Raw genomic sequence first — 56,766 nt, 5'->3', positions numbered from 1 at the left:
AAATCATTGTAAACAACAAACAGGAATTAAAACTATCATTGTAAACACAAATCAGTAATTCACTTTTTACTGTAAACTTATCTCAGTATAGGACAGATAAGTTATTGTCTATGCTGTATTCGGTGTTGGAATAGGGTTGATATAGCCCAGAGCTATGCCAACCCTATTCCAACACCGAATACAAAATCAGTTTAAGATCAACCAGAAACCTCTTTTTAGCCTAATAGGAGAGGTTATTTAAACTCGTTTAATAGGTGCTCCTTTGTTTTGCCTTTAAGCGCTAGTGCAGCCATTTGTTTTGGGTTTTTTGTCAGGATTTTAGTGAGTATTTTTTCGGCTTCAGCACTACGGTTTAGAAAAATTAAATCCCCGGCGTAATTTATCAGGGTATCTTCGTAATGTTTATCATTCACATTCATTTTATTTAACCTGAGTTTATTCAAAGCTTCTGCTTTTATAAACTTCTCCCGGGATTTTTTAAGCTCACCAGTTTTTTCGAGCATTATTCCAAGATAAAATAAGAGTTCAGGATTTGTAGGCTCGACCACTTCAAATTTACGCATTGTACGAATTGCCATAGGATAATTCTTCCGCTCTACGTAGATGGAGGTCATATTGGAATAAGCAATGGCATAATGATTATCAATTTTTAAAGCACTGTCTAATAATATTAATGCAGTATCTACCTGTTTACTTCCAGGTAAATGCATCGCATTTAAACGAGATGCCCTGTTGTTTAGTGCTATAGCTTCGGGTTTAGGTTTGTTTTTTAACTCTTGGGCATAAGAGCCTGAAGTCACTACAAGTAATATCAGAATGGAGGAAAGATAATTCTTAACAGCTGAGGCCATGTTTTTTGATTAAAATTATTTTTATGGAAGTGCTAATGTAGTTACAAAACATAATGAGTTATGAAATCAGGTAAGCTTATTTTTTGGTTGTAAATATATTTATGGAATAATTATTGACTATTTTTAATCAAAAAAACCTCTTCAATGGAAAATACAACTACAGGATCTGGTGTTCCACCAAAAAAATCAAAAGGTAAATTCTGGACTATTCTCATTATTCTGGTGATTTTAGGTTTGGCAGGATTTTCTTATTACAAGTATTTTTTCGTTTTCGGTGAAGGTGTAAAAGCCGGACAGCTGAACTATTTTGTGAAAAAAGGATATTTATTTAAAACAAATGAAGGACGTTTGATACAGACAGGTATCCGTTCACAGGCTCCGGGAAATATAGCTTCAAATGAATTTATGTTTTCGGTAACAGATGAAAAGGTTGCTGATCAGCTCAATAAAAATGCAGGTTCCAATATTGAAGTGCATTACAAAGAATATATCAGCCCTCTTCCATGGAGAGGGGTTACTGTATTTGTAGTGGACAGTCTGATTTCTACTGCACCAGGAAATGGGGTAAATACACAGAACTAGTCTTTTCTAGCCATAGCAAATTAAACAATTGTCTAGGCAATTGTTTAATTTAGCAGGCAACGATGAGAATTCTTCATACCGCCGACTGGCACCTAGGAAAGAGACTGGAACAAAGTGAAAGGACAGAAGAGCATCAGGCTTTTCTGAACTGGCTGATACTGACCTTACAGACAGAAAAGATTGATGTTTTAATTGTTGCGGGAGATATTTTTGATACCGGCAGCCCATCCAATACAGCCTTTGAACAGTACTATGGTTTTCTGAGACAGGTTAAGGATACCTGTTGCCGCGAAGTGATTATCATTGGCGGGAATCATGATTCCATTAGTACTTTAAATGCCCCTCAGTCTTTACTTAAGTACTTTAATGTACATATCGTTGGTGGTGTCCCTGAAGAATTCACCGATCAGCTCATCGAAATACGCAATCCCGAAGGTAAACTCGAACTGGTAGTTTGTGCCGTTCCTTTTTTGCGTGACCGCGACATCCGGCTTTCAGTTGCCGGTGAGACTGCCGAAGAGCGCGAAACCCGGATCAAAAAGGGAATCAGCGATCATTATCATAAATTTAAAGCCTATATCGGCGAATATAAATCCAATCATATCCCTGTCATTGCTACAGGACACCTTTTTGCTGCCGGATCAAGTACTTCGGACAGTGAAAAAGAGATTCATGTAGGAAATCTTGGACAGATAGGCGGGGACCAGTTCCCGGAAGAGTTTAACTACGTAGCGCTGGGACATATTCATCGTCCGCAGATCATTAACAATATGAACCATATCCGGTATTCCGGATCACCCATTCCATTGAGTTTTTCTGAAACAGAAGATCGGAAACAAGTCATTGTCCTTGAATTTGAAGGAGATAAAATGATTAGCCTGATAGAAATTCAAGTTCCCTGTAACCGTAGACTGATCAGAATTAAAGGGGATTTTGAAAAGGTGAAAACCAAACTCGTTTTACTGGATGAACCCGAAACACTTTTCCCGGCCTGGGTGGAAGTACAGGTAGAAACGGAAACTTTTATTTTCGATCTGGAAGAGCAGCTGAATACACTGATTGTCAATAAACCTTTTATCGAAAGACTCTTTCCAAGACAACTTCGGATCAGGGCTTCACAAAACCTCGATGAACAAACCACAGAAGCGATGGCATTGACGGATCTCGATCCGGAAACCGTGTTTTTAAAACGCTGTTCCTCTGAATTTCCTGAGCAGGATCATGCCGATCTGCTGCTTACTTTCAATGAGGTAATCGAATATATGGCACAAAAAGAAGATAGGGTATGAAGATTATAAGTGTTAAATTTTTAAATCTGAATTCCCTGAAAGGGCAGCACGAGATCCGTTTTGATCAGCCACCTTTTACTGAAAGTGGTATTTTTGCTATTACCGGCCCTACAGGAGCCGGAAAAACAACCATACTCGATGCCATTACTGTGGCCTTATACGGGAAAGTTCATCGCCATACCAAAGATGTATTTGAGGTCATGACCCGTCACACAGCAGAATCTTATGCTGAAGTAGAATTTGAGGTTAAAGACAAACTATACCGGGCCAAATGGTCTATCCGGCGTAGCCGTGGAAAAGCAGACGGCCAGTTGCAAACCCCGAAAATGGAGCTTGCCGAGGCAGTTAGCGGAACCATTCTGATTGAACATCCTTTGCAGGAAGTGAGAGATGAAATCGTAAAATTATGCGGATTGGATTATAACCAGTTTTTACGATCAGTAATTTTATCGCAGGGCGATTTTACCCGCTTTCTGAAGGCCGATGAGAATGAAAGAAGTGAATTGCTGGAAAGGATAACAGATACCGGGATTTATTCGGAGATCTCTGTTTCTGCCTATGAAAGAGCAAGAGAAGAAAAGATAAAACTAGAACAGCTGCGTAATCAGCTGGACAATGTGGTTTTGCTGACTGCTGAAGAAAGGGAAGTTTACCAGGGTCAGTTTGAGGGGCTTTCTGTTCAGGAAAACCAACTGAAAGAAGAAGAAACTCTATGGAGAACCAAAATAGAGTGGCTGAATACTATAGGAAAACTGGAAAACAGAAAAACAGAACTGACACAGCGTTTAGTTGACGACCGGCTTTTTTATGCTACCCATGAGTCGCGGTTTATCAAACTTCAGCGACATCTGGCTGCGGCAGTTCATCGTCCGGCTCTGGCCGAGTTAAGTACTATTGAAAAGCAGCAGCAGAAAATTAAGACTGATTTGCAGGAGGCAGAATTACAGCACCCGGATCTGTTGAGAGAGGAAGCTGCAACAAAAAATGCACTTAATACATCGAAAGAGAAAACTGCACAGACGGAGAAAACCTTAGTGGAGATGGAGCCTGTATTTGAAATCGTCAGTAAGAAAGATATACTGATTGAACAGGCCGAAAATCAACTGCAAAAAACCAGTAAATCTTTTGAAGTTGCAAAGGCAGGCCTTGAAGTCATCACCGAAGCCCGTGCAGCAATGACTGTACAACTCAATACTTTGCAGCAAAGGATTGAGCACCTTTCTTTATGGCTGGAAGATAAAGTTCTGGACAACGGACTGGATAAGGAGGTTATAGTCCTGAATCAACAGGTTCAGCAATTGCATACTTTTACACAAAAGATTCTTGCTGTCGAAAAGGAAATAAAGGATTATACCGGGCAGACAGACCTTGCAAAACTGACTCTGGTTGAAATGAACCGGAATATCAATCTGGCGGATCAAAAGATACTGGAATATACAAATGCTTCCGCTGCGTTGAATCAAAAATTGCTGACTGTTCTAGGGGGGAAAGCTGTCGAGGAGCTGGAAACAGAATTAAGAGAGTTCCCGGTGCTGATTCAAACTTCGGAACAACAATTACGTCTGGCTGATCAGCACCACAAGTCTAAACTGGAACAGGATAAGCTGGTTGAAACACTGGCAGGATACCGCCTCAAAAACATAGCTGCTGAGCAATTAATGGCTGGGCTGAAAGTTGAAATTGAAGAGGGAACTACCCAGCTAACTTATTTGCAGCAGATCTATGAGCTGGAAGTGAAAGTGCAAAAATATGATGCAGACCGTTTGCAGTTGGAACCGGAACAACCTTGTCCGCTTTGCGGGTCGGTACACCATCCATTTGCTGAAGGAAAATATACCGGTAAACTAACCGAATCGGCCGAGCGCAGAAATCAGCAAAATGTAAAGCTGGATCAGCAGAAAGCAAAACTTGCAGAGGCCCTGCTTGAGTTAAATACACTGACCCATCAGATACAGACAGGTGAACGGTCACTTGTTGTTTTACAGGAATCAATCGCTTCAATTCTACAAGAGTTTGAAACCAATAACGAGAAACTACCTAAGCCACTGGACCTGAATAAACCAGCTATTATTGCTGCGGTTATTACCAGAAAAAAGGTACAGCAGCAGGATTTGCAGGTTCAGCTTAAATTGGTCAGGGATACGCAACAGGAGATTACCGTGCTTGAAAATAAGCTTCTTCAGGAGAAAGAAGCGTTGGCACAGGAAAAAAACAAGGTGGAACAGGCTGGGCTGACCATTAGTTTTGCCGAAAAGCAATTACAGGTGGTACTGAAGGAAAAGACAAAAACTGAGGAGGAACTTCAATTGGTACTGCAAAAGGCTACACTGTTGACAGCGCCTTTCGGAATTGTTTTTGACAAGGAGCGGGCTAATGAAATCATTCTTGAAATGAATGAAAGATATCAGCGTTATCAGACCTCTGTCAAAGAATTAAATCAATTGCAGCCTGATCTACGGCAAAAGGAAACTGAACTTAAAAATAGTCTGGCCGCATTGAATGAAAAGAAGGATAGCATTGAACAGTGGAGTGGACAGTTAAAAGCAGAACAGAGGATCTTGCAGCAGCTACAGGAGGACCGTATTGAGCTTTTCGGATCGAAAGATCCAGTTCAGGAAAAAGTACGGCTGACTGAGGCTTTAAAGAAATGTAGAATTGAAACAGAAAGGTTGCAGCACCAGGTACAGGAAAAACAAGAAAAGGTGCGTATTGCCGAAGACCGCCGGGCAGTCTTGCAATTAGCAGAACTGAATACTAAAGAATTGTTTACTGTTCATCTGGAACAATTAAGCGCAAAGCTGATTGGAGAGGGGCTGGCAGATCTAACTGAACTGAAGTCGTTATATCTGCCGGAAGAAGAAGTTAAAGCCACTGGGGAGCTGCAAAAAGAGGCAAATGAGAGAATAACTTCGGGAGAAAGTCTGTTAGCTGCTACAGTCAAAGAACTAGACACGGAACAAAAGAAAGCACTTACAGAAGAAACTATAGAGATTCTACAGCCCCGTTTAGCAGTATATGACCAGGAACTGAGACAACTACTCGAAGATAAAGTGAAAGTAAGACATATGCTCGCTGTGGACGACGAACTGAAATTAAAACACAGGGAAGTAGCCGGACAAATAGAAAATCAGCAAAAGGAGTCTGATCGTTTTCAGAAACTGTCGGCTCTGATTGGCTCTGCTGATGGAAAGAAATTCAGCCGTTTTGCGCAGGGACTTACCCTGGCCAGACTGACTGAGCTGGCTAACCGTCATTTACTGAGGTTAAGTGACCGGTATACTATTTTAAAGAGTCCGGAGAAAGATCTGGATCTGCAAATTACAGATGGCTATCAGGCAGATGTAGTCAGACCGATGTCAACCTTATCAGGAGGGGAGAGCTTCCTGGTCAGTCTATCTTTAGCACTCGGCTTATCTGATCTGGCGAGCCGGAAGGTACAGATCAATTCGTTGTTCATTGATGAAGGATTTGGTACGCTTGATGCAGAAACGCTTGATGTTGCCATTACTGCGCTCGAAAACCTCCAGGCAAATGGAAAAAGTATAGGAATCATTTCACATGTGGAAGCGCTGAAAGAAAGGATAGGTACACAGATCCAGCTGAGCAGACTGCCAGGAGGATCAAGTAAAATATCTTTATTCAATTATGGGGTCAGGGTAGAGACCGGGAAATAAGAAAAATGAGATCTGGATTTACCCAGATCTCATCATACAATTAATGCTTATTCATCTTTTACACCTTTTATCCAATCTTTGAACCTATTGATTTGTTCTGTTATAAAGGATTCATGTTCTTCTTCTCCTTCATCACCTACCGGTAAAATATGCTCAAAATAGGTTCCTTTCAATACTCTGCGTAATATACCTTCACCCAAAAATGGCTTATTGTCATTTAGCGTTTTCGCCGCTTTGAGTAAATGACGGATATCGTACTGCAAAGGATTAATATCAGGTACCTGCTTATTCAGGTTTAACAGTTCATAAACTGCAATTCTTGCTGTTCTTACAGAACTTTCCATGGTAAATACCACATCATTGTTTGTCTCTACAAACTGGCCGATCAATCCCAGGTTTTTACATCCTTCAGGAACAACTCCCGGACGGTCACCTTTAGCCCTTGGCATGAACATCGATGTGATATAGGGCATGAACGCTGTACGGACGATCGTGTTTTTTACTACATTATCCAACTGATCAATGATGCCCGTATGATAGCATAATTCGGCAAGGATTTCATCTCCAGTACATTCAGGCATTGTTTTCTTGATATAATTTCCTTCTTTATCCATGAAAAGTGCATACACCCAAAGTACCAGAATATCGTCTGGTTGTTCCGGGAAATGAGGTTGTCTGTTACACGTAAAACTCATTAACCAATTAGAATCCGTAATGGTAATAATTCCTCCGGTGGCTGTTTTTCCAGAATAAGGATCATTAACACAATATTCCTTTAGTTTTTCAACCAGTGCAGAAGGCCGGCAGGTTAAAGTCACGGATTCCCAGGCCGATTTTTCAATATTGCTGCAGAATTTTTCTGGTTTACCAAAGACTGCTGATTTAGCAGCAAGGTTTTTCCATAACTTCCATCCACCGCTTTTTCCACTTGTACTATTGTCGATAGCTATGATAGGTGCTTTTTTGTTATCACCATAGAAAGTATCTTCGGTCATTGAACCCGTAGTTACAATCACATAGTCTTCTTTTCCTACAGGTATTTTAACCTCTTTTCCGTTTTGGTCAGTAATAATCCCTTCAACTACCTTTCCTTCTGTATTGATATGAATATCAAGGTCGTTTATCAGCGTATTAAACTGGATGTTAACGCCTTTATCCCTTAGAAAATTACGCAAAGGAGTTATAAAGGTGTCATATTGATTGTATTTAGGAAATACTAAAGAAGAGAAATCGTTCAATCCATCAATAGCATGCAGGAAGCGGTGCATATAAAGCTTTAACTCCAGCAGGCTATGCCAATTTTCAAAGGCAAACATGGTACGCCAATAAGTCCAGAAATCGCTGCTTAGGAAGGTCTCACTGAAGTAATCTTCAATGGTCAGATCGTCCAGATCTTCCTTTTTCTTTAGCAAAAGTTTAACGATGGCCAGCTGGTCTTTTTTGTTCAGACCGAATTTACTGAAATCTTTTATTTCTCCTTTGTTATGGATAAGGCGGGCTTTGGAATAATTGGAGTCATTATCATTGATTAAACGATATTCATCTAAAACGGTGTAGGGAGCCGGCATTTCTAGTGCTGGAATGTCCTGAAATATATCCCAAAGGTTCTCGTAGGTCATGTCCATTTCCCGACCACCACGGATGATGTAGCCGTCTTTTGCATTACCTGCACCATCCAATGATCCTCCATCGATGTGCAATTGTTCTAAAAATGTGATGTTTTTGGCAGGCACCTGGCCGTCACGAATGAAATAATAGGCAGTTGCCATACCAGCTATACCACTACCTATAATGTAGATTTTACTATCCTGATATGATTTAACAGGAATCCCTCTGTTACGTTGATAATTTCCAATCTGGTCCGAAAACGGCATAGATTTTTGTGGTGTGTTGCGTTGTTGTTCTTTGCTTGAATCGGGCTCGTGATTCACATTTCCGTTATCAGAAGAAGCGCTTAAAATTTTGTCGAATTTAGAGGTAATTGATTTCATCGCTTATTGTTTTAATTATGAAATAAAGAAGGCTATACCAGCCTCTATCCAAAAACAAAGGTATAGGCAAAGGCAGATTATCTAAATGTAAAGAATCATTCAAAAAGGTGATAAGGATCAATTGATGGAAATATAAATTACGTTACAGACCTCAGGTGATCTTCTTTCTTGCATTTAAAGTGAATAATAAATTTACTACCCTTATCTGGCTTGCTTTCGACATTAATACTTCCACCCGCTGCATTTACGATTTTTTTAGCAAGGTATAATCCTATACCACGACCATCAATGTCCTGATGAAGCCGCCCATACATATCAAAAATACGATTAAGCCCCTCAGCTGGCATGCCTCTGCCATTATCCTCGACAGTTAATATGATATCATTTTCTTCCATTGAGGTATGGATATGAATTACAGGATGTTTATCACTTTGAAATTTAATACCATTTGAAATCAAATTAAACAGAATACTCCTGAGATTCTTTTTTGAAAAGAAAACCTGTTTAACGCCAAGATTCTTGGTGATAACTGCACCCGATAGCTTAATGTTAAGATCCAGGCTCCATTCTACATTCTTAATAATCTCTTCCAGATCAACCATTTCCATCATATCACTTTCTAATTTGGCTATGGTAGAGATATCACTTATTAATTCTCTGAATTTTTTAACAGAGGAGTTGATGATGATTAAAAATTTATTCAACTCCGGATCTGTTACTTTCCGGTTCATCACACCAATACTCATTTCAAGACTACCTAATGGCGCTAACAAATCATGGGAAGCAGTATTGGCGAAATTATCAAGATCGGCATTGATACGTAACAGACTTTCATTCTTTTTATCAAGCTCCAGTTGCGTCTTTTTTAGTTCAGTAATGTCATTAAAAGTAACGATTGCGCCTTTACTCTTATGATCAGTCTGCTGGATATAAGGCATAGTCATGATCTGGTACCACTTGCCATTATTAGTTTCAATTTCTTTAGTAATGACGCTTCCTCTGTCAATTACCTGTTTAATGTCTTCTATAATGGTTTCAAATTTTATATTGGTAGAAATGTTACTGATAGGTCTCCCTATGTCAGAATCCCGGAGATTAATTTGCTTTACCGTACCTGGTGAAAATTTCATTAACAACAAATTATTGTCAATAAATAACTGCCCATTGATATTACTTCTAAAGTAATTGTTCAAATCATCATTAACATCCAGTAGCTCCTTGTTTTTTAATTGATAATCAGAATTAATGGTATGTAATTCTTCATTTACCGATTGCATTTCTTCATTGGTACTTTGCATTTCTTCATTGGCAGAAATGAGCTCTTCATTAAAGGATTGAAGGTTCTCTGCAGAAGAATCAAGTTTCTCATAGGCCGAGTGAAGTTTGTCTTTTAGCTCCTTTAATTCTGCTTCCAGATTTAAAGTATATTGATTTAAGTATGTTTTTTCGTCATATACGTAGTCTTCTTCACTGCCCGGACCGACCGGATTAGCGTCACTAATTACAACCATCAGCAATCTTTGTTCTCCTTTTTTAACTACCAAAGGTGTGACAGAAAGAGATACTTTAACGGTAGATTGCCCGCGTTTAATTTTTATTCCATAAACAGTAGTGCTTTCATTTGTTTTTGAAACGGTTTTGCTTAACGTATTAAATGCTACTAAAAGGGGTTTGGGTAAAAGCTCAGCTAGGTTTGAAGTAAAATGTTTTTGGAGAAGATATTTTGTGGTATCTCCATAAGATTTTATAACAGAATCATTTTCATCAATACAAACAGCCATAAAGTTCAGTACTTCTGCCAGGCGGTCATTCATAGTTTCGGCTATAACGTTGGTCATATTTTTACCAATAGGTTCCCTTGCAGATGAAGAAGACATGTGTTTTAAATCCAGCAAATTGGGTAGTGAAAATGCATCAAAACTTATAGCCCGTTTTGTTTCGAGATTCCTGTATATCTTCCATTTTTTATTGGTAACTTCTAACTTTTCGATAATTGGCATTGGATTCTCGCTCGAACCTAAAAACAGGTATCCTTCCATCTTAAGTCCAAAAAGTAGCATGTTGAATATTTTTTTCTGCAACGTAGGTGTCATATAGATCAACAAATTACGGCAGCTGATTAAATGCATATTGCAATACGGAGGATTCTTCACCAGATCATGTTGAGCAAAAACGGCCATTTTTCTTATCTCCGGTTTAATCCGGTAGTTTTGACCTTCTTTTAAGAAATACCTTTCAATCCGCCGTGGAGATACATCCTTTTCAATAACCGAACTGTAAATTCCTTTAGCAGCAAGGACTAATGCTGCATTGTCAATGTCAGTTGCGAAAATCTTCACAACAGTATCTTTAAATTTTCCGGTTAACTGTTCTGCAATCAATATGGCCAGGGAATATACTTCTTCACCCGTAGCACAACCTGCCACCCATAACTTTAACTCTTCCCTGGGTGCCAGTTTTTTGAGTATTTCAGGCAATACATTACTTTGAATGAAGTCAAATGCTTCTTTATCTCTGAAAAATGAAGTTACACTAATTAAAAACTCTTTAGCAAGAGCCGTTACTTCTTCCGGTGTTGTTTTTAGAAAATCCATATAGTTGGAGAGCGAAGTAAAATTATGATAAGCTGCTCTTCTTTTAGTTCTTCTCAGGATGGTTGCCTGTTTGTAATCAGAAAAATCCAGAGGTGAATTTTCTTTAATCAGGTTAATGATTGCGATCAGGTTTTTTTGATCTCCTGGGTCATTAACTAGTAATCCTGCTTCATATTTTACATAATCTTCAATTGCGCCAGGCATTAATTCGGGCTCCAAAATAAAATCTACGATTCCGGTCGCCACAGCGTGGGAAGGCATACTGTTAAATTCTGACGTTTCGGGGTTACGCGCTATAACCATTCCACCTGCTTTTTTAATAGCCTTAATACCCTCAGTGCCATCAGAACCTAACCCGGATAAGACAATTGCAATAGATTTTTTACCGGAATTGACAGCAAGAGAATTAAAAAAAGTATTAATCGTTAGATGCGGTCCTGCTTTTTTTAGTTTGTCAGTTAAAAATAACTTGTTGTCTTGTATGGTCATGAATTTATTGCTGGGGATCAGGTACACCTGATTCCGTTTTACTTTGGCACCATTTTCAGCTTCTTTAACTACAAGTTTACTGTGCCTGGCCAGTAATTCTACCATTCTGCTTTTAAAATCAGGAGAAAGATGCTGGATAATTATATAAGAAACCCCATCTAAAGGGGTATGATCAAAGAAAGCATTGATTTCTTCCATGCCACCTGCTGAGGCTCCAATGGCAATGATATGATCGGGTTCAATAGTAGGCATGATGTGACTTTAAGAGAACGAAAGAATTAATAGAGCGGCTTTCAGTACAGAAATATTAGGAAATCAAAAATACAATTATATTATGAGAATAAATTAATAGTTAACTGTAATCTGTTCAATTGCCGTATCTTAATTTGCATTCATTATTGTTTTTTATGCGGCCCTATTGATCACTTTAAGAATGATTGCGATAACGGCAATGACAAGTAGTATATGGATTAAACCACCTACATCTCCAAAGCCGTGAAAGAAAAATCCAATTACCCAGAGTATAATTAATACTACGGCAACTAAATAAAGTAAATTTCCCATGATTTATTTAAGATTGATTGTGAAGTGACATCTGTTTAACAGTGTTCTTCTATAATTGTTTAAATTTAAAATGGCTTTGATTTTTTCAATCTTCTTATTCAATCAGAATTGTTGAAGTATTTTTAACATAAACAATTTCAAATCGCGTATGTTCTTAGTAGCATGGACAATATAACATCGGCATTGATTCATGCCTCGAGAACAGGTGATTTGCCATTATTGCAAGAAATATTAGCTCTAAAAACCAATCTCGAAATGCGGGATGATAAAGGTTATACGCCTTTGATCATTGCTTGTTATAATCATCAAACTGCAGCTGCGCGTTTATTGTTAGAATCAGGAGCTGATGTCAATGGGACAGATATTGGTGGCAATACGGCCCTTATGGGAGTGTGTTTTAAAGGTTATATAGAGATTGCTGAGCTTCTTATTGCCCATCATGTTAAACTTGATCTATTGAATGGAAACGGAGGGACGGCTTTAATGTTTGCAGTGATGTTTGGACGTAATGCCCTGGTTAGATTGCTTCTTGATCATGGTGCAGATGTAATGATCAAAGATTACCGGGGAATGAATGCCTTGGATATTGCTGTGCAACAAAATAATGAAGAAGGAATTTTACTGTTAAAAACCTTATATCTACCTGTAAATTAACAAGAAAATGGAAAAGAAAAAAACGAGGACTGAAAACAGTGGTAATTTAAAACAAAAAGACCTGGCACCTGATATAACTTCCGATCAGGAAGAATTGATGACCACCAATCAAGGTCTTAAGATTAATGATGACACGAATTCGCTGAAAGCCGGAGAACGGGGACCATCTTTACTGGAAGATTTTATCCTAAGAGAAAAGATAACGCATTTTGACCACGAACGAATTCCCGAACGTATTGTACACGCCAGAGGTTCAGGTGCTCATGGCTATTTCCAGGTATATGAATCTATGGCTAAATATACCAAGGCAGGTTTTCTACAAGATCCCTCAGTTAAAACACCTGTGTTTGTCCGCTTTTCCACGGTTGCGGGATTCAGAGGTTCGTCTGATCTTGCGAGGGATGTTCGTGGATTTTCCGTTAAGTTTTATACGCAGGAAGGAAATTATGATTTGGTGGGTAATAATATGCCGGTATTCTTTATCCAGGATGCTATAAAGTTTCCGGATCTGATCCATGCGGCTAAACCTGAACCCAATAATGAAATACCTCAGGCAGCAACTGCTCACGATTCTTTTTGGGATTTTATTTCACTTACACCCGAATCTATGCATATGATTATGTGGGCCATGTCAGACCGGGCAATTCCCAGAAGTCTTCGCATGATGGAAGGTTTTGGTGTCCACACTTTTAGATTTATTAATGCCAAAGGAAAATCAAGTTTTGTCAAATTCCATTGGAAACCAATCCTTGGTATGCATTCTGTGGCTTGGGATGAAGCTTTAAAAATATCTGGTAAAGATCCTGATTTTCACCGAAGAGATTTACATGATGCCATTGAAAGCGGCGCGTTCCCGGAATGGGAATTTGGTGTTCAGATTGTTTCACAGGAAGATGAACATAAGTTTAGTTTCGATTTGTTGGATCCCACTAAACTGATCCCGGAAGAATTAGTCCCAGTACAAAGAATTGGTAAAATGGTACTGGACCGCAATCCGGATAATTTCTTCGCTGAAGTAGAGCAGGTAGCCTTCCATCCTGGTCATTTAGTTCCAGGTATAGATTTTACTAATGATCCTTTACTTCAAGGCCGTTTATTTTCTTATACAGATACACAATTGTCTCGTTTAGGGAGTCCTAATTTCCATGAAATCCCAATTAACCGTTCGGTGAATACTGTCCATAATAATCAGCGTGACGGCCATATGCGCCAGCAGATCAATGTGGGGAAAACTAGCTACCATCCAAATTCTATAGGAGGCGGAAGCCCTGCTCAGGCAAAAATAGCTGACGGTGGATTTTCTTCTTATGAAGAACGTGTTGATGCACATAAAGTCCGTGCACGGAGTAAAAGCTTTATGGATTTCTTTAGCCAGGCTACTCTTTTCTTTAATAGCCAGTCTGAGCCTGAGCAAAACCATATTGCTGATGCATTAAAGTTTGAATTAGGGAAAGTAGAGACAGTTGAAGTTCGGCAAAGAATGGTGAACCTGCTTACTCAGATTAGTGTTCCTCTTGCAAACACTGTAGCCGAGAGTTTAGCTTTAAAGGCTGGTAAACCTGAGGAGCCTATTAACCATGTTCTTGGAGCGGATGCCAATCCAGCAGACTATCGGCCCCATAAAGTAAAGTCAGAAATTGAAAAATCTCCCGCCTTAAGTATGGCCAATACTCCAAAAGATAGCATTAAGACCAGACAAATTGCTTTTCTGGCTGCTGATGGAGTGGATGCTGCTGATTTTGGAAATATGAAAAAAGCACTTCTTGCTGCTGGCGCTATGGTTAAAGTTGTTGCGCCTAAAAATGGTATACTTAAGGATGCTGCGGGTAAAGAGATCAAAATTGATATGAGTTTTTTAACCGGCACATCGGTGGTATTTGATGCTGTGTATGTACCAGGTGGAGATAAAAGTATTAACGCTTTGTTAGCCGAACCTGATGCGATTCATTTTATTAATGAAGCCTATAGACATTGCAAAGCAATTGCAGCGACCGGCAAAGGTATTGAGCTAATCACCCAAAGTTATGTAGGTGCTAAATTGAAAAGTGGCAATACAGATGCAAAAGCAGGTATACTGGTCGATACTACACCTCAGGATTTTATTAATGCAATCGCACAGCATCGTTTCTGGCAGCGGGAGAAAAAAGATAAAGTTCCTGCCTGATCTAATGAATATCTACAAATTACGGCTGAAGGATTAAAAGATACAAAAGAAAGGCGATATCATCCAGATGATATCGCCTTCTTGTATTAGCATATTTTTTTATAAAACCCGGTCTCTAAGGGCCTTGATTTGATCATGTGAAGCCTTTAAAGTAGCTTGTTGGCTAGAGATCAGGTTAACCAGATGTTTTGCTAACCCTTCGGTTTCCAATGCCATTTTATAAGCACGTTTTGCAGCATCTTCTCCAAATTCACAATTGTTGAGAATAGTTTCACGGTCATGACCAGTGAAAATGGCTTTAACATCCATCCATGCCCGGTAAATTTTGCCTGAAGTGGTTGTTCCTTTTTCAGCATCAGTCCCAAGAACTTGAACTTCTTGTATCAACGCCGATTTGTTGTTCTGGCTTTGTCTTACCATTTCGGCAAATAAGGATTTAAGGTCATTATCCTCAGGTTTCAGATCCTCTAATGCTTTCTGGTATCCTGCAATCCTATCATTATTTATCTCAATAAGATCGTTCAGGGTTTCTGTGTTTATTGCCGTATTTTCCATATCAATTAGCTTTGATGTATTGAAGTAACACGAGCTAGTCAGATATGTTTAGATTTTCTTAGACCTAAAAGGAATATAAGATTCTTATTGCATACTTTTGCGGATTTTATTGCTCATAGGGAAATGAAGCTCAACTTCCTTTTTTACTATTTAAACTTTTCATCAACTGACCATATAAGTCATCACCAGGTTCTTCCCTGGGTATTAATTTTTTCACAACAGCTCGTTTTCCTTTTGCCTTTGCTTTAATGATTTTTAAAAGTTCAGCACTATACTCATCATGGAAATTTTCAATATTAAATTCAGAAGAGTACTGCTTTATCAATGCAAGTCCAACTTCTAACTCTTTTTTATTTATAGCAGCAAGCGATGGGGTTTCCAATTCCTTATAGGATCGGATTTCTTCGGGGAACCTGATTTTTGTGATGACTATAATATCGTTCATAGGATGAATAATACAAAGGTTTTCCGTATTACGAAGTACGAATCTTGCAAGACCTGCCTTCTTCGATTTAATTAGTGCTTTCAGCAGTAATGCGTATGCTCTTTTTCCCTGATCTTCAGCTTCTGCATAATAGGAGGTTTCATAATAGATCGGGTTAATCTCTTCAATGTTGACGAAATTCTCTAACTCAATCATTTTATTCTTTTCGGGGCTCGCATCGCTGAAATCCTCTTCATCTAATATGACATATTTTTCGTTTAACAGGTATCCCTTTACTATTTTATCAAAAGGTACTTCTTTATGTGTATTTTCATTTATCCGTTTAAACTTGATCTTTGAATGATCTTTTCCATCCAGCATATCCAGATCCAGATTGCTATTTTGAACTGCCGAAAATAGTTTAACAGGAATATTGACTAATCCAAATCCAATAGACCCTTTCCAGACTGCTTTCATATCAAGTTATTTTTTGAACTATTAACAAGGTGATTTGAAATTTGTTTCATTTCTGCTTTTTAGAACAGAACAGGATACTGATTGTTAATTACTCATTCAATGATTGTGACATGGGACTAGATCAGTATAAAAAGAAACGTGATTTCTCTAAAACTAAAGAGCCTAAGGTAGGTCAATCCAAAGATAAGGATAAGCTGCATTTTGTGATTCAGAAGCATGATGCGACGAATCTTCATTATGATTTCAGACTTGAAATGGGAGGAGTATTGAAAAGCTGGGCAATTCCCAAAGGCCCTTCTACCGATCCTAAAATCAGGCGGCTGGCTATGATGGTTGAAGATCATCCCTATAATTACAAGGATTTTGAAGGGATCATTCCTAAAGGTCAATACGGGGGTGGTACTGTGATTGTTTGGGATGAAGGAATTTATGAACCTATTGAAGATATCCAGGGTAAGAAAACACAGGATAAGTATTTACGTCATTTGTTGCATACCGGGTCATTGAAATTCAGGTTGCATGGAGAAAAGCTGAAAGGAGAATATGCTCTGGTGAAAACCCGGGGGATGGGCGAGAATGGATGGCTGCTGATCAAACATAAAGATGAGTTTGCTTCTACCTCTGACATTACTGAAAAAGATAAGTCAGTGTTGTCTGGAAAGACCATTGCAGCCATGTCCAAACAAAGTGAAAAGATGTGGCTTAATGGTCATGAACAGGATCTGCCTGTTTCAGAGACGAATGTTTTAAAAGAAATAGCAAATGTTAAATCTTTACTTGAAACGGCACCAGAGAAAAAGATTCCAATTGGCATAAAACCTATGCTGGCTACCCTGGTCGATGAACCTTTTGATAATCCAGACTGGGTGTATGAAGTAAAATGGGATGGTTACAGGGCGCTCGCTTATACATTAAAAAACGGTGATGTTCAGTTACTGTCCAGAAATAATAAGCAGTTCAATGAAAAATTTTATCCTATATATGATTTGCTCCGAACCTGGAAAATAGATGCGGTGGTTGATGGCGAAATTCTGGTATTGAACAAAAAAGGGATTTCTGATTTTTCCGCATTGCAAAACTGGCGTAGTGAGGCAGATGGTCATCTTGTTTATTGTGTTTTTGATCTGATCTGGTACGATGGAAAGGATCTGACCGGTCTTCCATTAAAAGAACGGCAGTACATTTTAGAAAGTGTCCTGCCGCAAGCAGACGAAAGAATACGTCTAAGTAAGGTTTTTCATGCTAGTGGGACTGACTTCTTTAAAGCAGCTCAAAAAATGGGACTAGAAGGGGTTATGGCTAAAAAAGCAAGCAGCACCTATACTGTGAACAACCGCTCCAGCGACTGGCTGAAAATAAAAGTCAATAAAAGACAGGAAGTAGTCATTGTTGGTTTTACTAAAAATCAAGATACATCCCGGCAATTTAGTTCCCTGTTGCTAGGTGTTTATGAAAATGGAAACTTGCAATATGCCGGAAAGGTGGGGACAGGTTTCTCTGACAAAATGCAACAAATGATGATTGCAGAGTTCAAACCTTTAATCACAGATAAAAGTCCTTTTTCTGGAACTCCGCACCCGCCACGGGTTAAGGCTACCTGGATAAAACCAGAATTGGTTTGTGAGATTGCTTTTACTGAAGTTACTGCTGATGGTGTCTTTCGTCATCCCTCTTTCCTTGGCATGCGCGTTGACAAAAAAGCTAAAGACGTAATCCGCGAAACAGCTACAGAGGCTAAAGCTATTGTTGATCCGGATCTTTCAGTGAAAAAAGTAGTGCAGGTTACCCGCAAAACGCTCCTCAATTCTAAGGATGAAATCCAGGTATGTAAGATAAATGGACACGATCTGAAGTTTACACATTTGAGCAAGTTCTATTGGCCACTGGATAAGATAACTAAAAGAGATATGCTTAACTATTATGATCAGGTAGCTGAATATATTTTGCCCTATCTGAAAGACAGACCGCTATCGCTGAACCGTTTTCCAGGGGGGATCAATGGGAAAAGTTTCTATCAGAAGGATGTGAAGGGGAAGGTTCCTGATTGGGCGGAAACTGTTCCACATACAACGAATGAGGGAGACCATAAGGAATACCTGGTAGGTACAGATAAAGCGACATTACTCTGGATGGCTTCCCTGGGCTGTATAGAAATGAATCCTTGGTTCAGCAGGATAAAATCAATGGATAATCCGGACTACTGCGTGATAGATCTTGACCCTGATAAAAATACTTTTGACCAGGTAATAGCAGCAGCACGAATTGTAAAGGAGGTACTGGATCAAATGGAGGTGCCTGGCTTTTGTAAGACTTCCGGTTCAACAGGAATGCATATATACATCCCTCTGGCGGCACGTTATAGTTATGAACAGTCGCAGCTATTTGCAAAGATTATTGTCAGTCTGGTCCACCAGCGAATACCAGAGTATACAACTCTGGAAAGGATGATTTCTGCACGAAAGGGTAAAATGTATCTGGACTTTCTTCAGAACAGGCCGGGTGCAACCATTGCAGGACCTTATTCTTTACGTCCGAAACCAGGTGCAACAGTTTCTATGCCTTTGCACTGGGATGAAGTAAAACCTGGGCTGTCCATGAAAGACTTTAATATTTTGAATGCGGTAGACCGGTTAAGATCAGAAGGTGATTTGTTTAAAGGCGTTCTCGGAAAAGGTATTGACCTGGAGAAAGTTATTCATAAGGCCAAAAGTGTATTTAGTTAATATTAATCATTTCATGGAATGAAGAGGTTGATCAGGTGAAAGTTATGTTGCAGTATGCATGGCAATTAACCATTCTCCATTTTCCTGAGTCAGAACATAAGAAGATTTTGCTGTCATTTGTTGTCCATTGAGTGCTGGTGATCCAATAGCGGTATATTCACAGGCAAGCAGAATGTTGTTATCGTCAAGTGATTTATTTAAGACTTGTTTGATACTAATGCTAGTCCAGCCCTGATTAATTATGCCCTGTAACAATTCCGAAATTTGGGGGCTACCTTGAACCGTCTGATAACCGACTAAAATACAGTCCGGGGTATAGAGTTTAATAAGTTCTTTAGATCCTTTGCTCCAGGCCGCTTCATATTTTTTGATGAATTCTTGTGTGATCTGTGGAATTGTTTGTGCTGTTGTAGTCATAATGGTAAGATTTTTTGGGGAGTCTATTCTTTATGCTTTTGCCGTTCGCGCATATTTTCTTCCGCTTGCTTTACTTCATCTTTCTCTGCCAATGGCTCCTGAGTTTTTAGCTTTTCTGGTTTTTCAACTTTTATAGCAGCTATATGAATATCTTTTTCCTTTTTTATTTTTTTTTCCATGATGATTAGCAATCATACATTATTTAAACTTTTCAATTGATTTTTTGATCTGTGAGTAATGCAAAGGTTGCTCTTGAGCTTGTTGAGTTTTTCCCCATTGCCAGTCTTCTCTGAAGTCTTCATCAGGATGGAAGTAATAACCATGTGGTTTGAAGGATGAATTAAGATTGATATTCAAATGGCCTTTCTCATTAATTTTCGTCTTCATAATATAAATGTTTGAGTAGATTATTAATAAACACTTGATAATCAGAATTGTTTGGTTGTTAAGTCTATGGTGTGTCATACTTGATTTAAGCTTAATACCTAAGAAAATATAGCTGATGAATGTAGGAGATAAACAATAATTTATGATATTTAGTAAATCATCATTTTATTATATATCCTTATAGATCTATCATCATGGAAAGAAGAAAATTCATGGGCAATTCAATTGCCGGTTTAGCACTCTTAGCTTTTGGGATACCACCATTTAAGGCTCAGGCTAAAGAATTACCAGTTAAACCAGTTTTGACTACCGAAAACTTCGAACTTGATGAGGTCACAATTGATGTATTACAACAAAAGATGAAGAGCGGTGAGTATAGCTCAAAGACCATTACCGAAATATATTTAAAGCGTATCGCTGCAATTGACAAAGATGGCCCCCATTTAAATGCTATAATAGAACTCAATCCTGATGCCTTGAGTATCGCCAGTGCAATGGATGATGAACGAAAAAGTGGAAATGTCAGAGGGCCTTTACACGGTATACCAGTATTAATCAAAGACAATATTAATACTGCAGATAAAATGCTGACCACAGCTGGTTCAATTGCAATGGAAGGAAATAAGGCTTTAAAAGATGCATTTATTGTAGCAAAACTAAGAGAGGCAGGAGCAGTATTGCTCGGAAAAACCAATTTGAGTGAATGGGCCAATTTCAGATCGACAAAATCATCCTCAGGATGGAGCAGCAGGGGTGGGCAGACCAGGAATCCTTATGTATTGCATCATAGCCCTGGTGGGTCGAGTGCAGGATCGGGTGTTGCAGTTGCAGCTAATCTTTGCGCTGTGGCCATAGGTACAGAAACAGATGGATCGATTACCTGCCCGGCATCACTTAATGGTATTGTAGGTATTAAACCCACAGTTGGATTGGTTAGTCGTTCGGGTATTATTCCGATATCGCATACGCAGGATACAGCCGGGCCAATGACCAGAACGGTTAAAGATGCAGCAATCTTACTGGATGTGATTATGGGAAGAGATCCGGAAGATAAGGTGACTCTGGAATCTAAAGCCGCAGCGAAAAGCAGTTATACCAGTTTTCTTGACCCTGATTCATTGAAAGGGAAAAGAATTGGAATAGATAAAAAGATGCTGAATTCAAAAGCCAGTGGTGCACCAATTCTGAAAGAAGCACTAGATGTGATGAGAAGTAAAGGAGCCGAAATCATAGAAGTAGAGTTCCATGATCGGTTACAGGCTCTTGGTGACCCTGAGTTTGATGTACTCCAATATGAATTTAAGGATGGACTAAACAAGTATTTGTCCAAATCAAATTCGTCCATTAAATCACTCAAAGAACTCATCGCTTTCAATAATGATCATGGGCAGGATGCTATGCCATTCTTTAAACAGGAACTGTTGGAAATGTCTGATAAGAAAGGGGATCTTGGTAGTAAAGAATATACTGATGCGTTGAGCAAAATGCTTGCCTCCAGAGCCATTCTCGATGACCTGATGAAGGTAAATAGACTGGATGCAATTACTGGGTTTACCTATGGGGCTGCCTGGAGCATCGACATTATCCATGGCGATCAGGTAAATGAAATGAGTTTCTCTTCACCTGCAGCTATCTCCGGATATCCCCATATTACTGTTCCCGGTGGCTTGTACCATGGCTTGCCAGTAGGTGTATCATTTATGGGAGGGGCTTATACGGAGGGGACATTATTCGCGCTGGCCTATGCCTTTGAGCAAGCTACCAAAAAGAGAGTAGCTCCCGTTTTTTTAAGTGAGGTGGTAAGGTAGATCATATTTTATTCCCATCCCAGTCAAACCGATGACCAGATTTATCTCCAAATACGGCGGTATATTTTTTCCCGTTTACAGCACCATTCGTTTCAATTTCTTTAAAGCTTTTACTATCAACCCCTTTTAACAGATTAGTTTTATAATATACGTTTTTAGCGTCTTTACCAAAACCAAATTTTAGCGGTACATAGGTATTAACCTCTGCCTGAGCAACGATATCCCCGTCATAGTAAACATTATTTTTATCTTTTGCATAAAGGCTAAATTTATCTTTCGGGAAGTACAATTGAAATGAGTTCACGTCAACTGTTTTGTATTTAAATGCTTTACCATAAAATATGACCTGATCATCTCCACATAATACATCCTCATTCATAAATCTGACTTTTTGCAAGGGATTGAAGGGAGTTGATAACACTTTAATTTTGGGTGAGGTTTCTACATAATAAATGGCCTTTTGGTCTATAATGTATTTGCTATTTAAAGTCTTCATCTTACCGTCATTTAGCAGAAATGACTTGAATTCCCCATCTTCTGAATTTGCATAGACCGAATCCTTATCTTCTGAAAATTGCTTGTTGAGAAACCTGAAGGTATTTCTATCGACCTTTAATTTTGCCACATTCAGGTAATAGCTGTTTTTATCTCTCGCCCAGGAATGATTTAACGTATCAATAGCTAAATACTCGAATGTTTTTGGATCAGAACCTTCAATCTTTTTCATTAAATGATCCGACAATAAATACGCTGAAAACTTGTCCTTTGGTATTCCTTTATCCATGTAAAACGAGTTACGGTCTACTTCTTTCTGCTTTATGCCAAGGTAGAATACGAAAGCTTTATCTTCTCCAATTTCAGTGGATAAAACCTTGAATGTTTTCGGATCAGCATCCATTTTATAACTTCCCAATTCAAACCAGTTGCCATTTTGGGAATACGACAGTTGTCCACTTGAAGAAATGAAATAAGAATCCGATTTTTCTTTGTCAACCAGATCACCCAAATGTGAACAAGAGGTAAGTAATAGTATAACTAAAATGAAGGGATAATTTTTCATAAGATATGCTTAAAAAAAATGTGGCTTACGGATTAAATATCAAGATAATGACGCACATTAACAATGAGTGTCGCTCAAATTGTCGTCAAGCGGCCAAATTTGCTGATATAGTCTTTTATTTTGTGACCGATGGCCTTTTTATTCCTTCTTATTTGTAGAGATCATCAGGTGTAACCATCAATGTTCGCTTCTGTTGCAGATCGTTGTAATCAACAGTGATCAGATACTGTTTTTTTTCGAAAACATAGTTGTCTATGAACCATAATATCTCATTCAGATTTTTATGCATTGGAACTCCTGCGATCTCATGCCCCATTCCGTGTACCCGCATGAAATAATAAGGATATCTATTTGCGTCGAATCTTTTAGCCAGATAGTTAGAACCAAAAAAACCTTTGTTGAAAAGGCGTTGTTTATTATACATAACCAGTTTGTCTTCTGTCCCATGAAATAACATGGTGGGGGCAGGGGCGATCTGATAAGATGGAGTACCTTTATAACTTAGTATGGCTCCTGCAAAGGAGATAACACCTGCATACTGAAATTTTTCAGGAAGCTGACGGGTTAAACCAGTATGGTTTCTTTTTTCCCAGTCGGCATGCAGTACCGTTATCGCTCCGGCACTGGAACCGGATATGATAATGCTGGTGCTGTCAATGCCCAATGTGCCTGCGTTTTTAAGCAGGTAAGCCGTGGCGCTGTAAAGATCTGCCACCGCAGTGTCTATGGCATTTTTTAAGGGTTTAGTATGAAGGGCGGAAAGTTTTTTTACTCCTTTCAGACCCAACCGGTAATCTATAGAAACTACTTTGTAATTGTGAGCGACCAGTTTATTGAAATAGGCGGTATAATATTTATCATCCCTTGAACCTCTGATAAACCCGCCTCCAAAGACAAACATCACACAAGGTTGCTTAACTTTTAAATCCTGGTTACTGTAAATATCCATTTTCAGCTCCTGTTTATCTTTAACGCCATAGGTAAACGTCGTCTTATGAACAGCTTCAACTGGTTTTACTTCCTGTGCAAAGGTACTTTGAAGGTCGGTCAGGAAGAAAAACAGCAGGATTAAAACTGATTTGTATGTTTTGGCAGGGAGGATAACTGAAAAAAGAGGAAGATTCATTATTTGTTGATTATATCGTTTTAAAAATAATTTTTTGTGCCATTCGGGTGATTCATGATTGGATGAATTTTAAATGATCCGACAGTAAATATGCGGAAAATTTGTTTTCTCCTATTTCAGAAACGGAATTACTTTTTTAGTGTAGAAAGGTTCCTGTCGGCCCCAAAATATATAATCCACTTTCAGGTAGTTCTTGGCAAAATTGTAAATTTCACTTACGGTGACTTTTTGAGCAGTCTGAGGATTTATAATTCCATAGTTTATCCATTTGTCCCTTTCTGTACACCAGTATATCCGGACCTCGGACACCCACATTTATTTCTTTTGCATAGGCATATAAATCGTTAATGTGTAATAATAATAAAGTACTTTCAAGGGCATATTTATAGGAGCGTTAAATATTCTTTAGGTGTAATGCTAAATGTGCTTTTAAATTGTTCAATCAAATGTGAGGCATCTGTAAAATTAAATTTATTAGCTATTTCCGTGATTGTAAAATTGCCAGTTTCCAATATCTCTTTCGCATAAGCCAGTTTACTTGTTAATGATATTTTGATAAGTTTTACTATCGTAGCCAAGCCCAAAAAGTAGAGCCCAAATGGAAGATATGGGTCTATATTTGGCTAAACTATGTAATGCATAAAATCCAGCGTCAAAAATAATTGCAGAATTTAGGTGATATTTGAAGTTATATAAGCACATACTATTAAACTATAGTAGTTATGGACCCAAAGCCTGATAAAGAAAAAACACCAAACGATCGCGAAGCTTTACTCATGTCGCTGTATCAAGATGCTTTTCCCCTTGTGGCAAGTCATGTGAAGAAAATGGGAGGCTCGTTCGATGAAGCCAAAGATATTTTTCAAGATGCCCTGATCATTTATTATGAAAAAGTTCAGCATACAGGAAAAACGCTTCAGTGCACTGAAAAAGCATATCTTTTTGGCATTGCAAAATTCCTTTGGAATAAACGGTATAAAGTGACCAGTAAACAATTTTCTCTTGATCTCAATAATGATCTTGATGCTGTTGATTCCGTCTATGAAGAGATATCTTTGTCCAGATTGATCCATTTGCTGCAAACAGCAGGTCAGAAATGTATGCAACTGCTAAGCGCTTTTTATTATGAAAGGCTAAATATGGAAAGCCTTGCAGAGCGATTTGGATTTTCGGGCCCAAGATCAGCAACTGTTCAGAAATTTAAATGTCTGGAGAAAATAAAAGAAACTGTAAAAGAAAAATCATTAAATTATGAAGACATCATGGAATGAGCTGCTTCTGATTGAAGAATATCTTTTGTCAGATAGAAAAGAAGCAGATAGAATCCTGCTTGAAGCCCGTATTATATTACAGCCAAATCTAAAGGACAGTGTTTTCTGGCAGGAAAAAACGTACAGTCTGATCCAGCAATATGGAAGACAGCAGCTGAGAAAAGAAATAGAACAAGTGCACGAAAAGTTGTTTACAGCTCCGGAACACTATTCTTTCAGGCAAAAGATCATACAGCTTTTCGGTAAATAACCTTTCGCAGTAATTTTTGAAAAACAACTATATCTTTCTATTCAAGAGAGTAGGGAAACTTATGCCCAAAATTTAAAAAGACACAGAATATGAACAAGAACGAATTTCGCAATTATGCAATAAAACATCATCGTATCAATAGTTTATACGTAGATCGTTATATCAGCCGGATATCATCTAATGCCGGCCCGATGGCTATGACACCTTATATAACTGAAGAACGGCAATTAAATGTGGCACAGATGGATGTCTTTTCAAGATTGATGATGGACAGGATCATCTTTATGGGAGAGCCTGTCGATGACAGGAGTGCTAATGTTGTACAGGCACAATTACTCTTTTTACAGTCTGCCGATGCAAAGAAAGATATCCAGTTATATGTTAACTGTCCTGGTGGATCAGTCTATGCCGGTTTTGGGATTTATGATACCATGCAATTGATATCACCAGATGTGGCTACAATCTGTACTGGGGTTGCTTTATCCATGGGATCAGTATTGCTATGTGCTGGTGCTGAGGGCAAACGCTCAGCATTGAAACACTCTAGGGTGATGATTCATCAGGCTAGTGGTGGTGCACAGGGTACTGCTACGGATATGGATATCAGTATAAAGGAGGTACTTAAAGTTCAAACCGAATTATATCATATTATTGCCAAACACAGCGGTCAGAGTTATGATAAGATCAATGAAATTGCTGCCCGTGATTACTGGATGACGGCAGTTGAGGCTAAGCAATTCGGTATGATTGATGAAGTATTGGGTTAGAAATATATGTACATTTTGGTATCCTCCATTTTATGTCCACCGTTTCTTTAGTAAAACCAAAATCTTAAACCATGATGAAAAGGATCGTTTTCCTATTATTAATTAGTATTCAAGTGACCTTTCTTTTTTGCACAGAAAGAGGATGGGCCAGTTCTTTCTAATCAAAAGTTCTACTTTTGCACTATGATAAAATTCAAAATTCTTAGACCTATTCTCCTGACGTTATTGCTTATCCCACAAATTATATTCGCTCAGCATAGCCCGCAGTCGAGCTTGCAATTACAAGAAAAAATTAAACACATTATTGATACGGCCGGAGGAAAAATTGGTGTAGGCGTGCAGGGAATAGATTTTAAGGATGGTTTTATCATTAACGGAAATCATGGTTACCCAATGATGAGTGTTTTTAAATTCCCACTTGCTTTTGCCATACTGCAAAAGGTGGATAAAGGAGAATTAAAACTAAGCCAAAAGTTCCATATGCCTAAAGAGAAACTGGATACTAATACCTGGAGCCCGATGGTAAAGGATTTTCCTAACCAGGATCTTGACATGACCTTGGCAGATCTGCTAACCTATACCGTTTCAAAAAGTGATAACAATGCGTGCGACTTTCTATATACTCAGGTAGCTGGTGGCCCCGCCGCAGTAAACAAATATCTCCATGATGCAGGAGTAAAAGATATTTCTATTGTCTATACAGAAGGAGAGATGGAAAAGGATTGGACATTACAATATAAAAACTGGTGTAAACCTGCTGCCTCGCTGCAATTACTTCAACTCTTGTATCATCAAAAACTACTTTCAAAATCAAGTAATGATTTTTTGATTCAGATCATGAGAGAACTACCTGATTGGGGCAAAAGAATTACGACTCTTTTACCTAATGATACTGAATTTATTCATAAAACGGGTGCATCAGGCGTAAATAAACAAGGGATAATGGCTGCTTTCAATGATATTGGTATTGTTACTTTGCCTAATGGTAAACATCTCGCTATTTCAGTATTTGTCTCTGATTTTAAGGCCCCGAAAGAAAGAGCTACCAATGTAATTGCTGTAATCTCAAAAGAGATCTGGGATTATTATAAATAGATCATTCATGATTAAAAAACTGGTACCATCATATGGTCTACTATGAATAAGATCAATTTAAACCCCTTTAACGGGGCTTTTTTGCGAAACATTATTTTTTTTGTAAGCAGTTTTACCTTCTTTAATCGTTTCTACTACTTTGATTTTATTGGATCAGTTTTTATTGGGTTCTTATCCAAAATCACAAAATCGGTGTTTTTCCCTTTGACAAAAGAACCTTTTGTATCTTCTTCAAAATGGTGATACGCTGATCAGTTTCACAGGAATATACACTTCAGATAGAAATTGTAAATATCAGGGGGGTAGGTTATATGCTGGTTATTCGTTAATATCTTTTGGAAATATGTTGTAATTAATTGGTGTTTTTCAATTGGCTATAAGCATGTATATCTATATATAAATAAAAACTACTAATTTAGTCGTGTTTATTTATATATTTGATTTACACCTTTAAACCAAAAAAAAATATGGCAGGACAAGTGAAAAACACCCAACAAACAGCGCTAAGTGATATTGCGGCCAGACCATTGGCAATTGCTACCCGGACAGTACCACAAGCCCCTTTTATTACACCGAGATGGTTACCTCATCTTTTAAGCTGGACCCCTGTTGAATCTGGTATTTATAGGGTAAACAGAGTCAAAGATGGTGAATCAGTTGATGTAGATTGCTCTAACAGAGATGAGCGTGTGTTGCCTAATACCTTTGTCGATTACGTCGAACAGCCACGGGAATACCTTTTAAGTGCAGTTAACACCGTTCTTGATGTCCATACCAGGGTGTCAGATTTGTACAGTAAACCTTACAATCAGATCAGTGAGCAGCTTCGCTTGACCATTGAAGCGATCAAAGAGCGCCAGGAAAGCGAGTTGATCAACAATAAAGAATATGGTTTACTGCACAGCATTACAGCTTCTCAGCGGATTAAAACGCGCACAGGAGCGCCAACACCTGACGATTTGGACGAGCTGATTACAAAGGTTTGGAAAGAACCAGGATTTTTCCTGCTGCATCCTTTAGCTGTAGCTGCTTTTGGCCGTGAATGTACAAGACGAGGCGTGCCACCTCCCACAGTATCCTTGTTTGGTTCTCAATTCATTACCTGGAGAGGTATCCCATTAATCCCTTCAGATAAAGTACCAATAGAGAACAACAAAACCAAAATATTGCTGATCCGTACCGGAGAGAGCAGACAAGGGGTAGTTGGATTGTATCAGCCTGACCTGCCGGGAGAGCAGTCTCCTGGTTTATCAGTTCGTTTCATGGGCATCAATGAAAAGGCTATCGCTTCTTACCTTGTTTCTCTTTATTGCTCATTAGCTGTTTTGGTAGACGATGCGATTGCCGTATTAGAGGAAGTTGAAATCAATAAATATCACGAGTATAAATACTAATTGTTATGAGTAATACAATTAATGGCCCAAATGGACTGCCTGATGTACATGCTTTAGAAAAACTCGCCAATGAACTTTTCTCCATTTTACCTGGAGGATATGTAACTGGTCCTTTGCCTGCAAAGGATATTTTGCCTTCTAATCATGACGTGGCCCAAAGAAACGGGAGTGGACTTACAGATGCAGCAATATACCAGGGAAACTCGGTAGATCTGAATAATCCGCAAACAAGTTTACCAGATGCCAATGGTTTAGGACTTGGGCATATTCCAGGATCTACCGCCGGAAGCGGAGGTGTGTCCGGACAGCAACCAATTACCAGAAATTTTGAACAACCGGCTTATCAACCTATAGGGGGATCAGCTTTTTCTCTTCCGTTTGAATCGGAGAGGCCATTTGAACAGGAATTGAAGCAGGTTTTGGCTGGAATACAGACTTATAGTCCCACCGCTCAGTTGCCGTCTTTTCAATCGGGTCAATTAACTGAAAATGCTTACTATTTTTCTGCGTTCAATCAGTTTAGCCATGGAAATCTCCAGCCAGCTTTTAATGTAAACCTGGTACGGAATGATTTTCCAATTCTTTCTGAACATGTAAATGGAAAGCCTTTAGTTTGGCTTGACAATGCGGCTACAACCCAAAAACCCAGGCAGGTAATTGAACGGTTAAGTTATTTTTATGAACATGAAAACTCTAACATTCACCGTGCAGCACACGAGCTGGCTGCCCGTGCAACGGATGCTTATGAAGGGGCAAGACAAAAGATCAGCCGGTTTATCAATGCCCGCTCTACGAATGAAATCGTTTTTGTAAGAGGTACTACTGAAGCTATAAACCTGGTAGCAGGGAGCTGGGGAGAAGAATACCTGCAACAAGGTGATGAAATTATCCTCAGCCATCTTGAGCATCATGCCAATATTGTTCCATGGCAATTGTTAGCTAAAAAGAAAGGGTTAACTATTCGGGTGATACCGGTAGATGATGATGGACAGATACTGTTGGACGAGTACGGAAAATTATTAAATGCAAAGACTAAACTCGTTTCCTTTACGCTGGTGTCCAATGCCCTAGGTACCGTAACTCCGGCAAAACAAATTGTAGATATGGCACATGCCGCTGGTGCCAGGGTGCTCGCAGATGGCGCACAGTCCGTTTCTCATATCCGCACAGATGTACAGCAGCTGAATGCGGATTGGTTTGTTTTTTCGGGACATAAGATCTTCGGACCGACTGGCATAGGGGTATTGTATGGTAAAGAGGACTTACTAAACTATACCAGACCCTATCAAGGTGGGGGAAATATGATTAAGGATGTAACTTTCGAACATACTGAGTTTCACAATGCACCTGCCAGATTTGAAGCGGGTACAGGAAATATTGCGGATGCAGTTGGCTTAGGCGCGGCTATTGATTATGTAGAAAAGTTAGGGATTGATCATATTTACGAGTATGAGCATTTTTTACTTCAATATGCTACTCAAAAACTGGAAAGGATTTCAGGACTAAGATTGATTGGTACTGCTGCTGAAAAAACCAGCGTACTTTCTTTTGTATTGAATGGATATACCACTGCCGAAGTGGGAACAGCTTTGAGTCAGGAAGGTATCGCAGTAAGATCCGGACATCATTGTGCACAGCCAATCTTAAGACGATTCGGAGTTGAAGCCACGGTAAGACCTTCTCTTGCTTTTTACAATACCTGCGCAGAGATTGACTTACTTTGTGATGTTATTTCTGGCTTAAGGCAAAGAAATTAACAAAAAAACATAAGTGTTGTACTATTAAAGTACAACACTTATGTTTTTGCAATGAAACTGCTATCCTGCATCGGGACAATAATATTTGCTGCAAGATGCGAATCCAGATATTTCGAGAAATAGTTCTGATGACTTCCGTTGATAAAAATAACAGTTTTACCTTCAATGGTATTGATTACCTTTTCAGATAACTCAGCGGGCACCGCAGGGCATCCCTGACTGCGTCCGAGCCTTCCCAGCTCATTAATTGTACTCTGGCTAACATAAGGTGCGCCATGGACTACAATAGAGCGTCTGCGCGCATTAGAATTATAACCTTCATCCATACCGTCAAGTCTCAGCGAACGGCCATGTTTACCTCTGTAAATCTCACCTGTTATATAAAAACCAAGACTGCTTTCATTAGAGTCGGTAGCATCAGAAAAACGCGTAGCCAGATCATCACCACTCCTGGAACCATGGGCAACCCAGGTATTGAGTAAAAGAGAATCTTTTGCCAGGTCTATGATCCAGAGCCGTTTTTTAGTGCTGTTCTGGTCGAAATCGGCGACAGTAAGAATTGATTTTTCTGCTGAAACTTTACCTGTGTTTTTAAGATTATAAAATCCCGTTAGGGCTTTTTCAAAAACTTCAGGTCTGAGACCGCTTTCCTCGAGATGGGCTGCATAATAGATTTTGCTGACATGCAGATTATAAAGAGAGTCCTGGGTAACAATTTTTTCCGGTAAATTCCGGTTTGAATAAGGGATCCAGCTAATTAAAATGGTCAGAGTAAGTACGCCTAAAGTTAAGCCTGCTCCGCCTAAAAGGTATTTTCTCATAGAATGGGGTTTAAGTGCTATGAATTTTATACAATTAATTAGGTACTGTTTTTCTTCAGATAGATTTATTTTTGAGGAGCTTTTTCAGATTTTATTTAAACAAAGATAATGAAATGTAAACGATAGGCATCCTATTTTGGTATAATTACTTGATGATGACTTATATAAAGCTACAAAAATAGGTAAGAAAATACGATTTATGTATTTTTGTAACCCGGTAAATCACCTTTCGATCCGGTGTTTTTGTATGCGTCGTTCAAGCTATTTTTATACTATATTTTTAACCTCAGTTTTGCTCTTTACCAGTTTTAAACCTGTTTCAGGACAGGAAAAATGGAAATTATCAGTCGATCGTGATGGTATTGAGGTTTTTACCAGGAAGATGGAACACTCTAAAATCAAGGCAATCAAAGTAATTTGTAAGCTGGAGGCTACACCATCTCAGCTCGTAGCTGCAATTTTAGATATCAAGACCTGTAATGAATGGGTTTATCACAGTAAAGAGAACATTCTGATTAAGCAGGACTCTCCGCTCGATCTGATTTATTATTCCAAAGTAGCTGTTCCATGGCCTGCTGAAGACCGGGATTACGTCGTTCATATCCAGGTTGAACAGCATCCTGAAACTAAAATTATTACAGTGAATTCGCCTTGTATCCCCGGATATGTCGCAGAAAAGAAAAATGTAGTCAGAATCAGTCATTCTGTGGGAAAGTGGACAATCATCCCCCTGGGTAAAAATCATGTCAAAGCAGAATATATGCTGGAAGTGGATCCGATGGGAGATATACCAGCTTGGTTAACAAATCTTTTCGCAACAAAAGGCCCTTTGGAAACATTCAAAAACCTCAAAGTCCATTTACGGAAAGATGTTTACAAAAAAGCGCATTTCAAGCAGATCAGTGACTAAAGACCAGTCCATTTAAAATTCATTTATTCTATTTTTCTATTGGGCAGAATATTGGATCGTAATTTGATTATAGTTGTAAAAGAATAATTATAGTTGTGTTTAAACACGATCCCAACCATCCAAACCAAAAGAATAATGAGAATTGAAAGTGAAATCGTAAATGCCATCCAGCAAAGGGATTTTGAAAAAGCGAAAGCATTACTCCAAAGCGGAGAGAAAATCTCTAAAGAAGTTATTAAGCAGCCAAATTTTAACTTGCCCTTTGATCAGTTAATCCAGGCAAAACAATATGAGATTATTGATCTTTTGGTTGCTGATAAAACAATAGAAACAGATATATACGAATACGATTCTTTCAGGAATACTATTTTTGATGTGATCATCCGTCGTTTACCAGTGGATGAAGAGTCCCTGAATTTCTTAACAGATTTTGTAGGGAAATTGCAGAATATCAACGATGATATACAAAACGAGACTTTATTAGGTTATGCGCTTGAAAATACTGCGGATATTGCCATTATTAAATGCCTGATCAACGCAGGCTGTGACGTGAATTATATCAATAATGCTGAGCAGAGCCTTCTTTACCAGGTGCTGAATAAGCGAATGGCTCCTGCCGAAAAAACAATGGCTTATATGGAGACCTTAATTTCGGAAGGGTTAGATGTCAATAAGGCCAATGTAGAAAAGACTACGCCGATAATGGTAGCCGTCAGTCAGAATAAACCCGAATATCTGGATTTGCTTTTAGAGAACGGGGCTGACCCTAATGAACAGGACTGGCATGGTGAGACCGCTTTTTATAAGGCAGTAGTGGATCAGGGAAGTGTAGCTGTTTATGATAAACTGGCTGCCCATGTAACCCCTGATTTTGACCTGAGGGACAACAATGGAAATACACTTCTTTTAGCTTATCTAAGCCGTCCGATCAGTGATTATTATCCCGCTGTTTTACCGAAACTGATAGAGGCTGGTGCTGACCTCAGACAGACAGCGCTTCATTATGACCAGGAGAAATCTGGTCTGGACTGGCTGGCAGAAAAATCATTTGAGTCTCTTGAAACCGTATTGGCTATGGACAAAATTGAGCTCAATGAGCCGGATGATAAAGGAGAAACCCTGCTGCATAAAGTATGTGCCTATAATGTTGTGCTGGATGAACGTATGGCAAAGGAGATTTATAAAAAGGCAAAACTGCTGATTGAGTCGGGGGCTGACGTCAATCTGATCAACAGAAAGGAAGAAACGCCCTTGATGCTGGCTTCCAACAATAATCTGAAAGCCAAGACTGTACAATTACTAATTTCTAATTCAGCAAAATAAATATATGTCAATGTCATTCCTGATTGCCTGTGAAGGTGGCAATAGAAAAATCGCAGAACTATTACTTTCTGCCGGTGATACCGATATTAAATATACGGACGAAAAAGGACGTACAGCTTTGCATTATGCGGCGCACAGAGGTTACCTGGATATTGTGAAAATATTAGCAGACCAGGGCTCGGATATTGATTACGAAGATCATAATGGAGAGACCCCGCTTTTCTTTGCCCTGTTGCAGAAACAGAAGCAAACTGCGCTTTATCTGATCGAGAAAGAGGCCAAAGTTGGTATAAACGATAAACATGGAAATAGCTTTTTACATCTTACTGCTAAAACAGGCCAGGCAGAAGTGCTGAAAAAGCTGATAGAGCAGGGGTTAGAAGTAGATGTAGAAAATAACGATGCAGAAACACCTTTACTGATTGCTGCAGGCAGCGGAAATAAGGAGGTTATACATTTACTGCTGGAGGCTGGTGCAGCTATTAATAAGACCAACAATTTAGGTGACACTGCCTTGTTATTAGCCGCTAAAGCTAAAAACAGTTCCATGCTCGAGTTGTTACTGGATAACGGTGCCGACGTTAACCATATTAATGATGCAGGAGAAAGTGCTTTGTTGATCAGCTGTTATGAAAATAACCAGGCATCAGTGAAATTACTGGTGAAAAGTGGAGCTGACATCTTTGTTTCCTCAAAAAGTGGTTTATCGCCTATCTGGTACTCCTGTTCGCATAATCAGAAAGAGATTGTTAGCTTATTCCTGGATAACGGGCTGGATGTAAATTACGCTAAACCTATTACTGCTGCTGACGGTGCGATGAATTCTTACCTCGACTGGGTAGAAAGCGCGGCTGACATGTCATTAGGCAACAATTTTAGCCTGAACAATGAGATTTGCAGTGGAGAAAGCCTGTTGCAGGCCGCAGTTAAAAATGGCTATTTAAGCATGGTAAAACTGCTGGTAGAGCGCGAAGCTAAAGTTAATTATCAGGATGAATCAGGTAATACAGCCTTACATTATGCAGCTGCAAACGGGAAGAAAGATATTGTGAAATATTTACTGGAAAACAGTGCAGATGTCACTGTCGTTAACGTGAAAGAGCAAAAAGCAATTGATTATTCCAATATCAAGGGTTATAATGAGATCACTGAACTGATTTTAAAATTCAGTGCTCCGGGAACAGTTGTCAAACCGGTGGTTAACCAGGTACCGGTAACTGAAGCGCCTAAAAATGATATGGCAGCTAAAAAGCAGGCTTTAATGGATCTGAAGGAACTATTTGATGCAGGAATACTGAGCCAGGAGGAATTTGATACAGAGAAGAGTAAGATTTTAAAGGGCTGATCAGAATGGCACAAAATGTGTACTGTCCAATCCAGGTAGCAGGTTAATCCTGCCAGGAAATATTAAGAAGATGGACGAGTTCAGTATAAGATTTTTACACCACACAGTGACAGTTACCGCAGCAGCAGATAACCAGTATATTGTTTCTTACGATGAAACCTTAAATGATGTGGTAATTCCAGCAGTAATAGGGGTGATATATCCCGAAGCGGATTTGAATCACGGAATCAGGTGGGCATCAGACGATGACCTGTCTGAAGAGCTAATCCAGTTACTGGGGCATATGATTACAGAAAGGGGAATGTAAATTCCCCTTTCTGTTTATTCCGGTCTCGTCATCGCTCTGTGCTTTTCACCCCAGTTGCTTAACTGTTCCCAGATCGGAATCAGTTCCCTGCCTATATCCGTCAGTTCATATTCAACTTTTGGCGGTACCTCAGCATAAACCGTACGTTTGACTATACCATCATTTTCCAATTCTCTGAGATGCAGCGTCAGCATACGTTCAGTAATATTACAGATCTTACTTCTCAGCTCGCCGAACCTTAACTTTCCATTTTCCAGATTGCATAGAATAAGCAGCTTCCAGCGCCCGCCAACCATACATATTGAATAGGTTAGGTTACAGTCTGTTATGATGTATTTCCGGTTGAGGTTATTGGTCGAATTCTCCTTTATTTTTGCCATTACTTACTTTTTTGTATGTACCATACAATGGGTGTATTACCTTCAAAAGTAAGGGTTACCTTTTAATTTAGCCAGCTCAATTTAAATAAATAGAAATGACTAAATACCCATTAGTGCTCACTATGGCCTTAACAGGGCTGAATTTGCAGGCACAGACAACAGTAATCAGATCTGAAAAATTACACCGTATTGATAGTCTGGCGCAGCAGCTGATCAAAACCCAGCAAACCGCCGGGATAAATATCCTGATCCTGAAAGACGGAAAGCCGGTTTACGACAAAGCATTTGGTTATGCAGATCTGGAAACCAAAAAAGTAATGCAGACGAACCATATTTTCAGGATAGCTTCTCAAACCAAAGCTATAACCAGCCTGGCGGTGATGATGTTATGGGAACAGGGCCATTTTCTGCTGGATGAACCAGTTTCCAAATATATACCTGAATTTAAGAAAACGAAGGTGCTGAAAAGTTTTAACCCGGCAGACAGCAGTTATACTAGTGTTGCACCGATAAGAGAGATTACCATCCGTGATTTATTGCGTCATACCTCTGGCCTGAGTTATCCTGTCTTCTCAATAGATGAGCGGATGAACGCCATTTATGCAAAAGCGGGTGTATCTACAGGGTTGGGCAGTAAGGGCGTTTTAAAAGAGCGGATAGCATTACTGGCCAGACAGCCACTCTTACACGAACCGGGTGCTGCATTTACCTATGGATTAAACACAGATGTACTTGGACGTCTGGTCGAAATCTGGAGTGGTATGCCATTGGATGAGTTTTTCCGTACGCGGATTTTTGGACCTCTGGAGATGGAGGATACCTATTTTCATTTGCCAAAGGAGAAGCAGGACCGTTTGGTTGCCCTCCACGAAAAAACTAAGGGAAAACTAAATAAGCACAAAGGATTGATCTATGAAGGGAATGCTGCGGACTATCCGGTAACTAATGATATCTATCTGTCCGGTGGAGCAGGACTGAGTTCGACAATTTACGATTACTCAAAATTCCTGCAACTGGTATTAAATAAAGGGGTTTATCATGGTAAAAGACTGATCGGGCAGAAGACCGTTGAGCTGATGCTGCGAAATCAGCTGACAAAAAACATGAAAATAAATGGCGAAAATGAAGACTTTCAGTTTGGGCTGGGCTGGGGGCTGGTGAACGAAAGAAACAGCTATTTACACCCTTTGAGTCCTGGTTCATTCTTTTGGGGAGGAGCTTTCAATACGCACTACTGGGTAGATCCGAAAGAGCAGCTGATCGGCCTGGTCTTTACACAGGAGTATATGCCTGAGTCTTACTGGGACCTGGGATATCTATTCAAGAATGCATTTTATTCACTGATAGAAGATTAACACGACGATAGGATGATGACTAAAAAAGTAGCCTACATTGGCTGTCTGGGGTTAATTGGTATTATCACCACTGAGTTTGGCGTAATCGGTATTTTACCACAAATTGCAGCTTATTATCAGCTCACCATTGCACAGGCCGGTGTATTATTAAGTGCCTTTGCATTGGTTATTGCTTTAACCGGTCCGCTGATGACTTTACTTTTTTCTGGTTTTGACCGCAAAAAAATAATGCTAGCAGCTATTTCTGTGTTTTTAATTACCGGGATTGTTTCTTCTTTCGCCCCGCCTTTCTGGCTGTTATTAACTGTCCGGATATTACCTGCATTTCTGCAGCCTGTATATATCTCTACCGCTATAGCTGCGGCAGTAGCCTCTGGGGACAAAAAACACGAGCATCAGTTAATGGGCATTGTATTGGGGGGGATTGCTGTCGCAATGGTAACGACCGTTCCGCTGGCAACTTATCTGGCTGGTTGGTTTAATTGGAGAGCCTCATTTATGGTACAGACCGGAGTTAGTGCACTGGCATTTTTAGGAATATGGAAAGCCTTACCATTAATGCCGGTTGCCGGAAAAAAATCATATGGAAGCCAGCTGATGATCTTGAAGCAACCTGCTTTCCTGCTCAGTACAGCTATGAATTTCTTTATGATTGCAGCCTGGTTTTCGACCTACAGTTATTTTGCAGATTATCTGGGGAAAGTGAAGCATATGGATGAGAAGATGATTAGTTATATGTTATTTCTGTTTGGGATTACCGGCGTGGTTTCCAATTGGATCTCGGGAAAAATGCTCAGTAAAAGTATCCCAAAAACCACAGCTGTTTTTCTTTTGGGAACAATATTAATTCCATTTGCTTTGCAGTATTCTGGTACAAATATCTGGGTAACCATTGGAATAATTGCCGTCTGGGGATTTTTCTATGCGCCATGTTTTCTCAATGCCTCAGCCTATATGATCTCGGCAGCACCTCATGCGCTTGAATTTGCCAATAGCCTGGCTACCTCTTTTGGAAACCTGGGGGTTTCAGTTGGTACGATGGTCAGTGGCTGGATCATTGTCAGCAACGGCGTAGAATTTTCTCCCTGGGTCGGTCTGTGTTTTGGTATTTTGTCCTTAAGTATGATTGGGTTAAGAAGTTTAATAGAAAAGCATTGTTAAGTGGAAGCTATAAAATTGTTATCTTGCTTTTTTTAGAATTATGAACCCGAATTTAATTTACAAGAAACTTAAAACAAGTATTGTACTTTGCTTATTGGCTGGTACAAGCGCATTTGCTCAAAATCAACAACCAATTATGAAATGGTTCAATCAACCCGTTACCTGGTCAGGTAATGCAGACAAACTTAATTTTACGGTAGATCCCAATACTGATTATTGGCAGGTTACCCACTATGGTTTTAAAAGGGATAATGGCCCGTTCTATTTTCAGGAAGCTGAAGGCGATTTTGAGGCCAGCGTGAAAATAACAGGACATTACAAAGAACTCTTTCATCAGGCAGGCCTGATGATCCGTATAGATGAGAAAAACTGGATTAAAACAGGGATTGAGTATGTGGATGGAGTACAAAATGTAAGCGCTGTAGTAACCCGCGAAGTATCCGACTGGTCGGTGGTACCACGACATAATAGTCCTGAGTCTGTCTGGTTAAAATTACTGCGCAAAGGAGATTATGTAGAAATCAGATATTCTTTCGATCAACAGAAATATGAGATGTTACGTCTGGCCTATTTCCCTCCTGGTGTGAAAGTGCAGATTGGTATGGTTGCCGCTGCACCGGGTAAGCAGAGTTTTCCGGTAACTTTTGAGAATTTCAAAGTAGAGAAAAAATAAGGTGCTGAAAGGAGCTGACCTGATGGTCGGCTCCTTATTGTTATTTTGATGCCACAAAAGGGGCCTTCCTCAGATAGGCTGTAGCTGTAATCTGGTCGATCAGAAAGTCAGCAAGGTCGGTGGTGCTGATCAGCTCACCCGGACAATCCTGTAAATCTACCTGTACACCCCGTCTTTCGGTTGTCTGTTCAATCCAGGGTAACCTGAGCAGTGTCCAATCCATCTTACTTTCTTTTAGCATTTCGTAAGCTTTCTGTTTATCCGCAACAAAGATGGGAAAGGTCGCTTTCATCCATTTTGTTGCTTCTGTATTCTTAGGACTCTTCTGGTCCCCGGCTACTTCTAGATTCATACCCGTTAATAAAATATACCGTTTGATATTCAGTTCTTCCATAACCCGGAGAATGTTCGAGGTTGCCAGGCTTGAAATCAGTTCTTCGTCTTTATTTTGACCGATCGCACTGATTACGCAGTTGCAGTCCTTCAATAACAGCCTTGTGGTTTCTAAATCTTTGATATCTCCTTTAACGATTTCTATTAAAGGATGAGTAATACTGTAGTTTTCCGGATTCCTGATCAGTGATTTAACCTGATAACCCTGAAGAAGTAATTCCTGAAGCAGGTATTTGCCCGCTTTTCCTGTTGCACCTAAGAGTGCTATTTTGATAGATTTTGTCATTGTGTACTTTATAAAATATTTGTGAATAGTATATCCTTCCGATCATTAGAATGAAGGGATACACGGATTTGGGATGATCCGCTTTAACTAAGCGATATTTTATAAAGACAGTAGAATAGATCAAATATATTAAAATTGTTTAGCAGTTAGTGTGGGTTTTGTCGGTAAGTTTATGCAATTAATATTTTAATTTGTTGGTTGTAGAATTTAATAAAAGCCCTTATATAGACACTGCTAAAAAAGTATAATAAAAGCATAGCAATTAGCATAGTGTCCCGGTTTAAATCAATTAAATTACCTATGGTAAAAAAAAGCAGTGCAAAATTTCCAATAAAGAATCCAGTAAAAGCTAAATTGCGTAATGAATTGTCCATGATAGAATATTTGCGATTTTTTGTTTTATTCATCATGATTTTAGTGAAAATGTAAATGCTTACCATCATAAAACAAGCAAAGGTAGCGACTGTCATGGGCTGCATATTAAAAGGAGCACTTTTGCCAGTATAATAAAAACAGATGCACAGTGCCAAAATTGTAAGATTATTTAATATGCCTGGCCACTTAAAAGTATTTACTATTTCTAAGCGAAAAAGCCCCGTATATCTTTTGTTAACTTGTTTTTGATAAAGTTCTTCCTGCTTTTTAATTTCTTTTAAACCTCCTAAGTCATCATTAACAATTTTAGTAACTAATTCAATGCTGTAAACCTCGTCAAGATCTGTAAGAGCGTTTAGAATATGATCGTAAACTTCGTGATAGGTTTCTTTATATTTTGTCGCATCAAAAATATAATCTTTGATTTTCTGATTTTGTTGTGCAGTTAATATCATATTAAATTGCAGGTTTTAGGTTCAACAATAGTTGCAGGTGGGCAATAAAATCTTTAGCCTCTTGTAATTTGTTTACCCTCTCTTTTTGGCCATCTTTTGATAGAGAATAATATTTCCTCAGTCTGTTTTCGATAACCTCAGTTGAGGTTTCAAGTAGACCGCTTGCTTCTAGTTTATGTAAGGTCGGGTATAAAGCACCTTCTTTTAAGATTAATTCTCCTTGTGTAATGGTCTTTACTTTTTGTGTAATCTCATAGCCATACATCCTTTCATTCTCAGCTAAGAGATTAAGGATAATGGTTTGTAGGGTGCCTTTAAATAATTCGTTATTTACCGCCATGATTCAAATATATATAATTCTATATACATCGCGAAATTATGTATATGGAATTAATTTAGAGATAAAGTTCACCTCATAGATGACTAGATTTAATAAAATATTATAATTTTATTAAATGCTTAATAACCTGTCTTACTGGGAAAAGAAAAATTTCTTTAATGCCGATGTGATTATTATTGGTAGTGGAATTGTGGGCGTAAATGCAGCAATCAGTCTTAAGACTGCAAGTCCGCGAACGAGTGTTTTAATCCTGGAAAGAGGTTTTCTACCCTCTGGAGCAAGTACCAAAAATGCAGGTTTTGCATGTTTCGGTAGTATTTCGGAATTGATTGAACAGGAAAAACTGACCGGTACAGATGGACTACATCAATTGATTACCAAAAGATGGAAAGGGCTGCTAAAGCTCAGGAGCCTGCTGGGAGATGAAAATATAGCCTATCAGAATAATGGAGGGTATGAGCTGTTCAGACCCGAACAGCATCTGCTCACAGAAGAATGTCTGGCAAAAATGGGCCATTTTAATTCCCTGATTGAAGATATTGTAGGACAAAAAGATGTTTATGGTGTAGCTCAGGATAAAATTAATGCCTTTGGTTTCAATCATATTGACATGTTGATCGATAACAAGTTAGAAGCTCAGATCGATCCAGGCAAAATGATGAAAATGCTATTGGCAAAAGCAGCAGCTTTAGGCGTTCAGATTTTAAATAATTGTAAGGTACAAGAGATTTTGGCAGATAGGGAGGAAGTTTCCTTAAGAACTGACCAGGGTATTTTTACCAGTAAAAAAGTTTTGCTGACTACCAATGCATTCGTGAATGAATTACTGCCTGATTTACCTGTTGTGCCAGGCCGTGGACAGGTTGTTGTGACCAAACCGATTCAGAACCTTAAGATAAAAGGAACTTTCCATTATGATAAAGGGTATTATTATTTCAGAAACATTGATGACAGGATCCTTTTAGGAGGCGGAAGAAACCTGGATTTTGGAGCTGAAGAAACTACAGCATTCGGAGATACGGTGCTGGTGCAAAATGCACTGTATAATTTACTGAAAGAAGTGATCCTCCCAGAAACGGCTTTTGAAATTGAGCATAAATGGAGTGGGATTATGGCATTCGGGCCTCAGTTCTCTCCGATTATTGAAGAGGTAAAACCAAATGTTTTTTGTGCTGTACGTTGCAATGGAATGGGAATTGCCATGGGAAGTCATACAGGGGAAGAGGCTGCCCATAAAATTTTACAAGTTTTATAATCTATATAGCTATGTTGAAATTATTATCCATGGTTTTCTATTTTTTTGCCCATCATGGCGCCTGGTCATTTGTGATCTTATTATTTGTAGGAATAGGTCTCAGTATCTGGAGACACAAAGTTTTTTATGTGATCATGGGTTTTATCCTGGCGGTGCTCAACGTTTTTACCGGGCAGTTTGTGAATGCTGTTTTTCTGGCTCAATGGGGAACCGAAGGCTCGGCGGTTGTTACACTGGCCACAGAGACCAATTCGAGGTTAAATGATGAGTATATCTGGGATTACGACGTAGTCGTGAAAACTGCAGACGGAAAAGATGTGGTAACTGATTTTTCTACAACAACGGCTTCATTATATCCTATCCGCAATGAAATTCGTATCCCAAATACAGGGGAACGTTTTGTCGTTAGATATATTCCTGGTTTTGAAAAGAACATTGTGATTATGACTGATCAGTCAGCCTATGGTATCAAAAGCAAAATTGCTGAAAATCTAATGCCAGTCAAAAAAGCCGAGGCGCAGTATAACGTGAATCCGGATAATGCAGATTTCCGTAAGGAATATGCGGAGGCGATGCGCAAATTCATCGCAAACCCTGAAAATGCCAGTGATACACAGAATCTCCCAGTTTTTAGGACAACCCTCAATAGATTAGAAACCATTGGTAAAATGCAATCTGTCCGTGAGGGAAGATAGTAACAAGAGTGTGATCATATTCTGATCGGGGCTCGTCTTTTCTTTTGTAAAAATTTATGATATAAACTAAAATCGACATAAGACGATTTTAGTTTATATCATAAATTTCGTATTTTTACTAAACAATTAGAGGTTAGAAATATGTCAGATTTTAAGCTTGAAACTAAGCATGAAAAATATCTTATTACCATAAAGAATCTGAGAGCTAAAAATTTCAGCAATAATCTTCCATTTCTTATTCTTTCAGAAAAGCTTCCAGAAGGACAGGTCTATAAGGAATTTGCTGATGGGCGCATTGAAATTCAGGAAGTCGCATCTGCAGGTAAGAAATTTCGCACTCGTGTTATAAAGGTTCTTAAAGGATTGCAGGCCGACAACGTCCGCAAAGCTTATGGATTACTCTAAACCAACACTCCTGGTTATATCTGGTCCAAATGGCGCAGGTAAGTCTACACACATTCAAACTATGTTGCCTGATGCTTTTGAAGGGATATTTTCTTTTGATAGAGATAATACCAGGGTATTTTTTGAATCGGAATTAGAATCAGAAGGCCTTTCAGAAAATATAAGAGTGACTCATGCTACCCGTATGATGGAAGAAAAGCTTTTTGAAGAAATGAGAAAAGCTATAGCGGTGAAAGAGTATTTTGTTCTGGAAACCCCATTATCTCACCCTGATTATTGGAGGTATATTGATATGTTTGAAACTGCTGGATATCAGGTTCAGCTTAATTATCTTTGTTTAGATAAAGTAGGTGATTGTATTGGTCGGGTTGAGCAGAGAGTCCTTGAGGGTGGGCATATTGTTAGGCCTGATACTATTAAAGGAGTATTTAACGATAACCTTTTGCATATTAATACACAATACCAAACATTTCAAAGACTAGAATTATATGATGGGATGTTAGTGCCAACGTTACTTTGTAGCTTAGAAGATAATATTATTGAATATGTTTCTCCAAAAGCACTAAAGAAAGCCTGGATCAAAAAGGGTTTACCATTGTTATTTACTCGACTTAAATCTTTTTTGGAGAGGTAATAACTCATCTAAAATCAAAATTCTGTATTACAAATAAGCAGGATTGATTTTTTAATATTGTGCTTTTATTAGTATCTATGGAGAAGTTTTTGATACACAATGAGGAATGAACGCTAGATCCATTATTTATGCCTGAATTACTTTTAATGATGGTCTTACTGATCCCGCAGATCGTTGCAGGGATATTAGCCAAGAGTATGGGCAGAAAATTCTGGTTCTGGTTCTTCATCTCATTTTTAATCCCGATTATCTCGCTGGTTGTCTTATTGTGCCTGGATGATAAGGGAGGGGATAAAGGCGGTTATAAATTAGCAGACCACGTCCATAAAGAAGATCCTTCTGACCTGATCTGAAACCTGTTTTATGCTTTCATCAACAAGTCAACCGTAGCATTGGCATCTGTAATAATCGATGTCGGATAATCATTGATCTCCAGAATCCGGATTGCATTTCTTGTCTTTAATGGCCCTTTTTTGATGGTATGATCGAAAATAAGCTCTTCTTCGGCAATAGTTTCAGTAAAATGGTAAAGATCATAGGATGTATGCAACAGATCGTTTAATTCCGTATCATGTGTGGAGACAAAAACGAGATTATTACCTGTTGCCAGATAGGAGAGGATTGCCTTACCGGCTGACACCCTTTCAATCGTATTCGTCCCTTTAAAGATTTCATCAAGGATAAAGAAACAAGGTTCTTTGCTAGTAGATTCGGCAATGAAATTCTTAATGATCCGCATCTCTTCAAAATAATAACTCTTTTCTTCCAGCAAACTATCAGAGATGGTAATAGAAGAAAATATTTTAGCATAAGGCATGGCAAACTTGCTGGCCGTACAGGTAAACAAAGTTTGCGCTAAGATCATATTAATCCCCACCGATCTGATAAAAGTTGTTTTACCCGACATATTAGAGCCTGTAAGCAACAAATTTTTATGTTCAAGCTGAAGATCGTTCGGTACACAGTTTACAATCAGCGGGTGTCTCAGGCCGGTAATTTCCATGCAATTATCAGGGCTGAAAACCGGTTTGCAATAATCGTCTCCCAATGATGCTCTTAAAGAAGCTACTGAAACACTACTGTCCACTATACCTACAAACTTAAAAAGCCTTTTCAGTGGTTCCCTTTGTGCGGTTAATGAATCAATAATAGAATAGAAAAGGATCATTTCGACATTAAAGGCTATTTTTAGTAGTTCAAAGAGCATATAACCGATCATCACCATATCAGCTTCTGCCAGGTTATCCAGTTTTACCCCCAGCATTTTTCTTTTCAATGGGGTCAGTTCCTTCAGTAAACCGGCTGTTTCAGGAAACTGGGCAGCGATTTTGGGATCTGCATCCAGTTTCTTAGCCGTGTCAAATACTTTGAGAAATTCACCTAATGATGCAGTATGTACACTTACATTGTTTTTATTCCAGTAATGAATAAATGAATTGATAATGAAGATGGCAAAAAATACAATAAGAACCTTCAGCTGAAAGATAGCGATAAAAAGACAGGCGACGTTGAGTGCAGAGAGTAGATAAACAATAGGCATGAATGACGGGCGTGCTACCTTTTTGGCATAAACAAGGTCCTGGAAATAATAGGAGTCATTTTTTTGCAGTTTCATTAGTGTGAGCTGCGTATTCATTCTTAATTCCTCATCGGCGGTAATGATATCGGCGAATGCATCCTGGATAAGCAGATCAGTCTTTTCTTTATCAATTGTCCTTAATCTCGCATATAAAAATTGCTGGCCGACTTTAGATATCGTACGGTCAATCAGCTTAAAAACATCATTGATATACAAATCATCGGCTATTTTATCAGAGATCAACTGTAATTTATCAGCAGATTCAGTAATCGTATTCAAAAAATAGTTTTCTATCGAGTCGAAATCGAAATACCTGCTGTTTTTGGCCGTTCCCCAATCCCTGCGAAGCTCTTCCCGCTGCATTTTTACAGAGAAGTTCTTTTTAAACAGGTACACGATGAAGTAAACGCAGAATAATGCAAGAAGGATATAGGCCAGAATCAGCATGGGTAAAAGATGATAATATGAAAAGATGCGAAATTTAAATAAAAAATAAATAAAAGAGGTTAAGTATCTCTTTTGTGGCAGAAATCCTGGTCGGGTTGTATAATCTGATGATTAAATTATGAGAGTTTGTTTAAAATGCATCTGCTCATTTGTTTATAGCTTAAAAATAAGCTATAAACAATTTGAGCATCTAAATTTAAACAAACTCTAACATTTTCTTTATATAAGGGCTGTATGTTTGTGCCAGTAAAATATTTGGTTAGTATTTTCTAGTTAAGGTTTAGTTGAAAAAAAAATACCCGGGTGGATGTCCGGGTATTTTTTTTGAAAAATATTTCGTGAAACTATAGGAAAGCTCAAATTCTTTGATACATTTGTAGTGTACTAATGAACTAATACACTATAGCATGATCAAAATATCTGACTTAACCTTTGGCTACAGTAAAAAAGCATTATTGTTCAAAAACCTGAATTTGGAATTGGAGGCTGGCCATATCTATGGCTTGTTAGGGAAGAATGGAGCAGGAAAGTCAACATTGCTTAAAAATCTGGCCGGACTCGTTTATCCCTTGCAGGGAAATTGTATCTTAAAGGGATACAGTGCTGCTGATCGTTTACCTTCCTTTTTACAGGAGCTCTTCTTTATTGCAGAAGAGCTGTATATGCCGGCGATTACTGCTGAGCAGTATATGGAGAGCACCAGTAAATTCTATCCCAATTTTAATATTGCGCAATTCAGGAAAATGCTGAAGGAGTTTGAAGTCCCTTCGCATAAATTATTAAGCAGTCTGTCATTTGGACAGCAGAAGAAGTTTATGATCTCATTTGGACTGGCAGCCAATACAGCCTTACTGATCATGGATGAACCGACTAATGGTCTGGATATTCCATCCAAAGTGCAGTTCCGTAAAATTATAGCTTCTGCGTTGACGGAGGAGAGATGTATTATTATCTCGACACATCAGGTCCGGGATCTGGACAGTTTAATAGATACTCTGCTGGTTTTACATGAACAGGAGATCGTGCTCAATACTTCTTTAGATCAGATTGCGGAAAGGATCCAGTTTACCACTGCTTCACATGCCAATGCAGCTCAGATCTTATATGTAGAACAGGAAATGATTGGAGCAAATACAATCAGTGTGAACAGCTCAGAGAATTATGGTAAAGTAGACATGGAGATTCTCTTTAACGCAATCACTTCAGGTCATCAATCAATTATTGACGTTTTAAACTAGATCGATATGAACAATATATTTAATATGAAGCGGTTTGTGATGCTGCTGAGCAAACAAAGCAAAGAACATTACAAAACTTATTTAATGTCAACGGCTGTATTGTGTGGAATCATAGCACTGGCTTTAGGGTTTACGGCCTCTATCAATAATGGAGAATTAGGAGAGACAGCGCAGTTTGCATTTTTTACAAACTTCCTGATTATCGCCGGAACAATTTTTACCAGTATGATATTTTCAGATCTGGGGGATAAAAAGAAAGCGATGCCCATATTAACCCTCCCTGTATCTCACTTAGAAAGATATTTAGTGATCTGGTTGTACTCTTTTGTATTTTTCCTGATCGTTTTCTTAACCAGTTTTTATGTGATCGATATAGTCATTCTGCGCATAGGAGATAGTTATCATTTGGAGAAGAATAAAGTACTGAACATTTTTGGGCCTGAAAACAGAAATTACATTGTGTTTCTGACATTCATTTTCTTAAACTCAGTTTCATTTCTGGGAGCTATATTCTTTAACAAGCTGCATTTTATTAAAACGACTTTCCTGTTTTTCATCTTTATGATTGCACTTACCCTGATTAATCAGCCTTTGATCAGACTGATACTGGATGCTGATGTCAAACATCCGGTACCGTTTCAGCAGGTGAATTTTATAGAAAACGGGAAGTTTTTTAATCTGACTGCAGAAGGGCCGGGAAAGATCATTATGATCGTAATGGTCTTAACAGTTACTTTTTTATTGTGGACAGCAGCATTTTATAAGCTGAAAGAAAAACAAGTATAAGATGGAATTCAGAGAAAACGAAGCTATTTATTTGCAAATAGCAGCCTATATAGGAGATCATATACTCATGGGGACATGGGTATTGAATGAAAAGATCCCTTCAGTGAGAGAGCTGGCCGTGAGTTTACAGGTAAATCCGAATACCGTGATGCGCTCTTACGAGTTTTTGCAAGGGATAGAAATTATTATGAATAAAAGAGGGATTGGTTTTTTTGTAATGCCCGATGCGAAAGAGAAAATGACAGCTTACCGGAAAGAAAGATTCCTTGGACAGGAGCTGCCCGAGTTTTTTAGAAACCTGGATCTGCTGGATATCAGCATCGACGAAATTAAACAACGTTTTGAAACCTTCACCGTAGAAAAAAATCAATCTGAACAATTATGAAAACAAGCACCATGCTGATTATAGCAGCGATATTAGTCATTCTGGGCTGTTTGACAGTCTATAATTATAAAATTAAAGAAGTTTATCTGACCAGAGAATACAGGAGTCCTTTCAGGGGGATGGAGTTTACCCCTTTAAACGGAATTGAGAAGTTAAACCTGAAAATAGGGGATAATATTAACGTCGAAGTGAAATACGGAGAGAAAGAAGGAATATGGATTGACAAAGACATTAAAGAAAAGATCTCGTTAAAGATAACTGGTCAAACGCTTAATCTGGGACTTGTTCCTAAAAAAGAGGGTGATGAACCGATAGGGTATGGGAATATTATTTTGTTTACCAGGAAATTAAATGCTGTATCTTCATTTTCATACGATGTACCAAAAGCACCTAACCGTTATGACCATCTTGACCAAATGGCTATAAGTGGTTATAAAACGGATCACCTGAATTTAAATATAGGATTTAACACCAGTATCTCACTTCGCAATATGGAACTCAGAAAGCTGGATGCGAATGTAGGGGATAAAAGATACGGAGATGCCGAACTTATACTCTCTTCCGACACCAGGATTGATACTGCACTGCTGAACGTTCCCGGTAAAAGCAAACTAAGTTTATTTGATCCCAAAATTGTAAAGACAAGTTATAACCTGTCAGATAGTGCCAGTGTTTTTCTGAATGGAAAAGTAGCTAAAATGCTCAGATAACTGAATTTTTATTTTAGTAAATAACCCGCTCCTGATTCAGGCTGCGGGTTTTTTAATACCCTTTTTTCTTAGAGGTTTAAAATTGTATCTGATTGTGAATCCTTGTTTAAGGGTCGTTTAATGGTCATTTGTTTGTTTTTTTTATATTAATACTACTAATTCTATCTAGAATATATATCTTTGAAACCGAAGACCTTAAAACGCCTTTAAAACAAAACAATCCTTAACCAAGATTTATTGACATGCAAAGTTTTAGAACGGAGCTGGAGAACCCGGTAGTAGAAAAAGATATCATAGATCTTGAACAAAAGATCCGTGCCTTTCGTGAGGGAAAAATACACGATGAAAAATTCCGCAGTCTGCGGTTGGCGCGTGGCGTATATGGTCAGCGGCAGCCGGGGGTACAGATGGTGCGTATTAAACTGCCATTTGGAAAAGTAACTTTTAAACAATTACTGCGTATTGCTGATGTTTCTGATGAATACGGAAGCGGAAACCTGCATTTAACAACCAGACAGGATATTCAGATTCATTATGTGAGCCTGGACCGTACACCCGAGCTTTGGGCAGAACTGGAACGTGATGATATCACTTTGCGTGAAGCCTGCGGTAATACAGTCAGAAATGTAACTTCATCTCCTGATGCAGGGATTAATCCCGAAGAACTTTTCGATGTTTCTCCTTACGCACAGGCCGTATTTAAATATTTTTTACGTAATCCGATCTGTCAGGAAATGGGACGGAAGATCAAAATCTCTTTCTCATCAACAGAAAAAGATACTGCTTTCAGTTACATTCATGATTTAGGGTTCATCCCAAAACTTAACGAAAAAGGAGACCGCGGTTTTAAGGTTATGTTTGCCGGTGGATTAGGGGCACAGCCGTTCCTGGCCAGTGTAGTACATGAATTTCTTCCCGAAGATCAGTTAATTCCTTATGCCGAATCAGTACTGAGGGTTTTTGACCGTCACGGAGAAAGAACCAACAGAAATAAAGCAAGATTAAAATATTTGGTTCAGAAACTTGGACTGGAAGAAGTAACCCGCCTGATTGCAGAAGAAGTAACAGCGAATAAATCAAAAACTTTTGCGGTAGACCTGGGAACTGTACCCTTACCTCAGTTCCCGGCGGTGTTGAAGCCTTCTGATTTGCGTCCTGCTGATGAAAATCATTATCAGCGCTGGTTAGCGACCAATGTATTTGCACAGAAACAAAGTGGTTTTTACGGCGTATACATCAAAGTTCCGGTAGGTGATATCAAAACTGACAAGGCCAGGGTGTTCGTAGAAGCTATACGTCCTTACGTTGCAGACGAAATCAGGATTACACAAAACCAGGGTTTATTATTGAAATTTGTCAGGGAAGAAGCCCTGATCCCACTATATAGTGCTTTAAATGAACTGAACTTTGCTGTTCCGGGATTTGATAGTGTAAGTGATATTACAACCTGTCCTGGTACGGATACCTGTAACCTGGGAATTGCCAATAGCATGTCGCTTGCCGCAGTACTGGAAGGAGTTATCGAAGAAGAGTATCCGGATCTGATTTATGATAAAGATATTAAGATCAAAATAAGCGGCTGTATGAATTCATGTGGTCAGCATGGTCTGGCTCATATTGGATTTCATGGAAGTTCTGTGAAAGCCAATGGTAAAGTTGTACCTGCTGTACAGGTCATGATTGGCGGTGGAACAGTAGGAGATGGTGTCGGAAGAGTAGCAGAGCGCGTCATTAAGGCTCCTACAAAACGTGCACCGGCTATTTTACGTACGGTACTTGATGATTATAGCAGTAATTCTGGGGCGGACGAAAGTTTTCACCAGTATTATGATGTAAAAGGCAAGGACTATTTTTATCAGTTGTTGAAACCACTGGCAGACCTCACTGCACTGAAAGATGAAGAATATGTGGATTGGGGACATGAAGAAACCTTTATCACCGCTATTGGTGTGGGGGAATGTGCCGGAGTGGTAATCGACCTGGTGGCAACTTTACTGCTCGAAGGAGAAGAAAAACTATTATGGGCAGAATCTGCCTATGAAGGAAATGCCTGGTCTGATGCGATTTACCACTCTTATAGTGTGTTCGTGAATACAGCAAAGGCCTTATTATTAGATAAAAATATTAATAGCAGCACACAGGTTGGTGTGATCAGAGAATTTGATACGAATTTCGTTGAAACCGGGGAGGTGATTTTGCCTTCTACTTTTAATGAACTGGTTCTTCAGATCAATAAAAATGAGCCTACAGAAGAATTTGCAACAGCATATTTGACTCAGGCTGCAAAATTTTACCAGGAAATGAGAGCGAAAAGGGAGGCGCAGGTCAATGAAAAATAATTCAGGAACAAAAAATAGAAGAGAACCCAGGATAACACTCGTGGGTGCTGGTCCGGGAGATCCAGAACTGATTACCATGAAAGGTGCAAATGCATTGAAAGATGCTGATGTTATTTTATACGATGCACTGGTTGATGAAAGAATACTGAATTATGCTTCGGCCGGTGTGATCAAAGTTTATGTCGGAAAACGTTCTGGTGAACATTCTTATTCACAGGATGCGATCAATAAACTGATGGTTGATTATGCACTGAATTACGGGCATGTTGTCCGTTTAAAAGGCGGAGATCCATTTGTATTTGGCAGAGGATATGAAGAACTCAATTTTGCTGCAGGATATAATATCCCGGCGCAAATGATTCCTGGTCTTTCCAGTTCTATTTCTGTACCAGGCTTGCAGCAAATCCCGGTTACGCACCGCGGATTAAGCGAAAGCTTCTGGGTAGTTACCGGATCTACAGCTTCTGGTGCGATTTCTAATGATTTGTATGAAGCTGTACGGACAAAGGCTACAGTTGTGGTATTAATGGGATTGAACAAACTGAAGGAAATTGTTAAATTGTATAAACAGGAAGGGAAACATAAACTCCCGGTTGCGGTGATACAAAGTGGTTCTACTGAAGGAGAGAAACTGGCTATAGGAATAGTAGATACCATTGAAGAAGTGGTTTTGGAAAAAGGGATAGGTGCTCCTGCCATTCTGGTCTTTGGCGAAGTAGTTTCCCTGCATCCCCAGTTCCAGCCAATCAAAGATTTTTTTGCAGCAATTAAGGAAGAATTATAATCAGAAGAAGCATTGGAAGGTAATCAGCTATTTCCCGTATTTTTAAAACTGAACCAATTGCGGACAGTGATTATCGGAGCAGGTCCTGTAGGATTTGAAAAGTTAAATGCAGTTCTTCAGCAAAGCGAACAGGCTGGAATTACAGTTATTGCTGAAGAGATTTCGGAAGATGTTGCAGCACTGGCCAGCCGTTTGCCACAGGTAAAACTGTTGCATAAAACTTATGCTGCGGCCGATTTACAGGAGGCTGACCTGGTTATTGCAGCGACCAATAATAATGTCTTGAATGAGCAGATTATCCATGATGCCCATGCTTTGAAATTATTGGTTAATGTGGCCGACAAACCCGAGTATTGTGATTTCTATCTGGGTTCCATTGTTAAAAAGGGGGATCTGAAAATAGCGATCTCTACCAATGGCAAATCACCTACTATTGCTAAAAGATTAAAAGAATTGTTTAATGATAACTTACCGGGAGAACTGGATATTACCCTACAGCAAATGAGTAAATTCCGTAATACTTTAAATGGAGATTTCAGTTCGAAAGTTAAGCAATTGAATGAGGTGAGTGCTGTACTGGTTGAGCCTGCCGCACAGAAAACACCATTCCCGAAATTCAGGTGGCTGATCTGGCTGACGATTGTTTTATCAATTGGTATCCTGATTGCCGTTTTCTGGCAGCGCGAACCTGAGTTTCAGGCTTATGTTTCGGCAATCAATCCTGTCTTTTACTGGTTTTTAATTGGAGGGTTTATTTTTGCGATGATAGACGGGGCTATCGGGATGTCTTATGGTGTAACCTCAACAGCTTTTTCTCTTTCCATGGGGATTCCGCCTGCTTCGGCCAGTATGGGTGTCCATCTGTCAGAAGTTTTGAGTAACGGAATCGCCGGATGGATGCATTACCGGATGGGAAATGTCAATTGGAAATTATTCAAATTGCTGATTATCCCAGGTATCCTGGGAGCTGTGACCGGGGCCTATCTTTTGTCTTCACTCGAGCATTATAGTGCCTATACCAAACCACTGGTTTCTTTCTATACCTTAATCCTTGGAGGGGTAATCCTTTCCAAAGCATTTAATGTGTCTAAAAAGAGAGCAGGAGGTAAGATTAAGAAGATCTCTTTACTTGGCCTTTTTGGCGGTTTTATTGATGCTGTAGGCGGCGGAGGATGGGGATCTATCGTATTATCCAGCCTGATTGCCGGGGGCAGAAATGCCAGGTTCTCGTTGGGGACAGTTAAACTAACCAGGTTTTTTATTGCACTGATGAGCTCTCTGACCTTTATCACGATGTTGAAATCGGCGCATTGGGAAGCTGTAGCCGGGCTGGTTATCGGCAGTGCCCTGGCATCACCAATTGCCGCGAAGGTTTCTAACAGGATTTCTGTGAAGAGTATCATGGTGGCTGTCGGTTTTATCGTCATCCTGGTGAGTTTAAGAAGTATTGTTATGTTTATGATTAAAGTATTATAGAAATGAAAGCATACCTGGAAGAGATAGCAGAGCAGATCAAAGACCTGGGCCCTATAGAGGCACTGGCTTTTCTTGCCAAAGCTTTCCCCGGACAAATTACCTTTTCTACAAGTTTTGGCTGGGAAGATCAGGTGATTACTGATCTGATATTTGCCAATGACCTGCCTGTTAAGGTTTTTACGCTGGAAACTGGAAGATTATTTCCTGAAACCTATTACGTGTGGAACAGGACACTGGAAAATTACCAGAAACCTATTCATGCTTATCACCCTGATGCGGCTGCGCTCGAAGAGCTGATTTCTGCAAAAGGGCCAAACAGTTTCTATGAATCTGTAGAAAACCGGAAAGAATGTTGTTATATTCGAAAGATAGTTCCTTTAAAAAGAGCTTTGAAAGGAAATAAATGCTGGGTAACCGGTATCCGGGCAGAGCAGTCTTTAAACCGGACTGATATGTCAAACCTGGAGTGGGATGAAGAAAACCAGCTGATTAAATTTCATCCGATTTTCTACTGGAGCCTGGAAGAAGTTAAAGCATATATTAAAAAGAACAATATCGTATACAATACGCTTCATGACAGAGGATTTCCCAGCATCGGTTGTGCGCCCTGTACCAGAGCGGTTCAGGAAGGAGAAGATTTCCGGGCCGGAAGATGGTGGTGGGAAGATCAGTCAAAGAAAGAATGTGGTTTGCATGCCACAAAATAACCAGAAACACATGAGTAAATATAATTTAGATTATTTAGACGAATTAGAAGCAGAGGCTATACATATTCTGCGTGAGGTAGCGGGGCAGTTTGAAAAACCTGCACTGCTGTTCTCTGGGGGAAAAGATTCTATTACTTTGGTCAGACTGGCTGAAAAGGCTTTCCGTCCGGGTAAATTTCCATTTCCGCTTGTTCATATTGATACCGGACATAACTTTGAAGAAACGATTACCTATCGCGACCAGCTGGTAGAACGTCTGGGCGAAAAACTCATTGTGGGTTATGTGCAGGAGTCTATAGACAATGGTAAGGTCATTGAGCAGAAAGGTAAAAATGCAAGCAGGAATGCTTTACAGACAGTCACTTTACTGGATACCATCGCGAAACACGGCTTTGATGCCTGTATCGGTGGCGCCAGAAGGGATGAGGAAAAAGCAAGGGCTAAAGAAAGAATTTTTTCTGTAAGAGATGAATTTGGTTCCTGGGACCCTAAACGTCAGCGCCCTGAATTATGGAATATCTACAACGGCAGAATTCACAAAGGTGAAAATGTAAGAGTATTTCCAATCAGTAACTGGACTGAGCTGGATGTATGGAACTATATCCGCAGAGAAAACATGGATCTGCCCTCTATTTATTTTGCACACAACAGAGATTGTATTACCCGGAATGGTCAGCTGATGGCTGCCTCTCCGTTCCTGAATATGGATGAGGATGACGTAGTGACTCACCGCAAGGTCAGGTTCCGTACGGTAGGAGATATGAGTTGTACCGCAGCTGTAGAATCAGAAGCTGATCTGATTGATGATATTATAGATGAAATCAGCGCATCAAAAATAAGTGAACGTGGTGCCCGCCTGGACGATAAAGTGTCTGAAGCAGCGATGGAAGACCGCAAAAAAGGAGGATACTTTTAATGAATATACTTAAGTTTTTTACAGCAGGAAGTGTCGATGACGGGAAAAGTACCCTGATCGGCAGATTATTATATGATACAAACTCTATTCTTGCCGATCAGCTGGAGGCCTTACAACAGTCAAACCGTAAAAATGATGACGGTACCATTGACCTGGCTATTTTAACTGACGGATTACGCGCAGAAAGAGAGCAGGGGATTACCATTGATGTGGCTTATAAGTATTTTCAGACAGCAAAAAGAAAATTTATTATAGCTGATACACCTGGTCATATCCAGTACACGCGTAACATGGTTACTGGTGCTTCTACGGCGAATCTGGCTATTATCCTGGTAGATGCAAGAAATGGGGTGGTAGAACAAACCATCAGGCATTCTTATCTGGTATCTTTACTGGGGGTGAGCCACGTAGTGATCTGTGTCAATAAAATGGACATGGAAGGCTACAGTGAAGAAGTGTTTAACACGATCACTGAAAAGTATAAAAAAATGGCTGCCAAGCTGAATCTGCAGGATATTACCTTTATCCCTGTAAGTGCTTTGAAAGGGGATAATATTGTTCATCCTTCAGCGCACATGCCCTGGTATAAAGGGGACAGCCTGCTGGATTTCCTGGAGACAGTGGAAGTAAACAGCAGCCAGACATCCACTTTTGCGCGTATGCCTGTACAATGGGTGATCCGTCCGCAAACAGATGCTTTGCATGATTACAGAGGGTATGCCGGCAGAGTCCTGAGTGGTGCTTTTAAAGTGAATGACAGGGTAACTGTATTACCTTCGGGAAGCAGTTCTGTGATTGAAAAAATTGAAGTATTTGATCAGGCGCCTGAGGAAGTGACAGCGGGTATGTCTGTGACTTTACATCTGAAAGATAATATCGATATCAGCAGGGGAGATGTACTGGTAAATTCCAGTCACCTTCCACAGCGGTCCCAATTGATAGAGGCCGATTTGTGCTGGATGGATAACAAGCCAATGGATGATTCCATTACTTATTTCTTACAGCACAACAGTAAGGTCACTAAGTGTAAAATCAGAGAGATCCTGCATAAGGTAAATATCAATACGCTGGAAAAAGAGGATACACATGAGTTTAAATTAAACGATATAGGTCGTGTGGTGATTAAAACAGCAGATGAACTGGCTTTTGATCTGTATACAGAAAATAAGGCTAACGGATCTGCAATATTAATTGACGGACGTACCAACCTGACTGTGGGTGCACTGATGTTCAGAGCAATCGTGGAATAAGTCTTTTCTTTTTAAAAACAGTAATGCCCTTTTCTGCCGGCTTTCCATTTTTATGGAATATTGGCAGAAAAGGGCATTACTGTTTTTAAAAGGTCCTATTTAACTAGCAAACCGCGGTTTTTCTCCATCGGTCCGATTTTAGGATCATGACCTCTGAAATCGCGGAACATCTTCCCATAATCTTCTGTATTGCCTTTGGACAAGATCATATCGCGGAAACGCTGACCATTTGCCCTGTTCAAACCACCATTTTCCTCAAACCAGGAATAAGCGTCATCATCCAGCATCTCTGTCCATAAGTATGCATAATAACCAGCTGCATATCCGCCTCCCCATATATGAGAAAAATAACTTGTCCGGTAACGGGAAGGGACTTCAGAGAGGTCCAGTTTGAGTTTATGCAGTGATTCCTGCTCAAATTTATCCGTGTTTTTGGGTGTATTGTCTGGCGAAAGCTTGTGCCATGCCATATCAAGTGATGCAGCTGACAGAATTTCGGTCAGGTTATATCCCTGGTTGAATGTCGCTGCTTTTTTAATTTTATCTACCAAAACCTGTGGCATCGGCTGACCGGTTTTGTAATGCACCGCGTAATTTTTGAATACGGAAGGATCCATTGCCCAGTGTTCATTAAACTGCGAAGGGAACTCTACAAAATCACGGGCTACATTGG

General features: G+C 39.2%; 54 protein-coding genes (1 of these 54 running past the window's edge). 35 read left to right on the top strand and 19 right to left on the bottom strand.

The window, feature by feature from the left end:
* Positions 1-233: 233 nt before the first annotated feature.
* Complete coding sequence (locus HDF25_RS23610) at positions 234-851, bottom strand: hypothetical protein (protein ID WP_184628868.1); 618 nt, start codon at positions 849-851, stop codon at positions 234-236.
* 144 nt (positions 852-995) lie between these two features.
* Between HDF25_RS23610 and HDF25_RS23605 the strand changes: the two genes are divergently transcribed.
* The 3 genes from HDF25_RS23605 (at position 996) to HDF25_RS23595 (ending at position 6,396) form a co-directional block, all read left to right on the top strand.
* Positions 996-1,433, top strand: coding sequence for a hypothetical protein (locus tag HDF25_RS23605; RefSeq protein WP_184628867.1), 438 nt, complete (start codon positions 996-998; stop codon positions 1,431-1,433).
* 62 nt (positions 1,434-1,495) lie between these two features.
* Entirely contained in the window at positions 1,496-2,722 is a 1,227-nt protein-coding gene (locus HDF25_RS23600; RefSeq protein WP_184628866.1) for an exonuclease SbcCD subunit D C-terminal domain-containing protein, read from the top strand.
* Positions 2,719-6,396: an AAA family ATPase gene (locus tag HDF25_RS23595; protein ID WP_184628865.1), complete on the top strand. Its 3,678-nt coding sequence runs from the start codon at positions 2,719-2,721 to the stop codon at positions 6,394-6,396. Before HDF25_RS23600 ends, HDF25_RS23595 begins: the two co-directional genes overlap by 4 nt.
* A gap of 47 nt (positions 6,397-6,443) precedes the next feature.
* On the opposite strand, the gene HDF25_RS23590 is transcribed toward HDF25_RS23595, so the two are convergent.
* The 3 genes from HDF25_RS23590 to HDF25_RS23580 form a co-directional block, all read right to left on the bottom strand.
* Positions 6,444-8,387: an oleate hydratase gene (locus tag HDF25_RS23590; RefSeq protein ID WP_184628864.1), complete on the bottom strand. Its 1,944-nt coding sequence runs from the start codon at positions 8,385-8,387 to the stop codon at positions 6,444-6,446.
* Between the two features lie 137 nt (positions 8,388-8,524).
* Positions 8,525-11,722, bottom strand: coding sequence for a chemotaxis protein CheB (locus HDF25_RS23585; RefSeq protein ID WP_184628863.1), 3,198 nt, complete (start codon positions 11,720-11,722; stop codon positions 8,525-8,527).
* 153 nt (positions 11,723-11,875) lie between these two features.
* Entirely contained in the window at positions 11,876-12,034 is a 159-nt protein-coding gene (locus tag HDF25_RS23580) for a lmo0937 family membrane protein (protein WP_184628862.1), read from the bottom strand.
* A gap of 162 nt (positions 12,035-12,196) precedes the next feature.
* Between HDF25_RS23580 and HDF25_RS23575 the strand changes: the two genes are divergently transcribed.
* Positions 12,197-12,688: an ankyrin repeat domain-containing protein gene (locus tag HDF25_RS23575; protein WP_184628861.1), complete on the top strand. Its 492-nt coding sequence runs from the start codon at positions 12,197-12,199 to the stop codon at positions 12,686-12,688.
* Positions 12,689-12,695: 7 nt separating this feature from the next.
* Positions 12,696-14,852 (top strand): catalase, encoded by a 2,157-nt coding sequence (locus HDF25_RS23570; RefSeq protein ID WP_184628860.1) that lies wholly within the window; start codon positions 12,696-12,698, stop codon positions 14,850-14,852.
* Positions 14,853-14,951: 99 nt separating this feature from the next.
* Here HDF25_RS23570 and HDF25_RS23565 read toward each other — a convergent pair whose 3' ends face one another.
* Both HDF25_RS23565 and HDF25_RS23560 read right to left on the bottom strand, forming a co-directional pair.
* Entirely contained in the window at positions 14,952-15,407 is a 456-nt protein-coding gene (locus tag HDF25_RS23565; protein WP_184628859.1) for a ferritin-like domain-containing protein, read from the bottom strand.
* A gap of 130 nt (positions 15,408-15,537) precedes the next feature.
* Positions 15,538-16,308, bottom strand: a complete 771-nt coding sequence (locus HDF25_RS23560; protein ID WP_184628858.1) for a Ku protein — start codon at positions 16,306-16,308, stop codon at positions 15,538-15,540.
* A gap of 110 nt (positions 16,309-16,418) precedes the next feature.
* Here HDF25_RS23560 and ligD point away from each other — a divergent pair, with 110 nt between their 5' ends.
* The gene (ligD, locus tag HDF25_RS23555) at positions 16,419-19,031 is read left to right on the top strand and encodes a DNA ligase D (protein WP_184628857.1); all 2,613 of its coding nucleotides are present in this window, start codon (positions 16,419-16,421) and stop codon (positions 19,029-19,031) included.
* Between the two features lie 42 nt (positions 19,032-19,073).
* Here the strand turns inward: ligD and HDF25_RS23550 are convergent, their stop codons facing one another.
* From HDF25_RS23550 to HDF25_RS23540, 3 genes are read right to left on the bottom strand one after another with little or no spacing between them, the layout of a single operon-like run.
* Positions 19,074-19,448: a nuclear transport factor 2 family protein gene (locus tag HDF25_RS23550; protein WP_184628856.1), complete on the bottom strand. Its 375-nt coding sequence runs from the start codon at positions 19,446-19,448 to the stop codon at positions 19,074-19,076.
* A 23-nt stretch (positions 19,449-19,471) separates the two neighbouring features.
* Positions 19,472-19,627 carry a hypothetical protein gene (locus HDF25_RS23545; RefSeq protein WP_184628855.1) on the bottom strand — a complete coding sequence of 52 codons (156 nt, stop codon included), beginning with the start codon at positions 19,625-19,627 and terminating at the stop codon, positions 19,472-19,474.
* A gap of 19 nt (positions 19,628-19,646) precedes the next feature.
* A complete protein-coding gene (locus HDF25_RS23540; protein ID WP_184628854.1) occupies positions 19,647-19,835 on the bottom strand; it encodes a hypothetical protein in 189 nt (62 codons plus the stop codon).
* Positions 19,836-20,029: 194 nt separating this feature from the next.
* Here HDF25_RS23540 and HDF25_RS23535 point away from each other — a divergent pair, with 194 nt between their 5' ends.
* Positions 20,030-21,643, top strand: a complete 1,614-nt coding sequence (locus HDF25_RS23535; protein ID WP_184628853.1) for an amidase — start codon at positions 20,030-20,032, stop codon at positions 21,641-21,643.
* Between the two features lies 1 nt (position 21,644).
* On the opposite strand, the gene HDF25_RS23530 is transcribed toward HDF25_RS23535, so the two are convergent.
* The 3 genes from HDF25_RS23530 to HDF25_RS25990 form a co-directional block, all read right to left on the bottom strand.
* Positions 21,645-22,703, bottom strand: coding sequence for a DKNYY domain-containing protein (locus HDF25_RS23530; RefSeq protein ID WP_184628852.1), 1,059 nt, complete (start codon positions 22,701-22,703; stop codon positions 21,645-21,647).
* Between the two features lie 148 nt (positions 22,704-22,851).
* Entirely contained in the window at positions 22,852-23,829 is a 978-nt protein-coding gene (locus HDF25_RS23525) for an alpha/beta hydrolase (protein WP_184628851.1), read from the bottom strand.
* A gap of 383 nt (positions 23,830-24,212) precedes the next feature.
* Complete coding sequence (locus HDF25_RS25990; protein WP_184628850.1) at positions 24,213-24,407, bottom strand: helix-turn-helix domain-containing protein; 195 nt, start codon at positions 24,405-24,407, stop codon at positions 24,213-24,215.
* A 144-nt stretch (positions 24,408-24,551) separates the two neighbouring features.
* On the opposite strand from HDF25_RS25990, the gene HDF25_RS23515 reads away from it, so the two are divergent.
* The 6 genes from HDF25_RS23515 to HDF25_RS23490 all read left to right on the top strand — a co-directional run bounded on the left by HDF25_RS23515 (position 24,552) and on the right by HDF25_RS23490 (position 30,363).
* Positions 24,552-25,100, top strand: a complete 549-nt coding sequence (locus HDF25_RS23515; RefSeq protein ID WP_184628849.1) for an RNA polymerase sigma factor — start codon at positions 24,552-24,554, stop codon at positions 25,098-25,100.
* Positions 25,081-25,350, top strand: coding sequence for a hypothetical protein (locus HDF25_RS23510; RefSeq protein WP_184628848.1), 270 nt, complete (start codon positions 25,081-25,083; stop codon positions 25,348-25,350). The genes HDF25_RS23515 and HDF25_RS23510 overlap by 20 nt, the downstream gene beginning before the upstream one ends.
* An 89-nt stretch (positions 25,351-25,439) precedes the next feature.
* Entirely contained in the window at positions 25,440-26,117 is a 678-nt protein-coding gene (locus HDF25_RS23505; RefSeq protein WP_184628847.1) for an ATP-dependent Clp protease proteolytic subunit, read from the top strand.
* A gap of 183 nt (positions 26,118-26,300) precedes the next feature.
* Complete coding sequence (gene bla / locus HDF25_RS23500) at positions 26,301-27,212, top strand: class A beta-lactamase, subclass A2 (RefSeq protein WP_184628846.1); 912 nt, start codon at positions 26,301-26,303, stop codon at positions 27,210-27,212.
* Between the two features lie 467 nt (positions 27,213-27,679).
* Positions 27,680-28,606, top strand: coding sequence for a family 2A encapsulin nanocompartment shell protein (locus HDF25_RS23495; RefSeq protein WP_184628845.1), 927 nt, complete (start codon positions 27,680-27,682; stop codon positions 28,604-28,606).
* A gap of 5 nt (positions 28,607-28,611) precedes the next feature.
* Positions 28,612-30,363 carry a family 2A encapsulin nanocompartment cargo protein cysteine desulfurase gene (locus HDF25_RS23490; protein ID WP_184628844.1) on the top strand — a complete coding sequence of 584 codons (1,752 nt, stop codon included), beginning with the start codon at positions 28,612-28,614 and terminating at the stop codon, positions 30,361-30,363.
* Between the two features lie 38 nt (positions 30,364-30,401).
* Here HDF25_RS23490 and HDF25_RS23485 read toward each other — a convergent pair whose 3' ends face one another.
* Positions 30,402-31,184: a murein L,D-transpeptidase catalytic domain family protein gene (locus HDF25_RS23485; RefSeq protein ID WP_184628843.1), complete on the bottom strand. Its 783-nt coding sequence runs from the start codon at positions 31,182-31,184 to the stop codon at positions 30,402-30,404.
* A 247-nt stretch (positions 31,185-31,431) separates the two neighbouring features.
* Between HDF25_RS23485 and HDF25_RS23480 the strand changes: the two genes are divergently transcribed.
* The 4 genes from HDF25_RS23480 to HDF25_RS23465 all read left to right on the top strand — a co-directional run bounded on the left by HDF25_RS23480 (position 31,432) and on the right by HDF25_RS23465 (position 35,069).
* Complete coding sequence (locus tag HDF25_RS23480; RefSeq protein WP_184628877.1) at positions 31,432-32,094, top strand: START domain-containing protein; 663 nt, start codon at positions 31,432-31,434, stop codon at positions 32,092-32,094.
* 135 nt (positions 32,095-32,229) lie between these two features.
* Positions 32,230-33,417 (top strand): ankyrin repeat domain-containing protein, encoded by a 1,188-nt coding sequence (locus tag HDF25_RS23475; protein WP_184628842.1) that lies wholly within the window; start codon positions 32,230-32,232, stop codon positions 33,415-33,417.
* 10 nt (positions 33,418-33,427) lie between these two features.
* Positions 33,428-34,762 carry an ankyrin repeat domain-containing protein gene (locus HDF25_RS23470; RefSeq protein WP_260409449.1) on the top strand — a complete coding sequence of 445 codons (1,335 nt, stop codon included), beginning with the start codon at positions 33,428-33,430 and terminating at the stop codon, positions 34,760-34,762.
* A gap of 70 nt (positions 34,763-34,832) precedes the next feature.
* A complete protein-coding gene (locus HDF25_RS23465; protein ID WP_184628840.1) occupies positions 34,833-35,069 on the top strand; it encodes a hypothetical protein in 237 nt (78 codons plus the stop codon).
* 14 nt (positions 35,070-35,083) lie between these two features.
* Here the strand turns inward: HDF25_RS23465 and HDF25_RS23460 are convergent, their stop codons facing one another.
* Positions 35,084-35,449 (bottom strand): winged helix-turn-helix transcriptional regulator, encoded by a 366-nt coding sequence (locus HDF25_RS23460; RefSeq protein ID WP_184628839.1) that lies wholly within the window; start codon positions 35,447-35,449, stop codon positions 35,084-35,086.
* Positions 35,450-35,544: 95 nt separating this feature from the next.
* Between HDF25_RS23460 and HDF25_RS23455 the strand changes: the two genes are divergently transcribed.
* The 3 genes from HDF25_RS23455 to HDF25_RS23445 are packed head-to-tail and all read left to right on the top strand — an operon-like array spanning position 35,545 to position 38,638.
* Positions 35,545-36,804, top strand: coding sequence for a serine hydrolase domain-containing protein (locus tag HDF25_RS23455; protein ID WP_184628838.1), 1,260 nt, complete (start codon positions 35,545-35,547; stop codon positions 36,802-36,804).
* Positions 36,805-36,816: 12 nt separating this feature from the next.
* The gene (locus HDF25_RS23450) at positions 36,817-37,965 is read left to right on the top strand and encodes an MFS transporter (RefSeq protein WP_260409448.1); all 1,149 of its coding nucleotides are present in this window, start codon (positions 36,817-36,819) and stop codon (positions 37,963-37,965) included.
* Positions 37,966-38,005: 40 nt separating this feature from the next.
* Positions 38,006-38,638 carry a DUF1349 domain-containing protein gene (locus HDF25_RS23445; protein WP_221451011.1) on the top strand — a complete coding sequence of 211 codons (633 nt, stop codon included), beginning with the start codon at positions 38,006-38,008 and terminating at the stop codon, positions 38,636-38,638.
* A 40-nt stretch (positions 38,639-38,678) separates the two neighbouring features.
* On the opposite strand, the gene HDF25_RS23440 is transcribed toward HDF25_RS23445, so the two are convergent.
* The 3 genes from HDF25_RS23440 to HDF25_RS23430 all read right to left on the bottom strand — a co-directional run bounded on the left by HDF25_RS23440 (position 38,679) and on the right by HDF25_RS23430 (position 40,487).
* Positions 38,679-39,317 (bottom strand): NAD(P)-dependent oxidoreductase, encoded by a 639-nt coding sequence (locus tag HDF25_RS23440; RefSeq protein ID WP_184628837.1) that lies wholly within the window; start codon positions 39,315-39,317, stop codon positions 38,679-38,681.
* A gap of 170 nt (positions 39,318-39,487) precedes the next feature.
* A complete protein-coding gene (locus HDF25_RS23435; protein ID WP_184628836.1) occupies positions 39,488-40,147 on the bottom strand; it encodes a hypothetical protein in 660 nt (219 codons plus the stop codon).
* A gap of 1 nt (position 40,148) precedes the next feature.
* Positions 40,149-40,487: a PadR family transcriptional regulator gene (locus HDF25_RS23430; protein WP_184628835.1), complete on the bottom strand. Its 339-nt coding sequence runs from the start codon at positions 40,485-40,487 to the stop codon at positions 40,149-40,151.
* 115 nt (positions 40,488-40,602) lie between these two features.
* On the opposite strand from HDF25_RS23430, the gene HDF25_RS23425 reads away from it, so the two are divergent.
* From HDF25_RS23425 to HDF25_RS23405, 5 genes are all read left to right on the top strand, one after another.
* The gene (locus HDF25_RS23425; protein ID WP_184628834.1) at positions 40,603-41,742 is read left to right on the top strand and encodes an NAD(P)/FAD-dependent oxidoreductase; all 1,140 of its coding nucleotides are present in this window, start codon (positions 40,603-40,605) and stop codon (positions 41,740-41,742) included.
* Between the two features lie 11 nt (positions 41,743-41,753).
* Entirely contained in the window at positions 41,754-42,437 is a 684-nt protein-coding gene (locus tag HDF25_RS23420; protein WP_184628833.1) for a hypothetical protein, read from the top strand.
* 141 nt (positions 42,438-42,578) lie between these two features.
* The gene (locus HDF25_RS23415; RefSeq protein WP_184628832.1) at positions 42,579-42,842 is read left to right on the top strand and encodes a hypothetical protein; all 264 of its coding nucleotides are present in this window, start codon (positions 42,579-42,581) and stop codon (positions 42,840-42,842) included.
* The gene (locus tag HDF25_RS23410) at positions 42,829-43,476 is read left to right on the top strand and encodes a zeta toxin family protein (RefSeq protein WP_184628831.1); all 648 of its coding nucleotides are present in this window, start codon (positions 42,829-42,831) and stop codon (positions 43,474-43,476) included. The genes HDF25_RS23415 and HDF25_RS23410 overlap by 14 nt, the downstream gene beginning before the upstream one ends.
* 128 nt (positions 43,477-43,604) lie before the next feature.
* Entirely contained in the window at positions 43,605-43,829 is a 225-nt protein-coding gene (locus HDF25_RS23405) for a hypothetical protein (RefSeq protein WP_184628830.1), read from the top strand.
* An 8-nt stretch (positions 43,830-43,837) separates the two neighbouring features.
* On the opposite strand, the gene HDF25_RS23400 is transcribed toward HDF25_RS23405, so the two are convergent.
* Complete coding sequence (locus HDF25_RS23400) at positions 43,838-45,502, bottom strand: MutS-related protein (protein WP_184628829.1); 1,665 nt, start codon at positions 45,500-45,502, stop codon at positions 43,838-43,840.
* Positions 45,503-45,909: 407 nt separating this feature from the next.
* Here HDF25_RS23400 and HDF25_RS23395 point away from each other — a divergent pair, with 407 nt between their 5' ends.
* The 10 genes from HDF25_RS23395 to HDF25_RS23350 all read left to right on the top strand — a co-directional run bounded on the left by HDF25_RS23395 (position 45,910) and on the right by HDF25_RS23350 (position 56,093).
* Complete coding sequence (locus tag HDF25_RS23395; protein WP_184628828.1) at positions 45,910-46,740, top strand: ATP-binding cassette domain-containing protein; 831 nt, start codon at positions 45,910-45,912, stop codon at positions 46,738-46,740.
* A gap of 6 nt (positions 46,741-46,746) precedes the next feature.
* The gene (locus HDF25_RS23390; protein ID WP_184628827.1) at positions 46,747-47,526 is read left to right on the top strand and encodes a hypothetical protein; all 780 of its coding nucleotides are present in this window, start codon (positions 46,747-46,749) and stop codon (positions 47,524-47,526) included.
* Between the two features lies 1 nt (position 47,527).
* Positions 47,528-47,911 carry a GntR family transcriptional regulator gene (locus HDF25_RS23385; RefSeq protein ID WP_184628826.1) on the top strand — a complete coding sequence of 128 codons (384 nt, stop codon included), beginning with the start codon at positions 47,528-47,530 and terminating at the stop codon, positions 47,909-47,911.
* Entirely contained in the window at positions 47,908-48,621 is a 714-nt protein-coding gene (locus HDF25_RS23380; protein WP_184628825.1) for a hypothetical protein, read from the top strand. The genes HDF25_RS23385 and HDF25_RS23380 overlap by 4 nt, the downstream gene beginning before the upstream one ends.
* A gap of 242 nt (positions 48,622-48,863) precedes the next feature.
* Positions 48,864-50,960, top strand: a complete 2,097-nt coding sequence (locus tag HDF25_RS23375) for a HEPN domain-containing protein (RefSeq protein ID WP_184628824.1) — start codon at positions 48,864-48,866, stop codon at positions 50,958-50,960.
* On the top strand, positions 50,950-51,744 hold the full coding sequence (gene cobA / locus HDF25_RS23370; RefSeq protein WP_184628823.1) for a uroporphyrinogen-III C-methyltransferase: 795 nt from the start codon (positions 50,950-50,952) through the stop codon (positions 51,742-51,744). The genes HDF25_RS23375 and cobA overlap by 11 nt, the downstream gene beginning before the upstream one ends.
* Before the next feature lie 12 nt (positions 51,745-51,756).
* On the top strand, positions 51,757-53,220 hold the full coding sequence (locus tag HDF25_RS23365) for a TSUP family transporter (RefSeq protein ID WP_184628822.1): 1,464 nt from the start codon (positions 51,757-51,759) through the stop codon (positions 53,218-53,220).
* 2 nt (positions 53,221-53,222) lie between these two features.
* Complete coding sequence (locus HDF25_RS23360) at positions 53,223-53,927, top strand: phosphoadenylyl-sulfate reductase (RefSeq protein ID WP_184628821.1); 705 nt, start codon at positions 53,223-53,225, stop codon at positions 53,925-53,927.
* Between the two features lie 10 nt (positions 53,928-53,937).
* Positions 53,938-54,843, top strand: coding sequence for a sulfate adenylyltransferase subunit CysD (cysD, locus tag HDF25_RS23355; protein WP_260409451.1), 906 nt, complete (start codon positions 53,938-53,940; stop codon positions 54,841-54,843).
* On the top strand, positions 54,843-56,093 hold the full coding sequence (locus tag HDF25_RS23350; protein ID WP_184628820.1) for a sulfate adenylyltransferase subunit 1: 1,251 nt from the start codon (positions 54,843-54,845) through the stop codon (positions 56,091-56,093). Before cysD ends, HDF25_RS23350 begins: the two co-directional genes overlap by 1 nt.
* A 95-nt stretch (positions 56,094-56,188) precedes the next feature.
* Here HDF25_RS23350 and dcp read toward each other — a convergent pair whose 3' ends face one another.
* A protein-coding gene (dcp, locus tag HDF25_RS23345) for a peptidyl-dipeptidase Dcp (protein WP_184628819.1) crosses the window boundary here: on the bottom strand, positions 56,189-56,766 show its 3' portion. 1,561 nt of this gene lie beyond the right edge of the window; 578 of the gene's 2,139 nt are visible here — the last part of the coding sequence; its start codon lies off the right edge, out of view; the stop codon is at positions 56,189-56,191.

The organism is Pedobacter cryoconitis, assembly GCF_014207135.1.
GTDB classification, from domain to species: Bacteria; Bacteroidota; Bacteroidia; order Sphingobacteriales; family Sphingobacteriaceae; genus Pedobacter; species Pedobacter cryoconitis_D.
This window is presented reverse-complemented; position numbering and strand designations above follow the sequence as displayed.

Bases quoted from the DNA above. Each gene is read 5' to 3' on its own strand.
- HDF25_RS23460 (WP_184628839.1), bottom strand. From the start codon at position 35,449: ATGGCAAAAATAAAGGAGAATTCGACCAATAACCTCAACCGGAAATAC.
- HDF25_RS23505 (WP_184628847.1), top strand. From the start codon at position 25,440: ATGAACAAGAACGAATTTCGCAATTATGCAATAAAACATCATCGTATC.
- ligD (WP_184628857.1), top strand. From the start codon at position 16,419: ATGGGACTAGATCAGTATAAAAAGAAACGTGATTTCTCTAAAACTAAA.
- HDF25_RS23445 (WP_221451011.1), top strand. From the start codon at position 38,006: ATGAACCCGAATTTAATTTACAAGAAACTTAAAACAAGTATTGTACTT.
- HDF25_RS23560 (WP_184628858.1), bottom strand. From the start codon at position 16,308: ATGAAAGCAGTCTGGAAAGGGTCTATTGGATTTGGATTAGTCAATATT.
- HDF25_RS23585 (WP_184628863.1), bottom strand. From the start codon at position 11,722: ATGCCTACTATTGAACCCGATCATATCATTGCCATTGGAGCCTCAGCA.
- HDF25_RS23470 (WP_260409449.1), top strand. From the start codon at position 33,428: ATGTCATTCCTGATTGCCTGTGAAGGTGGCAATAGAAAAATCGCAGAA.
- HDF25_RS23410 (WP_184628831.1), top strand. From the start codon at position 42,829: ATGGATTACTCTAAACCAACACTCCTGGTTATATCTGGTCCAAATGGC.
- HDF25_RS23565 (WP_184628859.1), bottom strand. From the start codon at position 15,407: ATGGAAAATACGGCAATAAACACAGAAACCCTGAACGATCTTATTGAG.
- HDF25_RS23485 (WP_184628843.1), bottom strand. From the start codon at position 31,184: ATGAGAAAATACCTTTTAGGCGGAGCAGGCTTAACTTTAGGCGTACTT.
- HDF25_RS23525 (WP_184628851.1), bottom strand. From the start codon at position 23,829: ATGAATCTTCCTCTTTTTTCAGTTATCCTCCCTGCCAAAACATACAAA.
- HDF25_RS23430 (WP_184628835.1), bottom strand. From the start codon at position 40,487: ATGGCGGTAAATAACGAATTATTTAAAGGCACCCTACAAACCATTATC.
- HDF25_RS23475 (WP_184628842.1), top strand. From the start codon at position 32,230: ATGAGAATTGAAAGTGAAATCGTAAATGCCATCCAGCAAAGGGATTTT.
- HDF25_RS23540 (WP_184628854.1), bottom strand. From the start codon at position 19,835: ATGAAGACGAAAATTAATGAGAAAGGCCATTTGAATATCAATCTTAAT.
- HDF25_RS23510 (WP_184628848.1), top strand. From the start codon at position 25,081: ATGAAGACATCATGGAATGAGCTGCTTCTGATTGAAGAATATCTTTTG.
- HDF25_RS23530 (WP_184628852.1), bottom strand. From the start codon at position 22,703: ATGAAAAATTATCCCTTCATTTTAGTTATACTATTACTTACCTCTTGT.
- HDF25_RS23490 (WP_184628844.1), top strand. From the start codon at position 28,612: ATGAGTAATACAATTAATGGCCCAAATGGACTGCCTGATGTACATGCT.
- HDF25_RS23570 (WP_184628860.1), top strand. From the start codon at position 12,696: ATGGAAAAGAAAAAAACGAGGACTGAAAACAGTGGTAATTTAAAACAA.
- HDF25_RS23415 (WP_184628832.1), top strand. From the start codon at position 42,579: ATGTCAGATTTTAAGCTTGAAACTAAGCATGAAAAATATCTTATTACC.
- HDF25_RS23455 (WP_184628838.1), top strand. From the start codon at position 35,545: ATGACTAAATACCCATTAGTGCTCACTATGGCCTTAACAGGGCTGAAT.
- HDF25_RS23495 (WP_184628845.1), top strand. From the start codon at position 27,680: ATGGCAGGACAAGTGAAAAACACCCAACAAACAGCGCTAAGTGATATT.
- HDF25_RS23610 (WP_184628868.1), bottom strand. From the start codon at position 851: ATGGCCTCAGCTGTTAAGAATTATCTTTCCTCCATTCTGATATTACTT.
- HDF25_RS23400 (WP_184628829.1), bottom strand. From the start codon at position 45,502: ATGCTGATTCTGGCCTATATCCTTCTTGCATTATTCTGCGTTTACTTC.
- HDF25_RS23515 (WP_184628849.1), top strand. From the start codon at position 24,552: ATGGACCCAAAGCCTGATAAAGAAAAAACACCAAACGATCGCGAAGCT.
- HDF25_RS23590 (WP_184628864.1), bottom strand. From the start codon at position 8,387: ATGAAATCAATTACCTCTAAATTCGACAAAATTTTAAGCGCTTCTTCT.
- HDF25_RS23360 (WP_184628821.1), top strand. From the start codon at position 53,223: ATGAAAGCATACCTGGAAGAGATAGCAGAGCAGATCAAAGACCTGGGC.
- HDF25_RS23380 (WP_184628825.1), top strand. From the start codon at position 47,908: ATGAAAACAAGCACCATGCTGATTATAGCAGCGATATTAGTCATTCTG.
- HDF25_RS23420 (WP_184628833.1), top strand. From the start codon at position 41,754: ATGTTGAAATTATTATCCATGGTTTTCTATTTTTTTGCCCATCATGGC.
- HDF25_RS23375 (WP_184628824.1), top strand. From the start codon at position 48,864: ATGCAAAGTTTTAGAACGGAGCTGGAGAACCCGGTAGTAGAAAAAGAT.
- bla (WP_184628846.1), top strand. From the start codon at position 26,301: ATGATAAAATTCAAAATTCTTAGACCTATTCTCCTGACGTTATTGCTT.
- HDF25_RS23480 (WP_184628877.1), top strand. From the start codon at position 31,432: ATGCGTCGTTCAAGCTATTTTTATACTATATTTTTAACCTCAGTTTTG.
- HDF25_RS23595 (WP_184628865.1), top strand. From the start codon at position 2,719: ATGAAGATTATAAGTGTTAAATTTTTAAATCTGAATTCCCTGAAAGGG.
- HDF25_RS23390 (WP_184628827.1), top strand. From the start codon at position 46,747: ATGAACAATATATTTAATATGAAGCGGTTTGTGATGCTGCTGAGCAAA.
- HDF25_RS23435 (WP_184628836.1), bottom strand. From the start codon at position 40,147: ATGATATTAACTGCACAACAAAATCAGAAAATCAAAGATTATATTTTT.
- HDF25_RS23425 (WP_184628834.1), top strand. From the start codon at position 40,603: ATGCTTAATAACCTGTCTTACTGGGAAAAGAAAAATTTCTTTAATGCC.
- HDF25_RS23465 (WP_184628840.1), top strand. From the start codon at position 34,833: ATGGACGAGTTCAGTATAAGATTTTTACACCACACAGTGACAGTTACC.
- HDF25_RS23385 (WP_184628826.1), top strand. From the start codon at position 47,528: ATGGAATTCAGAGAAAACGAAGCTATTTATTTGCAAATAGCAGCCTAT.
- HDF25_RS23580 (WP_184628862.1), bottom strand. From the start codon at position 12,034: ATGGGAAATTTACTTTATTTAGTTGCCGTAGTATTAATTATACTCTGG.
- cobA (WP_184628823.1), top strand. From the start codon at position 50,950: ATGAAAAATAATTCAGGAACAAAAAATAGAAGAGAACCCAGGATAACA.
- HDF25_RS23405 (WP_184628830.1), top strand. From the start codon at position 43,605: ATGCCTGAATTACTTTTAATGATGGTCTTACTGATCCCGCAGATCGTT.
- HDF25_RS23600 (WP_184628866.1), top strand. From the start codon at position 1,496: ATGAGAATTCTTCATACCGCCGACTGGCACCTAGGAAAGAGACTGGAA.
- HDF25_RS23395 (WP_184628828.1), top strand. From the start codon at position 45,910: ATGATCAAAATATCTGACTTAACCTTTGGCTACAGTAAAAAAGCATTA.
- HDF25_RS23440 (WP_184628837.1), bottom strand. From the start codon at position 39,317: ATGACAAAATCTATCAAAATAGCACTCTTAGGTGCAACAGGAAAAGCG.
- HDF25_RS23350 (WP_184628820.1), top strand. From the start codon at position 54,843: ATGAATATACTTAAGTTTTTTACAGCAGGAAGTGTCGATGACGGGAAA.
- HDF25_RS23535 (WP_184628853.1), top strand. From the start codon at position 20,030: ATGGAAAGAAGAAAATTCATGGGCAATTCAATTGCCGGTTTAGCACTC.
- HDF25_RS23605 (WP_184628867.1), top strand. From the start codon at position 996: ATGGAAAATACAACTACAGGATCTGGTGTTCCACCAAAAAAATCAAAA.
- cysD (WP_260409451.1), top strand. From the start codon at position 53,938: ATGAGTAAATATAATTTAGATTATTTAGACGAATTAGAAGCAGAGGCT.
- HDF25_RS23575 (WP_184628861.1), top strand. From the start codon at position 12,197: ATGGACAATATAACATCGGCATTGATTCATGCCTCGAGAACAGGTGAT.
- HDF25_RS23545 (WP_184628855.1), bottom strand. From the start codon at position 19,627: ATGGAAAAAAAAATAAAAAAGGAAAAAGATATTCATATAGCTGCTATA.
- HDF25_RS23550 (WP_184628856.1), bottom strand. From the start codon at position 19,448: ATGACTACAACAGCACAAACAATTCCACAGATCACACAAGAATTCATC.
- HDF25_RS23450 (WP_260409448.1), top strand. From the start codon at position 36,817: ATGATGACTAAAAAAGTAGCCTACATTGGCTGTCTGGGGTTAATTGGT.